Genomic DNA, 57671 nt, shown 5'->3' on the forward strand with positions numbered 1-57671 from the left:
AAAAATTTCCTGATCAAATTTCTTAATTATCACCCTCTTTTGGTCCCATCCATTCACCTCAAGCCATGTCTCTAATGGTGGACTTGGTAATACTTTATTTTTCCATTCTGTGGTGAATAACGTTATTGGCTCACTCCTATCTTTGGACAGAGTAAGGTTAGATACACCAAATACATTAAAAGACTCATATTTAAGGACATCTTTAGAAGGTACTAAAGATACATCACCATATCGAATAGGCAATGTATATAAGTGACTTTCTAAAGCTTCGCCTGTAGAGAATTCAACTGAGATATCGGGGTGCAATTGATAAAATTCATTTATAGAAGGAATTAACAACATTGCAGCGAGTGAAGACGTACTAGCCACTCTCACTACATTTCCATTTACTGTTATTTCATCTAATGCATCTTCAATTTTACGAAACCCTTCAGAAATTGCCCCAGCAAGTCTCTCTCCGGTGGTTGTAAGCGTTATTTTTCTTACTTGTCGATGAAATAAATCAACATTTAATCTGCTTTCTAGATTAGTAATATGATGTGAAATCGCAGTTGGTGTTAGCGAAAGTTCTTCAGCAGCCAATTTAAAACTACCCAATCTAGCGGCTGATTCAAATGCCTTAAGTGCTTGCAAAGAGACTTGCATGCTTTCTCCAAAGTTATATTTATAGGTGACCTAAACTCATCTATAAATGTAATTTTCTCGTTTGTCTACTTATCTTTTAAAACTCAAAATAAATTAAACCTTAACTTTTTGGAATTTATGATGAGTAAAATATTACATATAGATGCTAGTGTAAGAGCTGCGATTAACCCTAATCCAAACCATAATTCGATTTCTAAAAATATTGCCAGCCGATTGGTCAGCTCATGGAAAAAGCAACTGGCTATAGATGAATATATCTATCGTGATGTAGGAATGAATCCCCCACCATTTATTAATCAAGACTGGATTGATGCTGTATTCACACCTGAAAATAAAAGAACTCAAGCTCAATGTGATGTTTTATCTATATCAGATCAGTTAATAGTAGAAGTTTCGAGTTCAGATATTATTCTAATTTCTTCACCTATGTACAATTATGGTATGCCTGCTCAACTTAAAGCATGGTTTGACCAAATTATTAGGATTAATAAAACATTTGATTTTGATCTCGCTCGAGGAGACTTTCCTTTACAACCGCTTCTATCTGGAAAAATTTTAATCATTATCACCTCTAGTGGAGAGTTTGGTTTTGAGAAAGAAGGCATCCGCCATCACATGGATCATCTGGTACCTCACCTTCGCACGCTCAGCAAATATTTAGGAGTAGAGAAAGTTTATGAAATTGCTTCTGAATATCAAGAGTTTGGAGATGCACGACATATAAAATCATTAGAAAATGCTTTTCAAAAAGCAGAGAAACTCGTAGCTGAACTTTCAACTTTATATACAGAAAGTTCGTAAAATATGAATCCTTAATTTTTAAAATTTAATAATCTACTGACATTTTAACTGAGTTGTATGATTAAAAATAAAAAGCCAACCCAATTGGGTTGGCTTTTTTATTTCTGCACCGAAACAAACTTATAGTTATATATTATTTATATTAAAATTGTTTTTCTTGCAACCAAGAATATACAGACCTGTATGTTTAATCAATTGAATTTTTCTCATTGAAGAAGTTAATTTAATTCATTATCAATTTTACAAATTAAAATTACTTCAACCCATCACTTTACTAACTTTTTAATAAAGTTAATTATTTAATATAGCTAACATAAACATTTACTTTATTAACTATTAATATTGAATATCTATTATTTATAAATAAAAACTACTTAATTTAAATTATTCATTACTCTTCATTAAAAAAGCCCATCACGAAGATGAGCTTTTAAATTTTAACTATCACATCATTTTAAATGGATAAACTTTGTTTTTCTTCTTGAAATAACTGAATTAATGGTTGAGTTAATAGCTCGTAACGCCAACCCAAAAGATAATCAGGTAAATCTTGTTCATTCCCTTGAGAAAGAACATGTTGATGAATTGCATTTAGCCATTTCTTTCTAAGCAATACTTCTTTAGGAATAGAAGTTTCACTTATTGCATGGGCAAGTACCATATCCATTTTATGCAATGTTTCTTTAGATGTTACTTTAAAAGGTTTAGCAATTCTTGTTGGCCATTCACTTTCAACTGGTAAATCTTTAAGTAATTCTAAAATAGTTTTTCCATATTCACGAACAACGTTTGGGCGAATATCTTTAACTTGCGAGAGTTGAAAACTATTACGTGGATTCTTTTCAACCATATCAATCATGGTTGAGTTTCGAAGAATAAAACTGCGTGGCTGATTCGTTGCTTTAACAATGTATTCGCGCCATTCACTTAAATTTTGCAGTTGCATCAATTGACGACGCGAATGACGATAATTACCAACATCGGTGTAAAGCAACTCTGTCGGCGTTTCACTAATAATTTCTTTAGTTAAACTACTACAATCTTCAAGAACATAGTCATAAAGCCCTTTCTGCTTAAGCTGTTCTTGAATATGATGCGCTAACTTCATTATATATAGAACATCATTGGCTGCATAACAGAGTTGCTGAGGCGATAAAGGCCGAGCCAACCAATCAGATCTTGTTTGATCTTTTTCAATGTCAATGTCGAGGCAAAGCTTTAAAGCACCTTGGTAACTTACTTGCAGCCCATGGCCTAAGAAAGAAAGGCCTACTTGAGTATCAAACACATTAAGCAGATCTTCTTCATCAGCGTAATGGTAGATTAAATCGATGTCTTCCCCACATGCATGAAAAATATTCTGTTGAGCGAGAAATATTTTTTTCCAAAACTGACTTAGATCTAATGAAACACCATCCAACAGATAGACATCGCCATTTACATTAACTTGGCATACTCCAAGTTTAGGCCAGAGTGTGTCAACCTTAATAAATTCTGTATCAAGTCCATATATCGAACATTGATCCATTTTTTGAAGAACATCAACCAAATCGGTTTGCTGTTGGATAAACTGAAACATGCTTTCTCAAGTAAATGCAAAGAGTGCTTAGAACTCTGGTATATATAACATAGAAGTGGGAAATTACCACTTAAACCTTTATGAATACTCTATTTTTGAACAATTTTTCGAAAATAGATAATTTTTTGATCTTTTATTTATATTTTTAAAGTTAACTCCAAATATTCATTTTTTAAAATCTATAAGATCTTTTTCATTCTTATCGGCTTTCATATTTTATTTAAACTTTTTTAATTAAAGACAAAATAACATTCATCTTTTATAACTAAATTAATAAATCTAATTCAATTTTATATCGCATCAATGAAATAAGCATCGGAATGCTTATTTCATTCTCATACGATTATGAACTGCCTGACTTAAGGTATGGCTATCTACATACTCAAGTTCACCACCTTGCGGCACACCTTGAGCAATACGCGTCATGTGTATAGGTAAGTGCTTAGTCGCCTCTACCAAATAATGAGCGGTTGCCTGTCCCTCTACAGTCGCATTAGTTGCCAAAATCACTTCTTCAATAGTGCCTTGACTTAAGCGCTGAATCAGATAAGGAATACCAATTTCTTCTGGGCCAATACCATCCAAAGGAGAAAGATGTCCCCCTAAAACATGGTATTTACCTCGAAAACTACCACTTTGCTCAATCGCCATTACATCTGCTGGTGATTCAACTACACACAATAGTTGATCTTCTCGCTCAGTTGAGGCACAAATATCACAAATTTCATTTTCAGTTAGAGAATGGCAAACGCTGCACTCATGAATATAACTTGAAGCCTCATGTAAAGCATGAGCTAATGCGAACGCACCTTCTCGATTTTTCATCAAAAGATGTAATGCCATACGTTGAGCCGATTTCGGACCAACGCTAGGCAATATACGTAAAGCTTGAACGAGTTGTTCAAATCTATCACTAAACACAGAACTTCCTTAGAACATGCCCGCTAAGCCAGGTGGCAAGCCCATACCAGAATTCGCTTTTTGCATTTTTTCTTCTGAAATAACTTCTGCTTGACGCACAGCATCATTTACCGCTGCAGCAATCAAATCTTCAATCATATCTGGTTCATCTTGAAGTAATTCAGGGTTAATTTCGATACGTTTTACAAGATAGCGACCATTCATGGTTACTTTAACCAAACCACCACCAGCTTCTGCTTGGACTTCAGTTTGGGCAAGCTCTTCTTTCGCCTTTTTTATATTTGTTTCCATATCTTTTTGCATGCGCTGCGCTTGCTGCATGAGCATATTGATATTCATAACTTTACTCCGTATCTCTATCAAATCTTTAAAGTATTATTGGTTATCTGGTAATACTTTATAAAAACTTAATCTCATTGAACCAACCTATGCGATTAAAATACATACAGATTAGTGCGTTGAACTCAAATTAATCCGTAATTCTGACACAATAGACTAATGTTTTCTATCAGTATCTCTCGCTCTATTTCATATAGCTACATGAGTAACATACTCATATTTAGGTACACTTCCTAAATATTTAGATGACATACGTTAAAGTCTTATAAAAACTCATAGCACTATTGAGATGCCTGTAGACCTTTATCAATTGTTTTATATTCGCTTAAGGGAACTTTCTTAAAGGAGGTATTTGCTTCTTGAATAGATTTATCTGCTTCTTGCACCGACTTCTCTGCATTGTTAATCAATAAGGTTGTTTCATTTACTGGGTGTTGATGCGGTTTGGTCAATAGTTTATATCCAACCACCCCAATTACCCCTACCACAACAACAATAGCAATAGGCTTAAGCATTTTAAAACTCGCATTTCTTTTAATTAAATTTAAAGTCTTTATACCTTGTACTCTTAGCCCTCATTTAAACAAAAATGTAGGTTTTTTATTGCGATTCTGAAATTTTAGTAACATTTAAATATAAAAAACCATCTCGATTAAAGAGATGGTTTCATGAAAAAAATAACCCAAAAGAATTATTTCAATAAGGATAATTAGATCAGATCAAGACCACGTGAGATATCACGAATAATGTCATTAATATCTTCTAAGCCTACAGATACACGGATTAACCCCTCTTGAATACCGGCCGCAGCTTTTGCATCAGCAGAAAGTTTGCCATGTGTAGTCGTTGCAGGATGGGTAATTGTTGACTTCACATCACCTAGGTTACCAGTAATTGAAATAAACTTAGTATTATCAATAACCTTCCAAGCGCCTTCACGTTCGCCTTTAACAACGAAAGAAACAATTCCACCAAAACCAGTTTGCTGTTTAGCGGCAAGTTCATGACCTTCATGAGCTGGTAAGCCAGCGTAGTAAACTTTTTCTACTTTTTCATGAGTAGATAACCATTCTGCAAGAATTTGAGCACTCTCACAGTGTGCCTTCATACGCAAACGTAAAGTCTCTAAACCTTTTAAGAAAACCCATGCATTAAATGGACTCATTGATGGTCCTAGCGTACGGACAACACCAAAAACTTCTTCTAATAACTGATGATTACCAACAACAGCACCACCTAATGCGCGCCCTTGTCCATCTAAATATTTAGTCGCAGAGTAAATGACAAGGTCTGCCCCAAACTTTAATGGTTGCTGTAAAACAGGCGTACAGAAGCTGTTATCAACTGCAAGTAATGCACCATTCGCATGAGCAATATCTGCAAGCGCTTGAATATCTGCGATCTCTGCTAGAGGGTTAGACGGTGACTCAACAAATAAAAGTTTAGTTTCTGGACGTACTGCGTTTTTCCAATCGTCCAAATCACATAAATCGACAAATGTAATATCTACGCCAAACTTAGCAATATATTTTTCAAACAAGGCAACAACTGAACCAAATACTGCTCTTGAGCAAATAACGTGATCACCCGCTTTGAGATAAGCCATAGTAACTGACAAAATCGCGCCCATTCCAGAGCTTGTCGCAACAGCACGTTCAGCACCATCTAAAGCTGCTAAGCGTTTTTCGAACATCGATACAGTCGGATTGGTAAAACGAGAATAGATATTTCCTTGAACTTGACCAGAAAATTTTGCTGCAGCTTCTTCTGCATTTTCATATACAAAAGATGATGTCAAAAAAATCGGTTCGCCATGCTCACCTTCAAAACTACGAGTATGTCCGGTACGAATGGCTAAAGTATCAAGTTGGTATTCTAAATCATCAGACTGGTTCATTAAATGTTCGCCTTTACTGGTCATGTACTAAAAACTATCATCATTTTGAGTGTCTAAGGTATTTAAGGTCAAGGTAAACCTTAAAATTATCGCTTAGACTTTATTCAATCTTTAGTAAATAGTTGGTAAAGCAAGATGAAACGCTTAAAATCCCTTGTCTCAGAACAAAGCCAAATCAAGCACCTTTCTGCCCGACTATTTCATTCAAAAACATTAGTACTATCTCAAAGCACTCCCTTTGAGGTGATTGGCGAATTCAATCAAACGCGTATTCGTTATTACGCAGCAACACAAAAAAAATTTAAAGAACCATTAGTGTTTGTTGCCCCACTCGCAATTAATATGGCGATTTACGATTTATATCCTTATCGTTCACTTATTAAATACTTTCAAAATGCAGGTTTTGATGTCTATTTGGTCGATTGGGGTAATTTAAAGTTTAAAGATAGACACCTTAACTTTTTATCATTTATTGAAGATTTCATTCCTAAAGCAATAGAACACGTTCGCGCACATTCAGGAAGTGAGCAAATTTCGCTCCATGGCTGGAGTATGGCAGGCATATTCGTTACTTTATATGCTGCTCTGAATCAACCCAACTACATTAAAAATTTAATTGTTCTTGGTAGTCCAATAGATAGTTATGCATCTGGCCATATTGGCAAGCTCTATCAAACCATAAATCATTTGATTAGTCGTAATAAGAAAATTAAGGAACGTATTTACTCTGGATTACCAAAACGTCTGATCCACAGTCCCGGAATTTTAAATTCATTAGGTTTCAAAATTCTCGATCCTAAAGGTTGGTTTGATGGACATCTGCAATTGCTAAAGAATCTTGATGACCTACAATTTGTACAAGAGCATGCAACCCTAAGTAACTTTTTAAATAATATGATTGACTATCCGGGTGGTATTAATCAAGACATGTTGTTTAATGTTTGGCTACAAAACCCGTTAAAACGTGGCTTTATTCAGTTAAAAGATAAGAAAATCGAATTAAAAAATATAGATTGTTCCCTCTTAGTTGGCGCGGGTCGTAGTGATCAGCTGGTCAGTGCTGACGCTGCTTCGCCATTAAGTCAATTGACAAGCAGTCAGGATGTCACGTTTACTCTCATCCCCGGTGGTCATTTGGGCCTAATGTCGAGTCAAGCAAGTGCTCTGGAGTTTTGGCCGAAATTGGCTACATGGCTCGCCGAACGTTCAACACAAATTTAAGGATAAGGTCATGAGTCAATCTGTTGCATTTATTGGTTTGGGTGCAATGGGCTACCGTATGGCAGCGCATTTACCAAAACGCTTCGATACTGTCTATGTATGGAATCGAAATTTTGAAAAAGCCAAACAACATGCAGCAGACTATGGCACTCAGGCTGTCTCATTAGAGCAAGCCGTACAAGCAGATATTATCTTTTCATGCTTACCGACAAGTACTGATGTAGAAGCGCTTATTAGTAGTGTAGAAATTAAATCTGGAGCAATCTGGATAGACTGTACCAGCGGGGTTCCTGACTCTGCCCGCATCTTAGCTAGCTCATTAAAGCAATTAAATGTTGATTTTCTAGATGCTCCTGTAAGCGGTCAAACCGTAGGAGCTGAAAATGCAACTTTGACTGTAATGGTGGGTGGCGATGCAGCAGCTTTCGAACGTGCATTACCAGCTCTAGAAGCGGTAGGAAAATTAATTAAACATGTGGGTGAGTCAGGTGCTGGATTTGCAGTGAAAGCAGTTAATAATATGCTACTCGCGGTCAATCTTTGGTCTGTTGCAGAAGGTTTCAGTGCTTTAAAAGCGCATGGGGTAAGCTTGAACGAAGCTTTAGAGTGTATTAACGCTTCAAGTGGTAAAAGTCTGGTGACAGAGACTATCTTTCCACAGCGTGTATTGAGTCGCGAATTTCCAGTAACCTTTGGCTTGCCTCTTCTTGCCAAAGACACAGGAATTGCTTTGGATTTAGTCCAGCAAGCAAAGCTTCCTGCCCCGCTTTTGTCATTAACACAAAGTTTAATCCAAGCTGCTCATTTAACTGCTGAAGACAACAGTGACTTCTCTGCGGCAGTTAAAATGTATGAAGCATGGACAAAGATTACATTAGAGTAAATTTAATCTTTTAGAGGACTGCCTATTAAACTTAATTTTAATAGGCTCAATAATGAATAGTATGAAACCTCAAACATAGCAAACTCATGTCATTCATTACGAAAAATTTTCTTTATAAAAGCATTAAGTATTTGAAAGATTATTATTTTTTACACTAAGCAGGTGTTTTATTAACCTTTTTATAATCGGAGGAGTTAAAATAGTTTACAATCATTTGCGCACTTTTCTCGGATATAACCTTAGCTTGTTTCATTTTTGCTGAATAAGGGTTGGCAAGCATACAGCTGGGAAGCAAAGTATTAGCAAGTGGTGGAAACTTTTCTCTTCCTCCCAAAGTAATCTTTTCAATAAAACTAGCCAACCACATAATATATTCTCCTTTATTTTTATATGTTGGCATTAAACTGATATCGAGTTTAGCTGAACATTCATTTGCTGGCTTATTTAAACATTCTTCAAAATCAATAAAGTTATATTTTAATTTATATGAAGTATCTTTTATCTCTTGTCGGATCATACTAACTAAGCGATTCAAGTGTTCAATAATATCTTCTGAGAAAAGCTTTTCTTCTTCAGATTTTTTATAAATGCTTTCAGCAACGAGTAAAAACTGTGACATTCTCTATTTCCTTTTAATCTTGTCTCCGATGAATCATCAGATCCTTTAAGGAAGTATGATGAATATAACATTGCTATATGTAAGTAGGTTAGACTAAAAAGTAACCACAATAGTAAAAGTGAAAGTTGCATGCGAAACGTATCACACTAATTAAAAATATGGCCAAATATAACTCGTAAGAATGGGGCTAAATTAATATATTTCGAAATAACTTAAATAAAAAAAACCCATCTCAATTTTAGAAATGGGTTACAAAAATAAAAAACTATCAAACGCAGCAATTTAAGGACAATATAATAGAAGTTAAAACATGCAAAATCAATACATCTTTCAATTGAAGTGTAAAATAAGATTACTTTTAACGTGCTTATATTTTACAGCTTAAAAGAAAAAGCCCATTTCCGTCTAAATTAAAATGGGCCCAGTGAATTCCACTTAATCCTAAAAACACAAACTGTGATAATTATCACGTTTTGTGTTTTTGATAATGTCATTGCTCATCCCCTTTTTCATTGACCTAATTTCAAACTTCATTTGTCTATTTAGCAAATGAAAAGGCTATAAGATCTCATCTTTTTCTAAAAGTTTTATATCCGATGACCTCAATCAGCAGCATATTTTTATATCTTCAATAAAAGTTAAAAGTGAATTAAAAAGAATCAAATTCTAAAAAAATATATATAATTTATCTTAAGTTTATGTTTTTATTTGATTTTTATAAATTATTGATATCTAATGTTTTTATTTATTCTATGAACAAATTATCACCCAAAATGACATTTGAGTAATTAATAATCATTGAAATATTGGTAATAAACCTTATATTGAGTACAGGTTCATACCTTTAACTGAGGAAACGCTCATGAATAAATTTATGGTTGCAGTCTTTACTGGCATGGTGAGCATTGCTGGTTTAAGCGTTCAAGCTGCAACGCCTGAGCAAGAATGTCAGAAATTGCAAGACGACTATAATTTGATTTATGCATCAAAAGGCTTTTGTTTCAAAGATCCTGATGCTAAAGAAAAATATGGTAATGAAAACTGTCATACGACAAAACCAAAGTTTTCTGACAAAGAGCAACAACGTCTTGATGCTATTAAAGAGCGTCAGAAAGAATTGAAATGTAAATAATTTTAAAGGAATAATACATGGCATACGATGATCAAAATATCTTCGCAAAAATTTTACGCAATGAACTTCCAGCGATAAAAATCTATGAAGATGATCAAGTTCTAGCTTTTATGGATATTATGCCTCAAGCCGATGGTCATACATTAGTTATTCCAAAAACACCTGCTGTAACGCTACTTGATTTACCCCCAGAAGCAGCTGCATATACCATTCAAATTGTTCAGAAAATTGCGAAAGCAATGGAAAAAGCTCTCAATTTGGAAGGTATCGTCTTGATGCAACTTTCTGGAGCAGCGGCAGGACAAACTGTGCCGCATGTTCATTTTCACCTTATTCCTACAAATGTGCATCAACTTGGAAGACATGCTGTAGAGTTAGGCGATCAAGAAAAAATCAAAGCTTTAGCTGAGAAAATTAAAGCAGCTCTTTGATTTTTAATCTATTAAAGCGGAGTTTTTACTCCGCTTTTTTTCGTCTAAAAACTATAAAAACCTAAAATAATTAATTTATTTCTAAATTTTAATCGTCATAAAACTGTCATTTATTTTTCACGCCCTTGTCACAAAGTTTACCGATACTGCTTAGCAAGTTGGTGAGCTTTTGTAACTTTTTGTACATAAGTCAACTACAAAATAAATAGTTAACTAGGCATACGCCATTTTTAAATACCTTTTGGAGAAATCTCAATGAAGAAATTGCTACTCGCTGCCGCAGTTGCAACTTTGAGCATAAACGCGGTGCAAGCAGCGCCAACTTTGTATGGCAAACTAAATGTTTCTATTAACCAAGTTGATAATAAAAATTTCGATGGTAAAAGTGATGTTACCGAAGTTAACTCAAACTCTTCTCGCATTGGGGTAAAAGGCGAAGAGAAATTAACTGACAAGTTATCTGCTGTTTATTTAGCTGAATGGGCAATTTCTACTGATGGTTCAGGTTCTGATACTGACCTGAGCGCTCGTAACCGTTTCATCGGTTTAAAAACTGAAGGTGTTGGTACTTTAAAAGTAGGTAAATACGACTCTTACTTTAAGACTGCTGCTGGTGGTAACCAAGACATCTTTAATGACGATACACGTTTAGATATTACCAATATCATGTACGGTGAAAACCGCTTAGATAACGTAGTTGGTTTTGAACTAGACCCTAAATTATTAGCTGGTTTAACTTTCAACATTATGGCTCAGACTGGTGAAAGCACCTCTGACAGCAAACAAGGTGAAACTGGTAAAGACAGCAAGAATGACAGCTTTGACTCTGTGTCTACTGCACTTGGCTATGAAAACAAAGACCTTGGCTTAGCAGTAGCTGCCGCTGGTGACTTTGGTATTAAAGGTAAATATGCTGCTTACGGTCTGAAAGATGTTTATACAGATGCTTACCGTGTAACTGGTTCTTATGACATCGCAAAATCAGGTTTTGTTGTAGGTGCTTTATGGCAACATGCTGAACCTACTGATGAATTGACTGCATATGGTCAATCATATAAATCTGATGGTTCAATCGATAAAGCTGGTAAAGCTTACCGTGGTTTAGAGGAACAAGCATATGCAGTAACAGCTGCTTATAAAATTCCTAACACTAAACTTAAAGTGAAAGCAGAATATGCTTCAGCTGAAACACAAGTAAGTGGTCAAGCAGATCGTAAAATCGACTTGTACGGTTTAGGTCTCGATTACCAAATCAACAAACAAGCTCGCTTCTACGGCATCGTTGCTCAACAAAAACGTGACTGGTTGAATGATGACGACAAGCAAACTGTTGTAGGTACTGGTATCGAATATAACTTCTAATTAGTTATCTTTGATTCATATCTAAAATAAAAGGGCTACCGCCCTTTTATTTTATTGTTCAGTTTAAAAAAGCCGATATAAAAATATCGGCTTTTTTAACTTTGTAGCTTACTTTAAAAAACCACTTACAAGATTCATAACGTTTTGAATGTCTTGGTTTGCTTCCTGATGATCGGTACTATCACCCTGAGGTGTTAATGAGTCAATGACTTGAGGTAAGACTGAAGCAATTGCACCGTAAACTTGCTCTTTTGGCGCTTGAGCCTGCTGGGCAACTTGCTCAATATCTGCTGGGTTAAATAGACTTTGTAATTGCTGGGTAGGAACTTCACTATTACTTTGATTTGGATCAACCCAGCTTTGAACTTGATTACCTAAACCCGCACCTTTTAACTTTTCTAAAGCAGCCTGCAAACCACCTTGTTGTTGAACCCAACCTAAGATTAAAGGTACAACTGCAATTAATAAACTTTGTACGCCACCACCTGCTTGAGGTGCGTTATTATTATTTCCAGTCACTTGACCTAATACAGAACCTAGTACTCCTCCAAGACCACCTTGTGTGCCAGAAGAAGTATTGCCCCCCATTTGTCCGAGTACTGAACCTAAAATTCCACCTAAACCACCTTGACCTGATGCTTGCTGGTTCCCACCTAAAGCCTGCTGAGCCAAAATTTCTACAATGTTGCTTAAATTTGTCATGTAAAACTCTTATGTATGGTTTACACATGAGCATACGCGGATTCTTGTTAAGACAGCAAAAGCCAAATTGTTAAATTTTGAAAGAGATTTCGTGGTCTCTTACCAGCGAAATTTATTCCAGTTTTCCGGGTTCGCCCAAAACTTTGAATTAAACCAATCTGGAACATGCTTATAGGTCAAGATGTTAAATTGCCATAAAGCAAAATCACTATCATGTGAAGTTTTATCAATGAGTTGCGTAAAACCTAAAGAGCGTAATAACTTTTCATCACTGCGTTTACTTACCACAACAATTCGTTTTGCTAATAAATCTCTTAGCTTCACTAATAATTGTGATTTTTGTACTTCAGTTATGTTCTGCATTTCATCTGTATCAAACAATACAAAACCCAAATCATAACGCTGAGTAAAAGGCAGACTTAAAAGCTCAGTTACGGTAAAATAGTGCCATTGAATTGCGTTATTCTGGTCAATTTTCTGGCCAATACAAAGTGCAGTATGAATGGGCTGTTCGTTTGATAAATCGTCTAGCATAGAAGTGATGACATTTTGTTCAGCCATAACTGCAACCCTTAATTGAAAGATGTGAGTTTAAACTTTATGGAACTACAAGGCATTTGCCATAAAATGCATGCAGGCCTAAAAGATGCTAGTGTAACTGATCAACAGACAACCAAGGCAAATGTTGAATACAAATTTGTATTAGACCGTTCAGAAATTGATCTTCCTTTTAATTTAGGACAAGAACTAGAAATCGAATGGACAGGTAATATTTATTGCACTTCTTGTGGCACTAAAACACCAAAGTCTTATTCTCAAGGCCACTGCTTTAAATGCTTTAAAACTAAAGCAGAATGTGACCTATGCATTATGAAACCTGAAACATGCCACTATCATTTAGGTACATGTCGTGAAGATGATTTTGCACACAATGTTTGTTTCCAACCGCATATTGTGTATTTGGCAAATTCGAGTGCTTTAAAAGTGGGTATTACTCGCGTTAGTCATATGCCAGGTCGTTGGTTAGATCAAGGGGCAACCCAAGCCCTACCTATTTTAAAGGTTGGATCACGCCGTTTATCTGGTCAACTTGAAACTATGTTTGGTTCTTTAGTTGCTGACAAAACTGATTGGCGCAAACTCCTTAAAGGCGAAGCTGAACCTTTAAATATGGTTGAACAACGTGATCAGTTAATCGAAGAGTTTGCACCTAAAATTCAAACTATTCGTGAGGAATTTAGCCAAAATCTTGAATTTAACGAAACTGTTGAATTATTAGAAGATGAATTGCCACGTGAGTTTGTTTATCCAGTTGAACAATATCCTGAAAAAATTAAGTCTCTAAACCTAGATAAAACACCAAAAATTCGTGGTGTATTACAAGGTATTAAAGGGCAATATTTAATCTTTGATATTGGTGTTATTAATATCCGTAAATATACGGGTTACGAGCTGATCGTACGTGCTTAAATAAGTTTTAAAGCCCCTAAAATGGGGCTTTTTAATTAAGATAATCTGTTTCTAAATAGCCAAGCTGCCAAAGGTAAAGTGACCAGTCCAAGTATGATCATTGGAATAAAGTTGAATTTGACTTGTGCAAAGCCTGCACCTTCCAAATAAACTCGTTGTACCAAGTTAATTCCAAACCTCAATGGATTTGCGTACGTTGCTATTTGTAATGCTTCCGGCATGTTTTCTACTGGTGTAAGTAAACCCGAAAGCAACATTAAAGGCATAATCAATAAAAACGTAAAAAGCATGGCTTGTTGCATATTTAAAGATAATGCTGAAATAGATAAGCCCACACCCACTACAGCCACATTAAAGCTCAATAAACCAAAATAAAGCAGCCCAATAGAGCCATTCATGGGAATTTTAAACCAGAACAAAATAATCAATAAAATAATAGTTGACTGCATCAGCCCTACAAAAATTGGCGGTAAGGCCTTACCAATCATAATTTGTAATGGTGTATACGGGGTCACTAATAACTGATCAAATGTACCTTGCTCACGTTCACGCGCGACTGATAAAGCGGATAAAAGTAATGTTTGCATCATACTTAATGCTGCAATTAATGAAGGCATTAAGCTCCATCGAGACTCTTGATTTGGGTTATACCATGTTCTTGTTTCAAGGCTAATGGGCAAAGCTGAGTTAAATTTTTGCTGATTAAACTGACCAATAATTTTATTTAGATATGAACCTACCACGACGGCGGTTGATGAGTTCCTGCCATCAACAATGACCTGTACAGGAGAGCTCTGGTTATTATTTAATTTGCTCTCGAAGTCAGAAGGAATCGTAATTACAACCAATGCCTGACGGCTATCAATAACCTGTTTGATTTGACCAGTATATTCAAGTGTTGCAACACGCTTAAAAATACCAGAGCTATCTAGTTTTGAGATGAGTTCATGTGAGACCTGCCCATTGCTCTGGTTTAAAATTGCATAATCGACATGGTTAACATCATAAGTAGCAGCATAACCAAACAAAAGTGCTTGCATGAGGGCTGGTACAAATAAAATAACTCTATTTGCAGGGTCACTAAAAATGGTTAAGAATTCTTTTTTAACCAAAAAACTTAAATGTTTTAACCAAGCGATTAGTTGCTGCCACATAACTTTATCTCAACCGTTTTTTCAGTGAAAAGTTCACAGCACATATCAAAACAACGATATATCCCAACAGAAAACCGCATTCTTTAAACCATAACTTCCAATCATCACCTCCCATAAATAAGGTTTTAATTAAAATCATAAAATGTGTAGCCGGTAGTAACTGGCTAATAATTTGTACAACCAAAGGTAAGTTACGGGTATCAAAAACAAATCCAGAAAGCATAAGTGCAGGCATAAAACTTGCCAATAAGGCAATTTGACTCGCCTGAAACTGACTTTGAGCAAAGCCTGATATAGTTAAACCAAGTAATAACGAGACGATTAAATAGAGAAATGAAGCAGATAAAATTGAGAATAATGAACCGCGCATAGGCACTTCAAAAATAAAATATGCAGCAACAATACAGATCACGATATCAACCATGCCGACCACCACATAGGGAATCAGTTTTGCTAATACAATTTCAAATGGCCGTACAGGCGTAACAAATAAAGCTTCTAGAGTTCCCCTTTCCCTTTCACGGGCAATAAGTAAACCAGTTAAAAATGCACCAATTAAAGTTAAAATGAGCACCATTAAGCCAGGGACTAAAAACCAAGTACTGTTACCAGATTCGTTAAACCATATTCTTTGTTCAATATTAACGGCGCTTGACGTTGCTAATATTGGGCTACGGTCAAACTGTATAGACGGTGCGGTAGCTAAAGCACCTGCAACATAACCTTCTAAGGCTGTTGCTATGGTGGTATATGTCCCATTTAATAATAGTTGAACCTTGGCATTACCTTGCTGTGCCTGACTGGCAAAATCTGAAGGAAAATGCAAAATGGCATCAATTTCGCCATCTCGAATGGCCTGCTCTGCTTCAGGCAAATTATGAAACTCTTGACTTGTTAAATATCGTGAGCCATTTAAACCAGCTAAAGCCTGATTGATCTGCGGTGAAGACTGATCAACAACAACGCCGACTCGGGCCTGATTTAAGTCAAAAGAAAGTCCATAACCAAACAGCAGAATTAAAATAACAGGCAAAACCAGACCAATCCCGAGGCTGCTTTTATCACGAATGAGCTGCTTAGTTTCTTTACGAACTAATGCTGTCAGCCGATTCCAAAATCCAAAGCTCATGTAGACCTCCTAACCAGCGTGCCTTAACGCGCGTGCTTGTTCCACAATTGCTATAAAAGCCTCATTCATGTCAGCAATATGTTTATCTTTACTTGCCAATTTACGGACTTGTTGGGGAGACCCTAAGGCCAATAACTTTCCAGCATCTTGTATGGCAATGCGGTCACAATATTCTGCCTCCTCCATAAAATGCGTCGTAATAATGATGGTAATGCCCTGATTTGCCAGTTCACCAATGCTGTACCAAAATGATCGCCGTGCAAACGGGTCAATTCCACTCGTGGGTTCGTCTAAAAATAAAATTTCTGGTCCATGTAATAGTGCAGCAGCCATAGATAGCCGTTGTTTATACCCACCCGGTAAATCACCACTTTTACTATGAGGCTTTAAATCGTATTGCTGTAAGGCTTTATCAATTTGTTGATTTAGTTTTTTGCCAGATAACCCATATGCTCCACCAAAAAACTTCAAGTTTTCTAAGACAGTTAAATTGTTATACAGTGCAAATTTTTGAGAGACGTAACCTACTTTTGCTCTTGCCTCAGCACGAGCTGTCCGTAAATTTTTACCAGCAACTTCCAAATACCCGCTACTTGCTGGTAGCAATCCACACAACATTCGAAAAGTTGTCGTTTTACCCGCGCCATTTGGTCCAAGTAATCCAAATATTTCACCGCGTTGTACAGTAAATGATGTATTGGCAACTGCAGTAAAATCTCCAAAAGTTCGGACTAAATCTTTAACTACAATGATAGGTTGCTCTGTTTTTAAATTATTGTTTTGTTCTAATTGAAAAGCTTGCTCAGAAATAGGTATATGTTTTGGTTGCTTTTGAGCCTGCTGCAACAGCAGCATAAACACATCTTCAAGTTCAGGTGGTCGCGTATTTGCTTTTAGCCCTTCAGGTAAAATATCGGCTGATAGCTCTTTTTGACGACTAATAAAGTTCACTTGTGCACCCTTTGGAACAGCATCAATAATCTCTACATCGTTATCAAGTAACTGAGCTTGCAAGGTCCGAGCCTTAATCTGCTCTGAAGGTTTTATATTCCATGTTTGTCCACTTACTATTTCTTTTAATTGTTCAGGTGAACCTTGTTTTAAAATTTTTCCCTCATGCATAATATAAACTTGGGCACATTTTTCTGCTTCATCCATATAAGCAGTACTTATAATTACACTTAAGTTTTCTTCTTCAACAAGTTGTTCAATAATGATCCACAAATCCCGTCTTGATAAAGGGTCCACTCCAACACTAGGCTCGTCAAGTAAGAGCAATTCTGGGGAACGAACTAAAGTACATGCCAGCCCTAGTTTTTGTTTCATCCCACCAGAAAGTTGGCCTGCTAGGCGTTGAGTGAATTGAGTAAGATCCGTTATTTCCAATAACCGCTTAAACCTTTGCTCCCGTACATCCTTTGAAACGCCGTGTAAGTCGGCATATAAATCTAAATTTTCCTGTACGCTTAAATCTTCATATAGTCCAAAACGTTGTGGCATATAACTAATGCGGTCTTGTATAACTTGCGGATTTTTACTCACATCAACTCCGAGTACATTTAATGAACCCGAAGTGGCTTTATATAGTCCTGCAATTAACCTTAATAAGGTTGTTTTTCCCGAACCATCTGGACCAACTAAAGCGGTAAGCTCTCCTTTGTTAATTTGCATATTCAAATCAACAATTACACTAATATCTGCTGTCTTTTTATTCTCAGCCTTAAAAGTCATGAACAAATTTTTAACTTGAACCACTGCTTTTTCATCAGTCATGAGCTTTCTCACCTGAAGCAAGTGGCACTTTTACAGTCACAGGTTGGCCCATTTTCAATTGATCATTCGGATCATTTACATAGACCCTAATCTCATAAACCAATGTTGTTCTAATCTCTTCGGTCTGTACTGTTTTAGGGGTGAACTCAGCCACTGAAGATATATAGCCAATTTTTCCATTAATAGGCTGATTAGGATCAGAATCACGAATAACTTGGGCCGTGCCCCCCATCTTGATAGAACTTAAATCTTGTTCGTTTACATACACACGAATCCATTTGGGATCGGTTAAAGCCAATGTATAAACGGCCTTTTGCGCAGTTGTCATATCGCCAACTTCTTGTAACCGAGCTCGTACCACTGCATTTACAGGAGACTTTAATTCAGCTTGAGTAAGGTTATAGTTAATTAGATCTAAATTAGCTTTGGTTACTTCATACTGTGCTTTGGTCGCTTCACGATCTTCTTGTCGAGCACCCTTAATTATTAATTCTAAATTAGCTTGTCTTTCACGGACCGCTGCTTCGGCACTATCTTTATTACTTTTAGCATAGTCTAGCTCTTGTTGGCTAATTGCCCGACCATCCGTACTACTTACCAAAATTTGTAAGCGTTGCAAGTTTTTGTTGGTTTTATCAAGCTCAGCTTGGGCAGATGCAAGTTGTGCTTTTGCTTGACTAATTTCTTCTGGGCGAGCTCCCACATCTTGTTTAACAATTGCCTCTTGTTGAGCTTTAAGTTGTGCTTGAGCTTGTTTTGCCTGAATCTCTAGTGCATTGGTATTAAGAGCCGCTAGTACTTGACCAGCTTTAACTTTATCACCCTCCTGAACTAATAGTTTCTCTATACGACCAGACTGTTCAAATGCAAGTGAAACTTGGCGAATATCAACATTTCCATATAAAGTTAATATATTATCTTTTTGATTCTTATTGTTATATTTCCATGCCCAAAACCCGATGATAACCACAGCTATAACAACCAAGACGACGGCAATCAGTTTTTTATTCATCTTATTGGCCTTCTTATTAAATTCAAATTTTCTTAGTTTAAATTCAATTTAAATTTAAATTACTCCAATCTTTGAATAAAAGATATACTTTTATGGTGAGTGAAAATTAGGGTTAAACATGTCCCGATCTAGACGAAGTGATGGTGACTTAACCAAGTCCAAAATTATTGAGGCAGCAGGACCTTTAATTGCCCAATATGGTTTTGCAAAGACAGCGAACAAAACAATTGCTAACGTTGCGAATGTCGATTTGGCTGCAATTAATTATCACTTTGATGGTCGAGACGGACTATATCAAGCTGTTTTAGTGGAAGCTCACGCTCACTATCTAGATGAAAAATATTTACTAGAACTTGTTGAAAGCACTCAGTCACCAGAAGAAAAGCTAAGCTTATTACTTGAGACCTTGCTGCATAAGTTAACTGAAAAAGATGTTTGGCATGGCAAAGTCTTTATTCGTGAACTCTTTTCACCTTCTGAGCATTTATTAAATTTTATTGAACTTGCAGGTATGAGGAAATTTTTTCTTATTCGTAAGTTAATTAGTCAAGTTGCTGGTTTAGATGAAAATGATCCAGCTGTTTTGCCTTGTATTTTAAGCGTGATGACACCTTGCATGATGCTCATTATTGCAGGACCTAATGCTCAAGCACCTGAGCCACTTAAAAATATTGCCCAGATGCCATTACACGATTTAGTTGAACATTTTAAGAAATTTTCATTAGCTGGCTTAAAAGCAATTAGCCAATCAAATCTTAAAAGTTAGCTCTCGAGACATTGCAGAATTGCCTGTACTGGATCTTCTGTATTTCCAGAAATAAGTTGTTTATGCATGGTTAAATGTTGCATCACCTGAATTTGAGCTGTCTCAACATTCATTAGCTTCTCTATTTCACTTGCTAAATGTTCTGGTGTTGCATCAGCCTGAATCAGCTCTTCAATGACTTTCTTACCCGCAATAATATTCGGCAAAGAATAATAAGGAATTTTCACCAAAAGCTTAGCAATTATATAGGTCAACCAATGCAACTTATAGAAAGTGACCATCGGTCTATGCATGAGCATGGCTTCTAATGTAGCCGTTCCAGAAGCTAAAGCAATGATATCACTTGCATTCATGACCATACGGCCAACTTTAGATTCGCTATCTGTATTTTCTAAAATATGAATTACAGTTTTTAAATTAGGTGCTAATTGTTCAACACCCTGCTCAATCTGTTGTTTTCGTGCATCGTTAATTGCGGGAATTAAAAATTGAATGTCTGGATATTTCTTATGCAGAATTTTGGCAGTTCCAAGCAGCATAGGCAAAAGCCGTTCTACCTCACCTTTTCGGCTACCTGGTAATAACGCAATATGTTTTTGATTTTCATTAAGACCTAATTGCTGTTTGGCAATTTGGATTGGATTTTCAAGTGGCAATTGTTTGGCTAATGGATGACCTACAAATGCTGCAGGAACTTCATATCGTTCATAAAAAACTTTTTCAAAAGGAAATAAGCAAAGTACTAAATCTATACTCTGTTTAATGCCATGAACACGTCCTTGGCGCCACGCCCAAACAGAAGGACTGACATATTGAACTGTTTTTATTGGAAGATTCTTTTCTTTAATACTTTTAGAAAGTCTGAGGTTAAAGTCTGGTGCATCAATTCCAATAAAAATATCAACTGGATTTTGAGTCCATTGGTTAATTAGACCATCCCGCACGGCGAATAATTTTTTTAAGTCTTTTAAGACCTCAACAATCCCCATCACAGACAAGGTTTCCATTGGGTAATAACTGTTAAAACCTTCAGCAATCATTTGAGGACCACCGATTCCCTCGAATTCGGCATCGATTCCTTGTTCTCGAAAACTACGCATAAGTTTCACACCAAGCGTATCTCCAGAAACTTCCCCAACTACAATGCCTATTTTAAGTTTTCGGTTTGCCAAGGCGATTTACCCAAGAATTTGAAATAATGCATTCTAGCATAGAGGTTTATCAATCTTGAACTTGATATAAATGTACTCACCAAGAGCAGCCACAGCACAAGCTATCTAAAATTACACTCATTCACCATCTTTTAATCTAAATTAACAATACAATTTGAATTGTAGCTTACATTTACAAATAATAAAATAAATGAGAATTATTTACATTATCCTTAATCTTATGAATATCCCACCTCGACCATTTAAGCTTACCGTAATCGCCTGCGCGATTTGTTATGCGAACCTCTCTTATGCTCAAGAATCAGAAGTACAAGCTTTACAGACGATTCAAGTTAAAGCCACAAGTGCTGAGCAGTCTTCTGAACAGACCAAAGCATATAATGTTAAAAACTCGAGTAGTGCAACTAAGCTTAATATTGAAGCTAAAGAAACTCCTCAAACCATTAATGTCGTTACTCGTCAGCAAATTGAAGATTTCGGACTTACCAGTACACGAGATGTTTTAAAAAATACCCCAGGTGTAACCGTATCTAATCAAGAAACTGAGCGAACTACTTATATGGCTCGCGGCTTTGAGATTTCAAATATATTAACTGACGGCGTGGGTTTTCCCCTCTCAGGTTATAACTATAACAATACGAATCCTGATACTTATTTCTATGATCGTGTAGAAGTTGTTAAAGGTGCTGATTCTTTAACTAACGCCTTCGGTGATCCAAGCGCAACAATCAATAATATTAGAAAACGCCCGACTCAAGAATTCCAAGCAAGTGGTGGTGTAAGTTATGGTTCTTGGGATACGCAGCGTTATGAAGCTGATGTTTCTGGTGCAATAATACCGAGTGGAAAAGTACGTGGCCGTATTATGGGCTATGAGCAAACTGGTGATTCTTACCTTGATCGATATTCGTCAGAGAGAAATGGTTTCGCAGGTATTATTGAAGCTGATTTGACAGATAGTACTTTACTGACCGCAGGTTATAGCCAAGAACAAAATAAACCCAATGCAAACAACTGGGGTGCTCTGCCTTTGTTAGATGCCAATGGTAAACAAATTTCATATGACCGCTCATATAACCCTAACCCTGACTGGGCACACTGGGATAATGAAACACAAAATGCTTTCGTTGAATTAAAGCAAAAAATTAATGATCAGTGGACCGCTAAGCTGACCTATAACTATCTTGATACCAAGCATAATAGTCGTCTTCTTTATTATTATGGTTATCCAAAAGCTGATGGATCAGGTGTTTCTCTAACCCCCTGGGGTGGTCAAGAGCACCAAGAAAAACATGCTGTCGATTTTAATCTCGAAGGAACATATAAACTTTTCAATCGAGAACATGAGGCATCTTTAGGCTATAGCTATGTACGTAGTCATCAGCAAGATAAACAATCTACAGGAACGATTAACGATAGTAACGTCATAAAATCAACCACTACGGATTGGTCAAGTTGGACACCGCAATCTATAACTTGGTCAGATTTCACAGAAGCTGCAAACTATAAGCAGAATATTAATTCCATCTATGCTGCGACACGCTTACATCTTAATGAAGATTTAAAACTTTTACTTGGTGCAAACTATGTCCAAGCTGAAAGTAAAGGTGAAAGTTATGGTTCCCCAATGTCATATAGTGAAAGTAAAGTCTCACCATATGTTGGACTAACTTATAACTTTACACCTGAATATACAGGTTATATGAGTTACACCTCAATTTTCCGTCCTCAAACTGGTATTGATAAAGATACCAATCAAGCTTTAAAACCTATTGATGGTAAAAGCTATGAGATGGGCGTAAAAAGTTCATGGCTAGATGACCGTTTAACTGGAACACTTTCAGTATTTAAAACTGAACAAAATAATTACCCTCTACGTAGCTCTGATGGAAATCCACTTAATCGAAAAGTACCAACGAGTGATTTAGAGTCACAAGGTGTAGAAGTCGGCTTATCAGGTCAAATCACAAATAATGTGAATCTTTCTTTCGGCTATGCTCAATTTAGTATTAAAGATATAAAAAATGGCGGCGAGGCAAGAACTTATAATCCAAACCAGACGCTTAACGTGCTAACCACCTACACGCCACCAGTTTTACCAAAGCTAAAAGTTGGTGCAGGCTTACAATGGCAAGATGGGATAAAGTTATATGATTCAAATGTTAACAGTACGATTAAACAAGATGCATATGCTTTAGTTAATTTAATGGCGAGCTATGAAGTCAACGATCATATTACGCTTCAGGCAAATGGTAATAATATTTTTGACAAGAAATATTTAAATAGTTTTCCAGATGGCCAAGCTTTTTATGGTCCTTCTGCCAACTATACAGTTGCTGTAAAGTTTAAATATTAATATCGTAGCCAATCCCAATTTAGGGATTGGCTTTACTTATTATTCTTTGTGTATGTGTCAGTCAAGATGTCCAAAACTGTAAATCTCCCAGTGTCATATCGTATAAAAGTTTTCTATCGATTCTTGCTAGTTTTCGGTATGGGCTTTGCTTGTATGGCGTATTTAAGTATTGGACTCACTGGAATTTTCCTTTTGTCCCTCGACAAAGCTGAAGCTATATATCTCGCGGCATTTATAGCGATTTTATTTTATGTCGTCTTTGTAATTGTTGGTTTCTGCATTCAATCACTTTTGAAACTCACTGGGCTGTCGATCATTTTGTGCGCCCTTTTCTTTTCTGTGACACGTATGGTGGGTTATGCATAAGGGTATACGTCAATCTATGGCATGGCTACACTCATGGACTGGCTTAATTTTTGGATGGCTCGTGTTTGCCATTTTCTTAATGGGTAGCCTATCTTATTACCGCCACGAAATTAATTTATGGATGCAACCTGCACTTGCGCAATATCAAGTAAAGCAAGATATTGCTATTAAAACAGCATATCAATATTTACAAAAAAATGCTCCAGATGCTAAATCTTGGTATTTAACTGTTGCAACACCAGAAAGTCCCGTCAACACCATGTATTGGGAAAAAGCTGACGGCGGTTATGGCAATGCCACACTTGATGCTAACACGGGAAAAGAACTTCAACTTTCGGCAACTCTAGGCGGCGATTTTTTTTACCGTTTCCATTACCAACTTTTTGGCATTCCAATAATAGTTGGGCGATTAGTCGTATGTCTTGCCGCATTTATTATGCTGATTGCTTTGGTTTCAGGCATTATCACCCATAAAAAAATATTTACCGACTTTTTTACTTTGCGTACATTTAAGTCTCAGCGTTCATGGCTAGACTTTCACAATATTTCTTCAGTCGTTGCATTGCCCTTCTTTTTAACCATTACATTTACAGGCTTAGCTATTTTCTTTTATTTATATCTGCCTTGGGGAATGCAAAAGATTTACCCTGAAAACCCTTATCAATATTTTACCGAAATCCGCACAAAGACTGTACTTGAGAATCAATCAATTCAGCCTGCTCAAAACTTAGCTATTGATAAGCTATTGAGCCAAGTTCAACAAAGTTTGGGTAATCAACCTTTATCAACGATTAGTGTAAAAAACCCGAATACCAATCAGGCGCAAATTACATTTATTCAGCAAGAAGACCGCTCTATTACTCGTAATCAGGCTCAAATTACATTAAATGCTTCAACCGGCAAAGTCTTAGAAGACACGCGTAATAATAGTCCTATTGCAACGTTAAATGCGGGTGTCTATGGGCTACATATGGCGACATTTGCTCAGCCTTTACTTCGTTTAGGATTCTTTTTCTCAGGCATTCTAGGCTGTGTAATGATTGCTTCCGGTTTGTTACTCTGGAGCCTTAAACGCCAAATTCAAAATAAGAATAGTAAGTTTCACTTTGGACACTATTTAGTTGACCGCTTAAATGTTGCAGCATTTGTTGGCCTGCCATGTGCGACTGTCGCCTATTTAAGCGCCAATCGATTGTTTACAGTTACTTCAACCACGATCAATTATGAAATTTATAGCTTTTCCTTAGTTTGGTTAATCAGCTTAATCATTGCTTTAATCACTAGAAAGCAGCATTTATGGCGAACTCAACTTTGCGTTTTTATTATGCTCAGTATTGCACTTCCCATCTTAAATCTAAGTTATTTACTTAAACATGAGTATGTTCAAAGCCTCAGAGATTATTGGACCTTTGCACGTGTAGATGTATTTTTATGGATCTTTGCAGCTTTAGCAATTTTCATATTCTACAAAATTCAACCTATTCAGCATAAAGCTGTAGAAAAAATTCAAAAAAAGCTAAATAAATTAAATACTAAGGTGAGCTCATGATTGTTATAGCTTTCATCTTAATTTTATTAGGAATGTATTTGCTATTTATGGCGAGTGAGAAATATAGATCACCGAAATCAACAGGTCATTTCAAATCGTTAGCTCAAAAGTACTACCGATACTTTAAAATAGCTGCATTCATATTATTTGTTTTATGTGCATTTATTCTGATTAAACACTATAAATTTTCAATTGGTTTTGTCAGTTGGTGGATCTTTGCAACGCCATTAACTTTTGGTCTCATCCTTCTACTTAACCCTTTAAAATCATCTAAATAATATTAGTCCCTAATAATTTGATGAAAAATAGCTCAAGCTAAGCAAAATTATGATTGCTTAGCTTTTTTTTGCATAAGTAAATCATTATTCATGACAACTGTTTATCTCTAAAAGGAATAAGATATGGACGTTTCGTGATATGTGGCGATAAAGATGTCTGGTGCTTTTGAATTTATCTTAGCAGGTATGTTAGTTGGTTTCTGTGTAGGGATTACAGGAGTTGGTGGTGGATCATTAATGACACCAATTTTAATTGGCCTTTTTAGAATTGAACCTCATATCGCAATTGGTACCGATTTACTTTATGCCGCAATTTCAAAGTTCTGTGGATCAATGGTTCACGCTAGAAAGCTCAATATTGTCTGGCCAATTGTTTTATGGTTAGCAGTAGGTAGTATTCCTGCGTCTTTCGCTACCACGTGGGTACTTGAGCATTATTTAAGTCAGTCAACACACTATAAATCTGTATTAACCATGGTGTTGGGCTTTATGCTGACTTTGACTGGTGTATCTATCATTTTCCGCTCCCGTATTGAGAAGTTCTTTAGTCGTTTTAGAAATAAAGAAGTCACTCAAACTGAGACTGAAAATTTAACTATCCATAAAAAACGTAGCTTTATCGTAGTTATGGGTATTATCTTAGGTGTATTCGTAACGCTTTCATCAGTCGGTGCTGGTGCATTTGGGATTATGGCACTTGTGATCATGTTCCCGAACTTACCAATGATTCGAATTATTGGGTCAGATGTTGTACATGCCGTATTGCTCACTTTAGTGGCTGGTCTTGGACATATGAGTGCTGGTAACGTCGACTTTACGCTTCTTATGTGGTTATTGGTGGGTTCAATTCCTGCAATTATTGTTGGTACGCTAATTAGTTCTCGTATGCCTGAACGTTTAATCCGAAAAATTTTAGGGATTACCCTATTTGCCCTCGGTGTTAACTTTATGGTTCACCCAGTCAAAGCAAAACCGAAAGCACCTGTGGTACAACAACAAGCTGTGGTTGCCGAAAAAACAAGCAACTCAACTGAAAGATAGCAAAATCAATAAGATTTTTCCAAACTGAAATACCATGAGATGTAGGATTTTCATAATTATTTCATGGTATATTCAGTATACAAAACAACCTTTAGTATGATCGAACCAGTGACAGCAATGACTACACATTTAAATTCCGTTTCAAAGCCAGATATCGACGACGTTAATATTAAAAGCATTCAAACTCTTGTAACACCAAATGAGCTTAAGTCAGAACTTCCTTTATCTGATGTTGCTTCACAAACTGTTCTAAAAGGCCGCGAAACCATTCGTAATATTTTAGATGGTTCTGATAAACGTTTGTTTGTCGTTATTGGTCCTTGCTCTATTCACGACCCGAAAGCTGCTCACGAATATGCCGATCGCTTAAAAGTGCTAAGCGAAAAAGTTAAAGATACTCTATATCTAGTTATGCGTGTTTATTTTGAAAAACCACGTACGACAATTGGTTGGAAAGGTCTAATTAATGACCCTGACATGAATGACTCGTTTAACATTGAAAAAGGTTTACGTATTGGTCGTAAACTCTTGCTTGAGTTAAATGAAAAAGGTTTGCCATGTGCAACTGAAGCACTTGATCCTAACTCTCCACAATACTACCAAGACTTAATTTCATGGTCTGCAATTGGTGCACGTACAACCGAGAGCCAAACTCACCGTGAAATGTCTTCTGGTCTATCATCACCAGTTGGTTTTAAAAATGGTACAGACGGCGGTTTAACTGTTGCCACCAATGCCATGCAGTCTGTTAAATATGGCCATAGTTTCTTAGGCCTTAATGAAGATGGTCAGGTTTCAATTATTAATACAAATGGTAACCCTTATGCACACGTTGTATTACGTGGTGGTAATGGTAAGCCTAACTATGATGCTGGCTCTGTTGAAGAAGCAGAAAATGCTTTAGCGAAAGCAAAAGTTAGCAATAAAATCATGATTGATGCGAGTCACGCGAACTCAAATAAAGACCCGTACTTACAGCCACTTGTTCTTAAAAATATTACTGAACAAATTTTAGATGGTAATAAGTCAATTGTTGGTCTTATGGTTGAAAGTCACTTAAAAGGCGGCCGCCAAGATATTCCTGAGAATCTTTGTGATCTCGAATATGGTAAATCAGTGACTGATGGCTGTATTGACTGGGAAACAACTGAAAAAACATTACTTGAAATGCATGAAGCTTTAAAAGACGTTTTACCAAATCGTTAATTCATCTTTTTAAGAAGATCAAGTAAGCCCTCATTTTTGAGGGCTTTTTTATTTTTCTTTGTCGGAATTTAGCTATGATGACTTTTCTTTTTTGATTATACTTCGGCGAGCTTTTCCACTACGACCGCCTAGAATATGGTGCTGAGTTCCCGTCAACATTTGCTGAAGTGGCGCACGCTTTTAAGTGCTATCACTTTGCTGTGTTTACTATGGCACATTTTTCTGCCTACTTTAGTGCAAATTGGCATCGTACCTGAGTTATACACCATGCCTAGTCACTGTCAGCCAGTCACGCTAGAGCATTCATCGAACCAGCAAAATTTCAATACTCAACAGCATCACTCTTCACATGCCCATCACCATATGGAATCTGTTCAAGATAAATTTCATAGTTCGCATGCTCAAGAAGTCTTTGCTCTAGCTACTCAAATCATGAAGCATTGTCCGCTTTGTACGCATGGTCTAGATGCAGCAATTTTAATTCCTTTAATTGCTTTGATTTTTGTTTTAATTTTACGTTGGTTTACCCGTGTACGATGCCTGTGCCATACGTGGACAATACAGCTAGAACTTCCCCCTACCTTCTATATTTTACCAATTAAACACGCCCCACCTGCTGCTCTGTAAAAACGCAACTTTTACCATCCTTGATTTTCAAGGACTCAAAACTTATTGCTTTTTATAGGGTCAAAATATGTTATCCCTCAAATTCCGTTTATCTGTTTTAAGTGCGGCGTGCTTTTCTGCCTCAGCCAGCCCTATTATTTTTGCTGAAGATTTAACACCAGCAAATAGTGACACAAAAATCTTAACAACGATTGTAGTCACAGCAAGCCGTGAAGGTGAAACACTCAATAAAACACCAGCAGCGATTAGCCAAATTAATAATGACCAAATTGAAAATAAACATGCCACGTTTATTGGGCAACTTGTGAACCAGACACCAGGGGTTTTAATGAATGACCTTGGTAATGAGCAACACATGATGTCCATACGCCAACCCATGACAACCGCAGCGGTATATCAATATTTAGAAGATGGTCTTTCAATTCGTCCTGTAGGCGTGTTTAACCATAATGCCTTATATGAAATGAATATGGCTGGCGTGGAAAATATTGAAATTTTACGTGGACCTGCAAGTAGTGTTTATGGGAGCAATGCCATTGGCGGAACTATTAATTTTTTAACAAAGGCACCAAGTACAGCACCAACAGCTGATATTGGCCTGAGTGCGAGTAGCGAAGGTTATCGCCGTGTAGATCTGGGAGCATCTGATACTTTTGATACAAGCAACGGAACACATGGCTTAAGAATTTCTGTCTATGCCAGTGATCGTGGTGATAGCTGGCAAGATCATGCCGAATCAGATAAACAAAGCGTTACCTTACGTCATGATTGGCAGATTTCAGACACAACAAAACTGAAAAACATTTTTAGTTATAACCACTTATATGCCGATATGACAGGTAGTTTAAATGCTGAAGATTATAGTCAACGCCCTGGCTATAGCTATCAGACATTTACCTATCGTGAAGTAGATGCAACTCGACTGTCTTCCCAGCTGAGCCATGATTGGAATGATCAGCAACAAAGTCAAATTACTTTATATTATCGAGATAATACGACTGAGCAAAATCCAAGCTATAACATAAAAACAGACAAGAAAGACGGAGTTGCAACAGGAACCTACAGCGGGCAAACAACATACAATAGTTTTCAATCCTATGGGCTTAACTTACAGCATTCAGCAACGCTAGGCCAAGTTAAGTTAGTGGTCGGCGGCATGGCAGAACATTCTCCGACCCAAGGTCGAACCAATGACATTGAAGTTTTTCGAGATCCTGTTACCCGTATTTATACTAATTTTAAACAGCGAAAACTGTTACGTGATTTTGATGTCGATGTTGATAATGAAGCAATCTATGCCCAAGCTAACTGGCAAGCTCTCCCTACATTAAACTTAGTCAGCGGCGCTCGTTATGACTGGATTCGTTATGATTATCAAAATAATTTAACTCCATCTAATGTTACGGGCGCACCTGATGAAACACGAAACTTTCATAAGGCCAGTCCGAAACTAGGTGCCATTTGGAACGTAACACCTCAAATTGACTTCTATGCAAACTGGTCACAAGGCTTTGTCCCACCAGAAGTTAGTAGCCTTTACGGCGCAAATTTAGTCACACCAAATTTGACTGAAGCAACTTTTACCAATATTGATGCAGGTATTCGCTTTAAAACACTGAATGATCGTTTGGATGGAGAAATTACACTTTACCGTTTAAACGGTGAAGATGAAGTGATTAGTTATACCAAACCAGATAATAGCCGTGAACCACGGAATGCGGGTAAAACTCGTCACGAAGGTATTGAAGTCGGTGCAACTTGGCAAATTTCCGATCAGCTTGACCAAAAATTGAAACTCTCGGGTAGCTGGGCTCGCCATCGTTATGAACAATTTCAGCCATCATCCACTATCGACTATAGTGGTAATGATATGCCGAGTGCCCCAAAAACTTTTGGTACGCTGGAATATCAAATTAAACCAATTCCCGAACTACTACTTTCAGCAGAAGGTGTCTATGTAGGTTCATATTGGATTAATGATGCTAATACACAAAAATATGACGGACACACAGTACTCAATCTTCGTGCGAACTATCGTAAAAAAGCTTATGAGGTATATGGTCAGATTTTAAATGTGGCAGATACTCATTATGCTGAAAGTACTTCTTTTAGTAATAATGAAGTGAGCTATACGCCAGCTACACCACGTATCTATTTATTAGGTCTACGCTATCACTTTGGTGATTAATCAACTTTAAGTTTGTGGTCATCAATTTGGCCACAAACTTATATCTAGCTATAAATAAAAATAGCTCACCACAAAAGCAAAAAGTAGCACGGTTTCGCTAAGCTCAATTGCTGCACCGACGGTATCACCTGTAATACCGCCAATTCTTTTAATAAACAGATGTCTTAAATAAACCAGACTGATTAAAAAGCCAATAATGGCGATGAGCCCTTGCCATTCCCAATATAAAGCCAATAACAAAACTATCGCAGTCATTATCCATGACGCTGTTTTGGGTAAATGATCAGTCAACGAACGACCTAAACCTTTTTCACGGACATATGGCGTAGTTAAAAACAAAATAGACGGCACAATACGACCTAGTACTGGAACGAAGACTAAAAATAACGTTTGATGTTGTTCAATCAACACATAAATCAGTACAAACTTGAGCAAACAAATAATAACTAAACTTAGCACTCCAATTGGACCACAACTTGGATCCTTCATGATTTGTAAAGTACGTAGTTTGTCCCCAAAACCGCCGACCCATGCATCTGCCGTATCAGCTAGCCCGTCTAAATGTAATCCCCCTGTCAGCCAAACCCATAAAGTCATGATGATGACAGCAAGCAAAAGAACGGGTAATTTAACTAAAAGACACGAGATAAGAAAAAGAATGCCACCAATAACTAGCCCAACCAGTGGATAAAACAAAATAGCTCGACCATTTTGTTGCGCCGTTGGCATTGACTTTAGCTCAATAGGTAGAACAGTTAAAAATTGCAATGCAATCCAAAAAGGTGTCATATCCAAGTCTCTAACTGATCTATATTTAAAAGCAAATTGGATTATGAAGAAATAAAAATAGGAATAGCAATCCCTATTCCCATCAAAGACTTCAAAAACTGAAAATCTATTGGATTTGATAGCACTGTTTCAATTTGATGTAGTCGTAGTAAAAACTGGTTGGTGTATAACGTGCATAGTTACATGCAGATTTGAACAAAGTTTCTTTTTCGTTATAAAGCATTTTTACCAAAGTATTGCCTTGGCTATTTTGATAAATATCCCACTGTACATTTGCTGCCATAGGTGAAACCACTTCACCGTGCCATGCGCTTGTTGAGTAATTATAAGTCTGACGTAGTGGTAAAGGCTGCATCATATTATGTAAATCTAGGCTAGTTGCCAAAGGAATAATAATTTCAGCATGGGCAAACCGTAAAACGGCTTTGTAAGGCTGAGCTTTATTTACCACGGCGTCAACTTGTTGGAACAGGTCCTGTTTTAGCCCTTGAGCAATTTCACTTGTGACTTGATTTGACTCTGTAAAACTCGGACCTTTTTCGTAAAAATCGTTTGCATCATTAAATTCAGCGTAGAATTCCGCAGCATTTAACGGCATATATTTATCAAAATCGATACCTTTTAACTCATCTTTCATACCCCCAGAAATTGAATAGAGCTCATAAATATAAGCTGCTGCATCAACTGCACTGGCAATTGTATTTTTACCCTTACCTTTTTCTGTAATTTGCTCACCTTTTGGTGAAGTTACCGTAAAGGATCCGGTATTGCTAAAGCTATAACCTGTTGTACCCAGTTTTTTAATAAAGTCTGTTTTAAAAATCGGATTAAGTACAGTTTGGGCAGTTTTTTCAGCTTGAGTATTCTTTGATAACTCATCTAACTTTTCGGCTAAATCTTTATTATTTTCTTCAAAATCCTGATAAGCCTGACTAGCATCATAAATTTTTTGTTGATTAGCACTCAGTGGTTGAGTCAAGTCCTCATCTGCATTCAAACTATGAAAATAGAGTTTAAAACGATCAACGCCACCATCTTCAACACTTGGAACGCTTGTACTCGATAAACTGGTATAAGACGTTGGCACAATTTTATCTTTAAGTTGCGGTTGTTGTTGAATGAGTTCAGCCGTGAAGAATTTAGCACTATCTACTGCACGATCTACCCCAGAACTTTGTACCAAGATAGATGCTTGCGAATTTAAAAGAGTTGGTAAGCGTTGTAATAAACGATCTGCAATGCCACGGTGTTCTAAAATACCAGTCATGGTTTCATTTCCATAACCGTACTGGCGGATTCCTTCTACGCCATAGCCTAATAAGATATTTGCTTTCATCATTGCTTCTAAATCAGCGCCTAATTGTTCACCTAATGGTGTTAAGGCATTTTCTGCTTTTGCCTGTTTCCATAAATTATAAAGTGCCAAATCATATTTCAGACTTGAGAGACCTCTTGAACCGTGACGTGCCACTAACTCTGTAAAAACTGGCTGGAACCCATTGGGTGCTTGTTCATAGTTTTTTATTTCTTGTTGTGGTTGGTAAGGTGTTTTTGTTTGATAATATTTTGATGAGTTTGTTGGAGCAGTTGTTTGAATGTCTTGATCATCATTATTGTTACAAGCCACGAGTAATAATGATGCTGCAAGCACAGTCGTTTTAAATAAAATATTCATAAGTCAGATGAGTGATTAATAAGAAATGCCAATAGCTTAATTTTTAGCAATGACAGTTCTATTACAAACAATCAAATATCTTTATAAAAATAATAACTTACAAATGTATAGAAATATAAAAAGGCTATATCAACATAAAGTTTAATTGATCATCTGTTTCAGAAAATTCGAATGAATATAATTTCCCAAGCTCTGCCGGCATTTTTAGCAAATCATCTAAAGGTTGTTGCTGGGCTAAACAAGCTAATAGCTTAATCACACCACCGTGGGTAACAACCAATGCATGTTGCCAGTTTTGGTTTTGCATCTGTACAAGTAGTTCCTGAAAACCTTTAAGAACCCTTGTTTGAAACTGCATTAATGTTTCTGCGCGTGGTGGACAATATTGACTCGGTTTTTGCCAAAAATTTGCCAGTAATTCTGGTGAAGTTTCATAAATTTGCTGAGTTGAGACGCCTTCCCACTCACCAAAATACATTTCTTTTAAGTCATGGTTTAAAAGCAAAGGTAGCTGAGTTGTCTTTGCAAGTTCCTCAGCAAAATAAGCACAACGTTTTAATGATGAACTTATAGTGACATCCCATGACTGATTTGCAACTTGCTCAATGGTTGACTGCATCTGCTGCCAACCTTTTGCCGTTAACTCATCATCCAAATGTCCACGTAAAGTATGGCTATATTGACTCTCGCCATGTCTGAGCAAATCAATTCTGAATTTACCCAATTTTATCCCCGCTTACAGCAGCTTGGGCAAAGGTAGCCATTTGGTTGTGTAATACACATGCCATTTTAACTAATGACAAGGCAGTACCGGCACCACTACCTTCACCTAACCGTAAATTCATTTTTAAAATCGGCTCAGCATTGAGTTCTTGCAAAATACGGCGGTGGCCATATTCTGCCGATTGATGGCCAAATAACATCCAGTCACGTACTTTAGGGTTCATTCGTACCGCGCATAAAGCAGCTACTGAACTAATAAAACCATCTACAATGATAGGTAAACCAATCTGTGCACATCGAATATAGGCACCTACAATTGCCGCAATTTCCAATCCACCAACTGCACACAATGTTTTAAATGCATCACCAGTAACATGTTTATGATGAAGCTCAATTGCTTGTTCAATTACTTCAATTTTATGTCTTAACTGATCGGCACCAATTCCAGTCCCTACCCCAGTTAATTGTTCGGCAGTATCATTTAATAAAAGACATGCTAAGGCAGAAGCAGAACAAGTATTTCCAATTCCCATTTCACCCGCAATATAAATATCTGCGCCATCGGCTTTAGCTGTGTCTACACTATTTTTACCTAACTCTAGAGCAGCACGGCATTCATCAGCATTCATTGCGGCTTGTTTGGCAAAATTTGCTGTCCCAGCACGAATACAATGACGTTCAACGCCTGCGTATTGGTATGCTTCACCTACGGTACCGCAATCAATCACTTGCAAATGAGCTTGATGATATTTGGCAATTACACTAATTGCGGCCCCACCAGTCGTGAAGTTTTGCAACATTTGACGAGTTACGGCTTGAGGATATGCAGAGATATTTTCTTCAACCACACCATGATCGCCCGCAAAAATGGTGATCCATGGATGGTTAACTTGTGGATGTGCATTTGACTGCAAACTGGCAAGTTTAACTGCTATCAGTTCTAAATCACCTAAGGCACCAGTAGGTTTTGTGAGTTGGAGTTGATGTTGCTCAGCTTGTTGTTTTGCGTCCACATTAGGTTGCTGTACAGACTCTAACCACCAGTTCATTTTATTTCTCACCTTTTAAAATCATTGGAAAACCAGCCACACAAAACACAACCTTATCTGCAATTTGCCCTAGAGCTTGATGTAGTCTGCCTGCTTCATCGACAAACCGTCGACTGATCTCACCGAATGGCACAACACCTAAACCCGTTTCATTACTTACTAAAATAATTTCTGACTCAAGCGTAGGTAAGACTTTTAACAGCTGCTCACACTCACGTTGTTGAATACTTTGATCATCTAACAGTAACAAATTGGTTAGCCAAAGCGTTAAACAATCCACCAGAATAATTTGATTAGGTCTGTCAATTTTTTGCAGAGCTTTTGCTAAATATAATGGTTCTTCAACCAAAGACCAGTGAGCAGGACGTTGATTTTGATGGTGTTCAATTCGACTTTGCATTTCTGGGTCAAGTGCTTGCGCCGTAGCAACATAAGTCACCGCTAATTGCGTTTTTATTGCTGTTTGTTCAGCGAGTCGGCTTTTGCCAGAACGGGCTCCACCCAAAATCAGTTGCAACATGAATCACCTAAGAACAAATGCTGAGACGGATATAACTTACCTTGTAAAGTTTGAGCTTGATAACAACCAAACGTTAAATGCTCGACTTTAAGGTCAAATTCAACGTGTTTGTATTGTACAGGTAATTGGGAAATTTTATGTAAAATCAAATCACTACTATAGTCTTTTTTATACAATCCCAATGTAATATGCGGACAATATTCTAAAGCGGCAATTTCATGAGAAATTAAACCTAACTTTTGGCGTATTAGGGATAAGATATTCTCTGTATCTTGGATTTCTACAAATAAAGCACTACTAAAACTATCGACTAAACCAATTTTTAAATGAAACGGGGCAAAATCTTCTTTTCTTAAAATTTCCCTTTGCTGCTCAAATTCACTAAAAATAAAGTCATCAGGATAGATTCTGGTTTCGTGTTTTAAAAATCCGCATATAAACAGCGTAATATGATATTGACGGCTATTGGGTTCTAATAAGAATTCTGAAAAATGCACGCGCAAGGCATCTAAATAATCAACTAGTTTTTGATCATTAATTTCTAAATACCATAAAGCATAATTTTGACGCCCAAGATGCCATTCGGGATAGTCCCGTATAGATGTTGGCACCATGAACGTCGAAGGTTTTAGCAGCACAGCTTTAATTCAAAATCATTCAATTTTCGTATTAAAGCATGTTTGCCTTTCAATTGTAGAATATTAATTATTTAAACGAACTTAAGCATACTGAGTACGCGTACTTTTGGAGTTGGTAATATTCATGTTTAAAGGCTGTTTGCCTTGTTCAGAAAATAAATATTGAACTAATTGCGTTAACTCAACTTCAAGTTGTCTTTTTTGGGAAGTACTCATATCCAATTTCTGAATTTGCTGTTGTAAATGTTTAATCGCATCAGCCTCTTCAATTTCTAAATATTGAATTGCATAGGCATACCCTAGCGCAGCGCCTTTTAATAGGTTTTTATAAGGCAAATCATGACCTATATTCACTTCAATTGATGCAATTACTCTTTCATTATGAGTTAATTTGCGAAGTGGATCTCTTGCCACACGCTGACACGGATCTTTAAAAGCATATTCACATGAGTCTAGAAAGCTCTGTGCCATGCGATCCAAATCTTTTGCATAGTTAGGTAATACAATTGCAAGCCCTTGCTTTACTTCTCTAATTAAGTTTTCTGCAAATGCTTTAACTGAATGATCACCCATGGCAACACCAATAGATTCATATCCTAGTAAAGATGCGTACCAAGCAAGCATGGCATGCACGCCGTTCCATAAACGGTTTTTGATTAATTGAATGTCTGTAATCTGATTAACTAAGACAACTTGACGTAACTTTTCGAGTAAAGGACTACCCTTTTCTACATAAATTGGCATATCCGTTTCACTATGAAACAGAATTAGATCCATGCTTTGTAATATATGACCAGGCTGGAAATTACGGCGCATGTTATCAACATATAAAGACGCCTGATTTTGCTGGTCTTGGGTCAGTTTATTGCAATCTTCAATTTCGACTTGTTCTTCATGCTCAACATCAGATAAATGCTGTTCAAGAAAGTGGTGCTTAATACGAAGTTGACGATATAAACTCTGATTAGATAGCTTTGAAACCATGCGGTTTACAACAGTGTCGCAAAAGTAATGTTCTTTTAAAATATGCTCAGTTACATCTTCATCGTTGGTTAACTCTAGTAGAGCTTCTCGAAGATGCTTCATAACCAAATATTTCGCACCGACTTTATTTAGAATAATTAGAAAGGTTAAGGGTTCAATACATGTTTCAAGTGGCGAGTTAAAACGCGCATATAATCCTTTTGCAATTATTCTTGACTCAGCCTCGATCGCTTGTTCAGGTAAGCAAAGTGCAATCAAACTGGAATGAGTATACATCTCTAACATTTGTTGTTCATTTTCAGAATCAACAATGGTCATATTCTCAATACGTTCATCATAAGAAAATTGCCCATAGCGAATACTATAATTTCCAAATGCATTCACAGCTTCTCGAAAAAGACTATTTCGTGTAGAAGCAATAATTCTCTTTGGTTTTGTGTATCCATCCCAATGTGACAAGATTTGCGCTATATATCCCCCACCGATAGCACCAAAACCGTGTATCCCAATTGTCAGTTGATTCAAGCTTTGTGGAAAAGGTTCCTGTATCTCAGGCATATCCATAACAGGAATAAATTGGTCGAGATCTGTTAAGAAGTCATACATTTGATCATAATAAAAATGCGCTTTTTCCAGCATTTCATCATTTGGCTCTTTAATATCTTTTAATAAAATTGTTAAACCTTTTGAAGTGTGAGCCGAGGTTAAACCATTTTCAGAATCTTCAAACATAAGACACTGATTAGCGTCTAAGTGAAGTTGACTAGCAGCTTTTAAAAAGATTTCTGGATGCGGCTTTCCTTGCTCTACTTCATCACCACAGGTAATCACATCAAAAAATTTATAAACATTGGCATTAATTAAATATTCTTCAGCAATTGCCCTACGACTTGAAGTCGCAACAGCCATTCTTAAGCCAGATTTTCGTAAACGTTCTAAAACTTGAACTAAACCTTTTTTAATCGGTACGCCGTGTTTTCGAATATATTCGAGTTCCATCTCATCAGCTTTTTTTCGAATTTCTTTATAGGGAACATTTACGCCATATAAACGTTGAGCCAATTGCTCAGCAGTAGTTGCACTTAAACCTAAACATTGCATTAAATATTCGTGTGAAAATTCCTGTCCAATGAGTTCTTGAGATGCTTGTTGCAATGTTTGAAACCGCAACCTCTCAGTATCAAACATTGTCCCATCCATATCAAAAATTGCTCCATGAACAGGTTTTCCATGAAAAATAAGCACGCTTTTTCCTCTTTTTTGATCATGTTTTATTCAGGGTATACAAAAATTGGTTAAAAAGGCGGGATATTAATAAATGAAACATTAGTGGTCATTTTTTAATCAAAAATATAAGAGATCTGTTACTGATTAGCGTTAATACTCTAAAAAGGTTGAACAATATAAATAAGTATGAAGCTAACTGTAGATGCAAGAACGGCAAGCCATCCTCGCTTGCCGCTCTTGGTTTATTCTTTTTGTTGCGCTGATAGTATTTATTTTTCTTAGTTCCGTTTACCGCTACTTGAACCCGCATATTTTTATAATGTCTCGCAGGTGTCACATACCAGAAATCAACTCACCTTTCTCTATTCTTATTGTTGGTGCTTCTGGTATAACTCTAAAATTCATAAGAAAATTAGCATGAACGAATAGAATATAAGATTGATATTACGACCACTGTCTTTGCTCCTTATTAGAAATGGCTACATCGCTACTATCAATAATGATAATCATTTTCATTTGATAGTTCAAGCTTTTTCTTCGTTATTTGTGCTTCTCTCCTTTTTGAAAAAAGATCTGCAACAAGTAATAGCCCTCAATAAAGTATTTTCTAAAAGTAGTTAGAAAACGATTAATTATTAAACTACACTTCTAAACCATTATTATTGATCAAGTACATCAACAAATTGGGCATTTAAAAGCTGAGCTAAATCTTTTGGATTTAAACCAATATCCAGCCCCCTTTTTCCACCACTTACATAAATTTTGTTAAAGTTTTGAGCTGATGCATCAATGACAGTTTTTAATCGTTTCTTTTGGCCTAAAGGACTAATCCCACCTACTAAATATCCTGTTAAACGTTCGGCATCTTTAGGATTAGCCATCTGTAATTTTTTACATCCAAACGCCGTAGCTACTTTTTTTAAATTTAATTGATGATTAACTGGTAAGACAGCAACGAAATAATTTTTATCGTCACTTACCATTAGAGTTTTAAATACTTCGTTTACATCTAAATCTAATTTTTCGGCTGCTTCTAATCCAAAACTTTTGGCATTTGAATCATGTTCATATTCATGAATAGAAAATTCGATTTTATTACTTTTTAACAATCTACATGCAGGAGTCATGGTATATGGTGTTATAGATAAAATTATTTCGATTATAGTTTTTTTAGAAAAAATTTAAAATTTACTTAGGCTATTTACAAGAGTTACATAAAAATTCAAACAGCAACTGAAGAAAAAATAATCTCGACTTGATATTCGTTGCTCGACTCCATATATTTTATTTAGATTTGAAGTCTGAGCTGACAATTTTATGAGTTATAAACACAACAATCTGATGGCAATGCGTCACCGTTTTTGGGATGAATCATCAGATTCTGTATTAAATGAAAAGCAATTTTTGCAGCAGACGTTAATTGAACAAGGTATTTTTAATAATGCAACCTTTGATGATGTTAAGTACTTCTTTTATACCCTTCCTAGCATCATTATAGTAAAAGCTCATGCACTTGGTTTTATGCATGATTCAGTCAAACAAATGTTATTGCAACATATTCAGACCAATCGCCTGCATTTGATGCAGAAATCTGAATTAAAGATTCAATTTAAAATGTAATCCATTTTGTTATCAAAGATCTGTTTTATCTTAGTTTTACTTATCTGAATTGTTTTAATTTCTTAAATTTTTAAATTGCTTAGGCTATTTAAGGATTAATGGAAGAAAGATGACCATATCGGCCTATCATTCAGTCTGAGAGAACTATTTTAATACGCTCAAAACATGTAATATTCGTTACAATTTTAGATCACCAGCGTTTGGCTGCATGATGCGCATAGGATTCTATTTTCATGTCAAATCAGAAAGATAAGCTTAAGAGTTTAAAAACTTCTTCCATGGATCGACGCTTATCAATCGCGAAAGCTTCTTTACTTGCAGGAACGCGTTGGGCAACTGCAAGTGCCTCTTCTTTATTTTCTAATGAAGAAGAAAAAGAAAAGAAACGCAAAAAAGCGATGAGCGAACAAGCTAACTATCTGGTTTCTGAAATAGGTAAACTTAAGGGTTCTATTGTTAAAATTGGTCAAATGATGGCTCTTTATGGTGAACACTTTTTACCAGAAGAGATTACTCAAGCTTTAAATACCCTAAATAACCAAACTGTTGCCTTAGATTGGCCTGCAATTAAGCCACATCTACAGGAGCAATTGGGCGCGAAGTTAAATGATTTAACGATTGATCATGAACCAATTGGTACTGCCTCACTCGCACAAGTACATCGTGCAACCCGCAAATCAGACGGCTTAGAGTTAGTCTTAAAAATCCAATATCCTGGCGTTGCAAATGCAATTGACTCAGATATGAGCTTGTTTAAAAACATGCTTAAACTGACACGTATGGTGCCTCAAACCCGTGAATTTGATCAGTGGTTTGATGAAGTACGTGAAATGATGCATCGCGAAGTTGACTACGATGTTGAAGCTGCCACCACCCGTCGCTTCGGTGAACGTTTAAAAGATGACGAGCGTTATATTGTTCCGACAATTGTAGATGAATACTGTACCAATCAAGTACTTTGCATGACTTTTGAACGTGGTGTTCCAATCAATAGCCCTGTGATGTTGTCTTTGCCTCAAGAGCGTCGTAATCAGCTCGGCGAAGCTTCACTTGAAATTGCAGTTCGTGAAATTTTTGAATGGGGTGAAATGCAGACTGACCCTAACTTTGGTAATTACCTTGTTCGTTTGGGTAATGGCCAAGACGTTCAGGACAAAATTGTATTATTAGATTTTGGTGCTATCCGTCAGTTTGATGAACATTTGTTAGCAGTTGCACGTCAACTCATTCAGGCAGGTTATCAGCATGATAAAAATGCGATGGTGGAAGCCATGACTGGATATGAATTTTTTGATGCAATGCCTGAAAGTATTAAACCAGGCATGGCCGATGTCTTTTTAATCGCGACAGAAGCATTTAGTACCCCTGCAAATAATCCAGATATGCCTGCTGGCCTTATGGATGAACATGAACGTTATGACTGGAAGAAAAGTCAGTTACATAGCCGTGTTATGCAGCAAGCAAGTAAATCAATGGCATCACGTTATTTCTCGATTCCTCCAAAAGAATTTATGTTTATTAGCCGTAAGTTTATTGGGGCCTATACGTTTATGACAGTTATTGATGCAAAAACAAATGTGCGACGTATGATTCGTAACTTTGCTTAATTTAATAAAGGACTAGAATGATTCCATGTCATTCTAGTCAATACCTCTCAAACCACCCAACAATCAAATAATTTTAAATAAATAAAATCAAAAACTTATAATTTTATTATTTTCTATTTGCCATTTATCTACTCATTTTTCGAATGTCAGTAACGACATAGTTTTTTAATATGAGGCGTGTCAGCATAAAACAATAACAATGTGTTAGGACACCATAATCATGACAAGTATGATCAATAAAGCTCAGGGTTTGGGTTTATCGCTGATCACCAGATTGGCTGGAAGCGATGTACTTGATCAACTCAAGTTGCGTAAATTTGTTGAAAAATCTCTTTATCAAGGTTCAAAAGCTGGTTTTAAAGCATTAAGCCAGACTCAAAAAGCATTTAAACCAAAACAGATCTCCCAACAGCGATTACCTCGCCAACAAAAAAATCTATTTGATTTAAGTCTAACCGAAGAACAACAAATGACTTCTGAGGCAATGTCTCAATTTGCTCAAGAAGTCTTATTGGGGTTGGCTCATGATGCTGATCAGGCAGCTCAGTTTCCTGAAAGTCTTTGGCAATATGTTGAAGATTTAGGGCTCAATTACTATGCACTTCCAGAAGCATTAGGTGGTGTAGCGACCGAACAAAATATTGTAAGTAATCTATTAATAGCTGAAAAACTAGCTGAAGGTGATTTTAGCCTTACAGCAGGATTACTCAGTACCTTTAGCGTTATTAATGCAATCACACGTTGGGGTTCTGCTGAAGTTCAGTCAATGTACCTACCATGTTTTGCAGAAGACTCAGACATTACAGCAACCTTTGCAGTTCAAGAAGCAACTCCAGCATTTAATCCTTATGCTTTAAAAACAAAAGCATCACTTGAAAATGATCAATTTTTTATTGATGGCGAAAAAACATTAGTGATTTTAGGTGATTTAGCTGATGTATTTTTAGTAAGTGCGGAATTTAACGGCAAGCCAGACGTATTTGTCTTGCAATGCGGTGACACAATTTCAATTAAAAATACTCCGGCCATGGGTCTTAAAGCCACAGAAACAGCAACTCTTCGCTTTAATCACACACCAGCTCTACGCTTAGGTGCAACAGATTTTGATTACACAGCTTTCTTAGATTTGGGTAACTTAATGTGGTGTGCAATGGCTGTAGGTACATGTGAAGCTGTAAAAGCTTATTGTATTAAATACGCCAATGAACGAACTGCATTTGGTGAACCAATTTCTCATCGTCAAAGTGTCGCTTTCATGATTGCAGATATGGCTATTGAAATTGATGCGATGCGTATGTTGATTTTAAATGCGGCAAGTCTTGCAGAGTCAGGCAAACCATTTCACCGTGAAGCTTATCTGGCCCAACTACTTTGTGCTGAAAAATGCATGAAAATCGGTACAGATGGTGTGCAAATTCTTGGTGGACATGGTTTCACAAAAGAACATCCAGTTGAACGCTGGTACCGTGATCTACGCGCTACTGCAATTTTACAATCTGGCTTACACGCTTAAATGATCAATCAGAGGATACTTTAATGAATTTACAAAATCCTAAAAAATTCAAGATGATGATTGATCAAGCACATGATGTTGCGATCAATGTTTTACGTCCTATTTCTCGTAAATATGATAAAGCTGAGCATGCGTATCCCAAAGAGCTCGATATGCTCGCTTCTCTGATTGATGGTATGAATGAAGGTGGCGAAGGTATTAATGCAGGAGCTGCAGGGGCTGGAAAGCGTGGTGATACAGACAATGAAGGTATTCGTAACGGAACCAACATGTCGACCGCTCTTGGAATTATTGAGATGTGTTATGGCGATACAGGCTTATTGCTGAGTATGCCACGTCAAGGGCTTGGGAACTCAGCAATAGCTGCTGTGGCAAATGATGAGCAATTAGAGCGGTTCAATGGAACATGGGCAGCAATGGCCATTACTGAGCCAGGATGCGGCTCTGACTCTGCTGCTATCCGCACCACAGCAACCAAAGATGGCAATGATTATATTTTAAATGGTGAAAAGATTTTTGTGACCTCTGGCGAACGTGCAGATTCTGTCGTCGTTTGGGCCACGCTTGATCGCAAACTTGGACGTGCAGCAATTAAATCATTTGTGGTACCTAAAGGTACACCGGGAATGAAGGTTGAACGTCTCGAACATAAATTAGGAATTAAAGCTTCAGATACGGCAGTAATTAGTTTTATTGATTGCCGCGTACCAGCCGAAAACCTTTTAGGTAATGCGGAAGTAGATGTCGCTAAAGGTTTTGCTGGAGTAATGGAAACTTTTGACAATACTCGCCCCTTAGTTGCAGCAATGGCAATTGGTTGTGCTAAAGCTTCACTAGAACGTATTAAAGAGATTTTTAAAGATCAACTCGATCCTGATTACTCTACCCCCTACCTACATACTTCTAACCTTGCAGCACAAATCTACCGTATGGAAGCTGAGTGGGAAGCTGCTCGCCTACTTATGTTAAAAGCCACGTGGATGGCAGATAACAAAAAACCAAACTCTAAGGAAGCTTCTATTGCAAAAGCCAAAGCAGGTCGTGTGGGTAATGAGATCACTTTAAAATGTGTCGAATTGGCAGCAAGTGTTGGCTATAACGAAGATGAGTTACTGGAAAAATGGGCACGTGATTCGAAAATTCTTGATATTTTTGAAGGTACTCAGCAAATCCAGCAATTGATCATTGCCCGCAGAGAACTGGGTAAATCTTCTAGCGAACTAAAATAATAATTAAGGGAAATTTTCCCTTCTTTTATTAGCTGTTTATGTAAAAACTTAAAAGCCCTCTAGCGATTAAACTAGAGGGCTTCGTATTTCAGGAATTTACATTTTTATTTATTCGGCAGTTGTGCTGTCTAACGCTTTATCAACTACACCAAATTTCTTAAAGATTTTTGCACGTCTTTTTGACGAAATATTTGCTTTATTTAAATCACCTTTATAATGATCAAAAACTCGCTTATCCATTATTTTAAACCACAATGAAGGGATTAATGCCGGTAATAACATACTTGCATAACCGCTTGGTAGCTCAGGTGCCTCGTCAAAATGACGTAATGCTTGGAATGGACGAGTCGGATACGCATGATGGTCTGAATGACGCTGCAACTGGTACAAGAACAAGTTTGTTACTACGTTATTGTTGTTCCAGCTATGCTCTGGCATTGTACGTTCATATTGACCATTTTCTTTTTTCTGACGTAATAAACCATAATGCTCAATATAGTTAATAATTTCAAAAAGACTAATGCCATAAAATGCTTGTGTTGCTAAATATGGAATTGTGCTTTTGCCAAATATTCCAACCATAGAACCATGAAAAGCAGCAGTCATTCCCCAGCCTTGTAATAGCTCATTATCTGAAGACCAGAATTCTTTACCTTTACGTTTTAAACGATTTTTTTCAATTTCTATTGCAGACTTAAAAGAACCAACAACAGTACGTGGCCAGAACTCATAGAATGTTTCACCCATACGAGATGAAGCTGGATCTTCTGGTGTTGCTGCACGCTTATGATGACCGTAAGGATGCTCAATACGGAAATGATTATAGCCAGTTGGAACTAAAGCAAGATGAGACAAAATATGGTCTATACGATCATGCTTATGACTTAACTCATGGGCTGTATTAATCGCAATACCATTGATTGCACCCATTGAAATACCAAGTAAAATCTTATCAATAAAAGATGTCGTTTTACGACTTGTTAAATAACATGCATAAACATTTGCAGCATACTGTAGAGGAATAAAGCTCTTCACAAGACGTGAGTAATATGGGTCTTTTTCTAAAAGCTTAATTTCTTCATCTGTCGGATTTCGAGCATCTTTCCCAATAATAGTATCAATTGCAGGAATCACGACATGTAATAAAAGTGGACCACCTAATGCGAAGATTTTCTTCAAAGGACGTGGACCAAACTGATAACCAGCTAAAATACCCAAACCGATAGCAGGTAAAGCAGGACTAATCATCCATAAAAAGCGTTTGCGATCTATTTCACGCATAGACGCAGGCACTGGCATAAGTTCTTGCTGAACATTTACTGGTGCATTCATAGCTATATTTCCTTTTTCTATATGTCTATATAGTTAAAGAAATAGTGTTTAGTTAACAGTAGTAACCGTCCAAAAAACCTATGTTAAAGTCTTTGGCATTTTCTTCCACTTTTCTGTCCTAAAAACACATGTTGATCTATTCTTATAGCTCACTATAATTTTATTAAAATAATGATTGATCATTTAAATATGGATGCACTAAGTAAATTTTTTGATGATATTCACCTGAATAAGTCTGAATACATCTATTTAAAAGCGCAAGGAGAATGGGCTTTTAAAACACAAGATCAATCTGCTCTACTTGCTTATATTGTTTTAACTGGTTCTGTATATATTCAACTTAACACTTCAGAAAAAATAACTGCGACTGCTGGCGATATTATTTTAATTCCTTCGGGGAAAGCACATAGTGCGACTGACTCAAAATCAACAGCGAGTAAGTTGGTAGATTCTTTAGATATAACGTCGCTTTTTAATGGTCATAGACAAGATGCCATCGAATTTGGTACTTCATCTCCAAATAATACATTATTGCTATCTTTACGCTGCCAAATCGATACTCATATGGCTGGGCCACTCATTAATGCCCTGCCGTCCATCATGCATATTCAGCATGAAAATCAAACCACTCCACCCGAATGGCTACAAATTGGGCTTTATTTTCTAGCAATTGAAACTCAAAAAATCAGGCCAGGTCACGACAAAATTATTGATCATCTAGTCAGTATTTTGCTCATTGAATGCATTCGTGATCATATTCAACAAATGACAGATCAACAAAACTGGTTAAGTGCTTTAACTCATCCTGAACTAAGCAATGCACTATCTGCTATTCATAGCCAGCCAGAAGTTACATGGACAGTTGAATCTTTAGCTGAACAATGTTGTATGTCACGTTCTAAATTTGCAAATTTGTTTAGCAGTATTATTGGTGAACCACCTCTAACTTATTTACAGCATTATCGTTTCCGTTTAGCCAGTCAGTATTTACGCACAAGTAATTTATCAATTCAGCAAATATCAAATAAGGTTGGCTATTCATCCGAAACAGCATTTAGTCAGGCATTTAAGCGAATTTTTGATTTATCTCCTAAACAATATAGACAGCAATATATTGGGCACAGCTTAGATTAACTGCCAATAAAAAAAGCGCCGAGGCGCTTTTTTTATTGAATCAAATTATTATTTAATTTTCGCATGTGATTTTAAATATTGACTGTAATCTTCCAATATTTGTTGACCACGTGACTGACGATAAAGTTGCTTTAACTGCTGTAACTGATCAGCAGGGATAGCATTCGCAGCCGATGAATTTACATTTGAAACTGCAACAACAACTAGCTCATTTGGTAAATTTGCTGTCGTAACAGACCACATACCTGGCTTAGGTGTAGCTGCACTAAATGCTGCACGCTCAATTTCACGCTTTAATCCTTGTGAACGACTAAATACACCAGCCGATTCAAATGCTACTTTATTTTTAGCAACCACTTGATCCGCCGGTTGAGTTTTAAATTCAGCTAGCATTGTAGCAATTTTAGCTTGAACAGCTTTACGTGCTTTTTCGTCGATAACTTTTGCTTTCGCTTCATTCATCGCCTGTGCTAAAGGTTTTACACCAGCAGCATGATAATCACGTACTTTAACCCATACCGTATCACCATTCGCTAACTGAATATTAGATGATGCATTACGGTCACCATTTTTCACGTCATCATTAAACAATTTAATTTTAACGTTTGGATCACTTAAATATGGATTTTGTGTAGCTAAAGTTACGCCATTTAATGATTCAACTTTTGTACCTTTTACTTCTTGTACAACTGCTTCTAAAGAATCATTACCAACAATCGTTTCATTTAAACTGTTTACAGTATCTGAATAAACAGTCGCAACTTTATTCTTTTCAACCTCAGCAGTTAAACGTGCCTTCTCAGCTTCGAATGAAGGAATTTGATTAGCTTGAGTTTCTGCCTCAATAATATGATAGCCATATTGAGTTTTTACTGGTTGAGAAATCTGTCCATTTTTCAAGCTCACTACAGTTTTATCAAATGCATCGGAAAAAACCCCTGGTGCATATGCTTCAACTAAACCACCTTTTGCTTTCGAACTTGGATCTTCAGAGAACTGAGATGCAGCTTGTGCAAATGTAAGACCGCCTTGAATTTTCGCATATACTTCTTTAGCAAGTTTTTGAGCTGCTGCATCATCACGAGCATCTGTAGTAATTAAAATATGCTTCACAGTACGTTTAGCATCTTTTTTCTGAGTTTCAACAAACTTGCTATACGCTTGTTGAAGTTCAGCTTCAGTTGCAGGAGCTGGTTTAGCCATTAGTGATGGTGACACAACCACATAATCCACATCAACAGAAGATTGTTGTTTAAACTCATTTTGGTGTTTGTTGTAATAATCTGTAGCTTCTTGATTAGAGGCAGTTAAACCAGTTTTATAACCATCTAATTTAATACTAGCCAAATGTAATGTACGTTGTTCAGTTTGCAAATTTGCAATTTGCATTAAATCAACTTTACTTACTAAAGAGTAATCAGAAAAAGTTGACGTTAGCATTTTTAAAGCATGATCTTGACGAAGACTAGCAATTAAGCCCTGACTTGTCATACCAATAGAACGTAAGTAATTTTCATAGAGTTTTTGCGAGAACTGTCCATTCTCTTGCAAACTAGGCTGTTGAGCTAACATTTGCTCAATTTGAGTATCACTAAGTGAGATACCTAATTTTTCAGCTTGTTGAATTAGTAAATTACGCGACACTAAAATATCGAGTGCCTTAGCCTGAATAACAGGCAAATTAAGTAGACTCTCATCGCCTTTAACAGCAGCTAAATATTGTTCTTTGTAAGACTGAGTTAAAGTTTCAAGGTCTTTTTTAGATATTTCTTGGCCATTCACTGTTTTTGCAACATCAGCCTTGTTTCCCCTATTAAAATATCCTTCAATACCTACAAGTGCTAAAGGGGTCAAAAACAAAATTAGAAGGACTTTGCCGAGCCAACCCTTAATGACTGTACGAAACGATTCCATAAGTATTCCAATATTTTATTTCGAGGAGAATTTTAACTGAAAAACCACAATCAATGAATGAGCAATATTGGTCAATTCAGATTTTTAATAAAAAACGCGCCTATATTGGCGCGTTTAATCATCTTAAAAGATTAAGCTACTGAATCTTTAAGACCTTTACCAGCTTTGAAGCTAGGTACTTTTGTTGCTTTAATTTGAAGCTCTTCACCAGTTTTAGGGTTACGACCAGTGCGTGCAGCACGTTCTTTAACACTGAAAGTACCAAAACCAACTAAAGTTACTGTGTCACCTTTTTTAAGTGCTTCAGTAATTGACGCAATTGTCGCATCGAGTGCCTTGCCTGCATCAGTCTTAGATACTCCCCCTTTTTCAGCAATTGCATCGATTAATTCTGATTTATTCATGAATAAAACATCCTCTTAATATCGTTTGTTTAAGGTCCAAGGCTATAGTTTAAAAGGCCATGACGCCTTTATAGCAATGCTTTGGGGGAAAACGCAATACTAGAGCAGGGCTTTTAGCGAAAATAAATGCTAAAAAACTGTTATATATTTGCTAAATCCCAACATTTTTTACTTTTTATTCAATTTTTCTTTCAATTGCTGGTTTTCTTCTATTAAAGCATCCACCTTAATATGAAGCTGTACTAAGAGCTGTTCAATGTGCTGTAAATCCTTCGGAGTGACCAATCCAATCCGGTTTAAAGAATGGTTCACACTGGTATCAAGAATTTTCTCTACTTTATCTTTTGTTTCAGATACAGATTCTTTTGCTTTTTCTGTGACTTTGCCTACAGTGTTATCTGCTAAGTCTCCAGTTTTTGACTCTAGTTCTTCACCAACTTTGACTAAGGAATCAAAGAGTTTGTTGCCCTCTTCTTCTGCGCGTGAAAAAGCTCCTAGTCCAGCTAGCCAAATTTGCTTGGTATACTTTCTAAAATCCAAAGCTGACTTTCTTGAACCTCTTGATTTTAATTTATTTTTTTCTTCTGACTCTTCTGTCTGCGTATCTATATTTGCATTATCCATTAATCTAAACTCCTAATCAGATGAGAGAGATGATGACTGATTTGACCACAAAATATTTCTATAATATCAAAGTAAAGACTTGATCCATTTACAAAACTGTTCTACAAAGCAATTAAGTCATGTAAATATATTTAACACGACATTGTGTTAAGTTTGGGATAGGATGTTCCATTCTTCGGTTAACTGCTATGTGTAAGGATAAACTTTTATGAGTGAAACGCAACAAAGACAAAAACATCCCCGTCTGTTGCTGAATATCGTTCTAATTATTTTAGAAACTTTCTTTTCATTTATTCTCACCCACGATGGTGTTCTTCGCTTGCAAGCGAAAAAGTTTATTTCAAACAAAACGACTATTCGTATCAATAGCTACCTACCTTTTTTTGACTTTTATGTTCAATTTACAGAAAAGGGTTTGTTGTTTGATATCCATTCTTTTGACCGACGTATTGATCTTGAAATCAATAGTACACTTATCGATTTAATTAAGATTTTCGCTTTTTCAAACCAGCGCAGTCTTAAAAATATGCGCATTGATGGTAATGAAGAAACTAAAAAAGAGTTATTAGACTTAATTTCACACCTTACTCTGCCTAAACTTTTAGCAGACTGGAAGCAATGGTTTAATACACCTGATGATGAAGCTGAAGCCCTTGCTTCACGCAAAAGAATTGCCCCATTGCTTGAAAAAATTGATCAACAACGATCAGAAATCAATTCACTTCATGTGGAAATTAAACAATATCAAAATCGAATTACTCGCTTACAGCAGCGTCAACGTAATATTAACTTCTCCTTTGGTATAATTAGCCTGATATTTATTGTTTATTTCATATATAATTTGTGGGTTGCTTAAATTATTTTTCCATTTTGTTCCTGCACTTGAATTAAAAATAAAAAAACTTGACTATTTTAGTCGGGATTCATAAAATCCTATTATCTAGTCTTAACATGTGTATCGAATCATGCGCCTTACAACTCGCGGTCGCTACGCAGTGACTGCTCTACTTGATTTAGCTTTGCAGCCAACTGAACAAACGATCACGCTCGCCGAAATTGCAGCTCGCCAATCCATTTCAGTTGCTTATTTAGAACAGTTATTCGCAAAACTTAAGCGTCATGGGTTAGTTTCTAGTGTTCGTGGTGCAAATGGTGGTTATCATTTGGCTCGAAATGCTGATGAAATTACTGTGTTAGAAATTATTGAAGCTGTAAATGAAACTGTTGATGCAACTCGTTGCGACCATAAAGGTAACTGCCAAAATGGTGCAATGTGTCTCACACACGATTTATGGCAAGAACTCTCTCATCATATTGCCGACTATTTAGCAAAAATCTCTCTTGCCGACCTCATTAGCCGAGACAACGTTCAAACTGTTGCATTACGCCAAAATGTGACTGGCATAGATTCAGCTCTTTTATCGGGTACAGGTATTTGATATGAAACGTCCAATTTATCTTGATTACGCAGCAACCACTCCAGTAGATCCGCAAGTTGCAGAACGTATGATGGAGTGTTTAACTTTCGACGGTACCTTTGGTAATGCTGCATCTCGTTCCCACGCTTATGGTTGGCAGGCAGAAGAGAAAGTTGAATATGCACGTGAGCAAGTTGCAAATTTAATTAAAGCTGATCCACGTGAAATCGTTTGGACTTCTGGTGCAACTGAATCAGATAACCTTGCTCTAAAAGGTGTAGCGCAGTTTTATGCATCTAAAGGCAAGCATATCATTACAAGTAAAATTGAACACAAAGCTGTTCTAGATCCTTGTCGTGAATTAGAAGACCAAGGTTTTGAAATTACTTATTTAGAACCAGAACCACAAACTGGTTTAATTACCCCTGAAATGGTAAAAGCTGCCCTTCGTCCTGATACTGTTCTTGTTTCTCTTATGATGGTAAACAACGAAATCGGTACAGTTACAGATGTAGCAGCAATTGGTGAATTAACACGTGCCAATAAAACCTTCTTTCATGTAGATGCTGCTCAAGCTGCTGGTAAAGTTGAAATTGACCTATCTACTATGAAAATTGACCTAATGAGTTTCTCAGCTCATAAAATTTATGGTCCAAAAGGTATCGGTGCATTATATGTACGTCGTAGCCCACGTGTTCGTTTGAAAGCACAAATTCATGGCGGTGGTCATGAACGTGGTATGCGTTCTGGTACTTTAGCGACTCATCAAATTGTAGGTATGGGTGAAGCTTTTGAAATTGCTGGCAAAACAATGCAAGCAGAACAAGAGCGTATTCGCAAGCTTCGCGACAAGCTTTGGAATGGTTTACAAGATCTTGAACAAGTTTTCTTAAATGGCCATCCAACTCAAAACGTTGCTAACTATTTAAATGTCAGCTTTAACTTTGTTGAAGGTGAATCTTTAATGATGTCGCTCAAAGATGCAGCCGTATCAAGTGGTTCTGCTTGTACTTCTGCAACTTTAGAGCCTTCATACGTTCTTCGCGCATTAGGTTTATCTGATGAGCTAGCACACAGCTCTATCCGCTTCAGTTTTGGTAAATACACAACTGAAGAAGATATTGACCATGTGCTTACAATTACCAAAGCCGCTGTTGAGAAATTACGTGAACTTTCTCCGCTTTGGGATATGTACAAAGAAGGTATCGATCTTTCTACAGTTGAATGGGCTGAACACTAATTCATTGAAATTAGTGTTTTTACCCTCATATTAATATTAGGCTGACCCCGAGGTTTGGAGAAGCGAAATGGCTTATAGCGAAAAGGTAATTGATCATTACGAAAACCCTCGTAATGTTGGTGTTTTAGACAAAAACTCTGAAAATGTAGGTACAGGCATGGTGGGTGCACCAGCATGTGGCGACGTGATGCGTTTACAAATTCAAGTAAACGATAGCGGTGTGATTGAAGAAGCACGCTTTAAAACTTATGGCTGTGGTTCAGCAATTGCTTCTAGCTCACTTGTAACTGAGTGGTTAAAAGGTAAAACTCTTGATGAAGCTCAAGCAATCAAGAATATTGATATCGCAACTGAGCTTGCTCTTCCACCAGTAAAAGTTCACTGCTCTGTACTAGCTGAAGATGCGATTAAAGCTGCGATTGAAGATTACCGCACTAAAAAATCAAAAGCTTAATTTGTTATTACTGTAAACGTTGGAGTTTTCATGATTCATTTAACTGAAAATGCTGCGACTCATATTAGCAATTACCTCAAGAACAGAGGTAAGGGTGAAGGCATTCGCGTGGGTGTGAAAACTTCTGGCTGTTCTGGGTTGGCTTACGTTCTTGAATTTGTTGATTCTGTCGATGAACATGACGAAGTTTTCGAACAATTTGGCGTTAAGGTATTTGTAGATCCAAAAAGTCATGTCTATTTAGAAGGCTTAGAAATGGACTACGTCAAAAATGGCCTTAATGAAGGGTTCGAATTTAACAACCCCAATAAAAAAGGTGAATGTGGTTGTGGTGAGTCTTTCACTGTATAACCCATCTCCTTCCATCTCTCATTAAAACAGTGTCTTTTATAGCACTGTTTTAATGTATTTAATTAACGTGGACCTCCTTTCTAATGAATCATTTTGAGTTGTTCAATTTACCCGTAGAACTCGATATCGATTTGGCGAGCTTAAAATCTAGTTTCTTGAATTTGCAGCAGCAATATCATCCAGATAAAGCAGAAGATAAAAATCAGGCATTGATCAAATCAAGTGAAATCAATCAAGCTTTTAAAACATTATCGCAAGTAGATAGCCGCGCAGCTTATCTTTTAGCATTAAAAAAGCAAGATCATCACCTTGATCAATCTATTAGCGATTTTGAGTTCTTACAATCAGCTTTGGAACTTCGTGAGCAACTGGATGAAGCAACCTCCCCAGAACATCTAAGCACTCTTAAACAAGAAGTGTTTCAATGGATAGAAAGTTTAGTTCGCGAATTTAAGATTGATTACTCAGATGAAGACTGGGGTGAAGCTCGCGATACTGTACGTAAATTACGGTTCTTTCAGCGCGTTCTTAATGATATTGAAAAAGCAGAAGATCAAATGTTGGATGACGAAGACAACTTTGATTTAGACGACGATTTTTAATTTTGCTTTTTCCAATTTATATTCAAGGGATTTAACTCATGGCACTTTTGCAAATTGCTGAACCGGGTCAATCCAGTGCCCCACACCAACACCGCATTGCGATTGGTATCGACCTAGGAACAACACACTCCTTAGTTGCGACAGTGTTATCAGGCAAGCCTAAAGTACTCAATGATGAAAAAGAAAGAAGACTCCTTCCTTCTATTGTGCACTATGGAAATGATGCAACTCACTATGGTGAAGAAGCTAAACCTTTCCTTATTGCCGACCCGAAAAATACAATTGTTTCTGTAAAACGCTTTATGGGTCGTTCAAAAGCAGATATCAAATTTCAGCATCCATATGAATTAATCGGTTCTGAAAATGAGATGCCCGCTTTTGAAACACGTGCTGGTCGTAAAACCCCTGTTGAAATTTCTGCAGAAATTTTAAAACAATTAAAAGATCGTGCTGAAACTAGCCTACAAAATCCAGTAAATGGTGCAGTTATTACTGTTCCTGCCTACTTTGATGAAGCTCAGCGCCAAGCAACTCGTGATGCAGCACAACTTGCTGGTTTGAATGTATTACGTTTATTAAATGAGCCAACCGCTGCTGCTGTGGCTTATGGTTTAGACCAAGAAACTAATTTAGCTACAGATCATAACTACGTAATTTATGATTTAGGTGGTGGTACTTTTGACGTATCAATCTTGCGTTTCTCACAAGGTGTCTTTGAAGTATTAGCTACCGGTGGCCACACTGCTCTAGGTGGTGACGATTTAGACCGTCTCATTGTTAAATGGGCTAAAAAGCAGTTAGATATTGATACTTTGAGCGATGAAGCATATGCAGTATTTATGGTTGCTGCTCGTCAAGCTAAAGAACAATTATCTACTCAAGAATCAGTTCAGTTAAAATTACTTGAAAATGTATTAACACTAGACCGTCCAACTTTTGAAAGTATTATTCAAGTTGCTTTAGATAGAACAATCAGTGTTTGTAAGCGTGTTTTACGTGATGCAAAACTTGAATTATCAGATATTCAAAATGTTGTTTTAGTGGGTGGCTCTACGCGTTCGTATGCTGTTCAACAAGCGGTTCGTCATGTATTTAATCAAGAACCTCTTTGCACGATCAACCCTGATGAAGTGGTTGCAATTGGTGCTTCGATTACTGCCAATCAATTAATTGGAAACAGTCAAGACGGTTCATTACTTTTAGACGTAACTCCTCTTTCACTTGGTCTAGAAACCATGGGTGGATTAGTAGAGCGCCTTATTTCACGTAATACTGCTATTCCTGTTGCTCGTCGTCAAGAATTCACAACTTATCAAGATGGCCAAACCGCCATGCTTATTCATGTGGTTCAAGGTGAACGAGATTTGGTAGAACATTGTCGTTCATTAGGAAAATTTGTCCTTCACGGCATTCCACCAATGACTGCTGGTCAAGCACGTATTGAAGTTACCTTCCAGGTAGATGCAGATGGTCTGCTCACTGTTTCAGCTCGTGAAACAACTTCGGGTGTACAGGCTCAAATTGATATTAAACCGTCTTATGGCTTATCAGAATCTGATACTGAGCGCTTATTAATTGAAGGTTTCCAACACGCGGAAGAAGATAAAAATCTACGCCATTTAAAAGAAACCAAAGTTGAAGCCCAACGTGAACTTGAAGCATTAGAACAAGCTCTCAAAGTTGATGCTGATTTACTTAATGATGAGCAGCTTGAAGCACTTAAAACTGCTGAAAATTTGCTAAAAGTTCAGCTTGAAGGCAACGATATTCAAGCAATTGAAAAAGCTGTAGAACAACTTAAAGTACATAGTGATGCTTTTGCCGCACTACGTATGAATCGACATATTGACCACGCCTTAAAAGGTACAAAACTTGAAGATTGGTCAAATTCAAACTAAAGGTATAGGTGATCAATATGCCCCGTATTAAAGTACTTCCTCATGCTCAGTTTTGCCCTGAAGGCGCAGAATTTGAAGTTGAACAAAATGCAAATCTTTGTCAAAGTTTGCTTGATCGAGGAATTAAAATTGAACACGCTTGTGACATGTCGTGTGCATGTACAACTTGTCACGTAGTCGTTCGCAAGGGTTTTGACAGCCTAGAAGAAATGGATGATGTTGAAGCAGATCTTTTAGATCGCGCTTGGGGTCTTGAACCAGATTCTCGTCTCTCTTGCCAAGTGAAGATTGTTGATGAAGACTTAGAAATTGAGATTCCTAAATATACAATCAATCACGCATCCGAAAGCCATTAAAATAAAAAAAGCTGCTTTTAAAAGCAGCTTTTTTTTACTTCACGTTTTAAGCTTTAAACCTGATCTTGCTGATCAACTTCAATAGGCTTAACTTCATCTTCAAGTCTTAAACGTGCAATACCTTGAGTATTAATTAAAGTTTGTTGAACTTTAAGTCGTTGAATCATTTTCTCAAGTACTTCTACTAATTCAGGGTACTCATAGTTTTGTACTTCTTCTAAATTAAGGACTAAATGGAAGCCTTTATATTCATAGTCGAACCATTGCTGATGATCTGACTTATTCCCTGTGTATTTCTCCATTACCTGCCATGTCTTCACAGCACCTTGAATACCTTTTAAGTAAATTGGTGTTTTGGGAGCACAAAGAAAATCACTTTTGATTAATTGATAAGTATCATCTGAAATTAAAATTTCATCTATTTCAGCAGCATATTGTAAACGAGCTGCTAAATTCACATCACGCCCCACAATAGTATAAGCCATACGATGTGTTGCCCCATAATTCCCTACGTGGCAGTAACCAGTACTAATTCCCATGCGAATATGTAAGGCTGAGTAGCCCATTTTTTTCCAACGCTCACGCAGTAATTTCATTTGCTGACGCATAGCGATTGCCATTTCTACACAGGCTTTTGCATCTTGTTCTACACCTTGAGAATTCGGATCACCGAAAAATATGAGGATGGCATCCCCCATAAATTTGTCGACAGTAGCTTCATACTGCTTGGCAATTTCTGTCATATGGCTTAAATAGTCATTAAGCAAAAATGCCAAATCATCAGGAATTAAAGTTTCTGATAATTCTGTAAAACCCTGAATATCAGAAAAAAATACCGTCATTTTTTTTCGTTTATATTCAATTTTTGCTTCCGCTTCACCACGCATAATAGATTGCCACAACTGTAGTGGTGCATAACGGCTTAATTGATTAGCAAAAGCAATATAGCGGGTCATTTGGTCATAATAATGTTGACGCTGCTGACTGATTTTTTTAACCCAACGATGTTGGTAGTAATTTCCAATGGTAATAAACATAACTAAACCCAAGAGTGTAATTACAGTTAACTCTTGGCTAGTAGGTTCAAAATATGTATAAAAACCAAATAGAAAAAAAGTACTTAAATAAAAAATAATCGCGCCTAGTAGGCTCGTCAAACAAATAACTGCGAAAGAAATTCGGCTATTAATTGCAGAATAAAATAATGCAAATACTGCAATAAATGTAGGGACTAAATTAAGATGCAGACCCGCTAAGGTAACTGCTACAACAATTGCATCAATTGCAAAAAAGACACTTTTTTGAGTTTTCTTATCGAATTGGTATTGAAGCCAATGTTCTAACTTCGAACTAATAAAAAGTAAAAAGAGAAAAAAAGGAGGAACATAGATCTGATAATTTGTATTAGGTGAGGTAAAAGCATAGATCACTAAAATTAAGGACAGAATTGAATATCCCATCAAACGATGAAAATATGCAAACTGCTTAGGCTCTCTATCGATAAACCTCTCTAATTGCACCCTGTCCTCCATACCTCAATGTAGCCACATTCATATAAATGTGGCATTGCATTGATTTAATCCATGCGCCAATCAAAAGGCATATCACCTTGACCACGTAAAGCAAGCATAAGGGTTTGACGCATATGAGCCAGTACATCATTTGTGTATGGAACTGCAGGTGTTCCCCAAACTGGCTTAGGCCATGCAACATCATTTTGATAACGTACAACATGATGGAAATGCAACTGA

General features: G+C 36.8%; 57 protein-coding genes (2 of these 57 cut by a window edge). 29 read left to right on the forward strand and 28 right to left on the reverse strand.

Annotation, left to right across the window (positions count from 1 at the left end; translation table 11 throughout):
* A protein-coding gene (locus ACS604_RS02075) for a LysR family transcriptional regulator (RefSeq protein WP_004792551.1) crosses the window boundary here: on the reverse strand, positions 1-645 show its 5' portion. Its footprint begins 207 nt before the window's first position; 645 of the gene's 852 nt are visible here — the first part of the coding sequence; the start codon lies at positions 643-645; the stop codon falls past the left edge of the window.
* Between the two features lie 117 nt (positions 646-762).
* Here ACS604_RS02075 and ACS604_RS02080 point away from each other — a divergent pair, with 117 nt between their 5' ends.
* Positions 763-1446, forward strand: coding sequence for an FMN-dependent NADH-azoreductase (locus tag ACS604_RS02080; protein WP_474769751.1), 684 nt, complete (start codon positions 763-765; stop codon positions 1444-1446).
* A 454-nt stretch (positions 1447-1900) separates the two neighbouring features.
* Here ACS604_RS02080 and ACS604_RS02085 read toward each other — a convergent pair whose 3' ends face one another.
* The 5 genes from ACS604_RS02085 to ACS604_RS02105 all read right to left on the reverse strand — a co-directional run bounded on the left by ACS604_RS02085 (position 1901) and on the right by ACS604_RS02105 (position 6182).
* The gene (locus ACS604_RS02085; protein WP_474769753.1) at positions 1901-3025 is read right to left on the reverse strand and encodes a ribonuclease D; all 1125 of its coding nucleotides are present in this window, start codon (positions 3023-3025) and stop codon (positions 1901-1903) included.
* 324 nt (positions 3026-3349) lie between these two features.
* Complete coding sequence (recR, locus tag ACS604_RS02090; RefSeq protein ID WP_017390620.1) at positions 3350-3946, reverse strand: recombination mediator RecR; 597 nt, start codon at positions 3944-3946, stop codon at positions 3350-3352.
* A 9-nt stretch (positions 3947-3955) separates the two neighbouring features.
* A complete protein-coding gene (locus tag ACS604_RS02095) occupies positions 3956-4285 on the reverse strand; it encodes a YbaB/EbfC family nucleoid-associated protein (RefSeq protein ID WP_004642711.1) in 330 nt (109 codons plus the stop codon).
* 281 nt (positions 4286-4566) lie between these two features.
* Positions 4567-4800, reverse strand: coding sequence for a hypothetical protein (locus tag ACS604_RS02100; protein ID WP_017390619.1), 234 nt, complete (start codon positions 4798-4800; stop codon positions 4567-4569).
* 194 nt (positions 4801-4994) lie between these two features.
* Positions 4995-6182 carry an O-succinylhomoserine sulfhydrylase gene (locus ACS604_RS02105; RefSeq protein WP_049836568.1) on the reverse strand — a complete coding sequence of 396 codons (1188 nt, stop codon included), beginning with the start codon at positions 6180-6182 and terminating at the stop codon, positions 4995-4997.
* 135 nt (positions 6183-6317) lie between these two features.
* Between ACS604_RS02105 and ACS604_RS02110 the strand changes: the two genes are divergently transcribed.
* Together ACS604_RS02110 and ACS604_RS02115 are read left to right on the forward strand one after the other, a co-directional pair.
* Positions 6318-7403 carry an alpha/beta fold hydrolase gene (locus tag ACS604_RS02110; RefSeq protein WP_004792564.1) on the forward strand — a complete coding sequence of 362 codons (1086 nt, stop codon included), beginning with the start codon at positions 6318-6320 and terminating at the stop codon, positions 7401-7403.
* Between the two features lie 10 nt (positions 7404-7413).
* Entirely contained in the window at positions 7414-8286 is an 873-nt protein-coding gene (locus tag ACS604_RS02115) for an NAD(P)-dependent oxidoreductase (protein ID WP_004792566.1), read from the forward strand.
* Between the two features lie 154 nt (positions 8287-8440).
* Here ACS604_RS02115 and ACS604_RS02120 read toward each other — a convergent pair whose 3' ends face one another.
* The gene (locus ACS604_RS02120; protein WP_474769757.1) at positions 8441-8905 is read right to left on the reverse strand and encodes a hypothetical protein; all 465 of its coding nucleotides are present in this window, start codon (positions 8903-8905) and stop codon (positions 8441-8443) included.
* A gap of 862 nt (positions 8906-9767) precedes the next feature.
* Between ACS604_RS02120 and ACS604_RS02125 the strand changes: the two genes are divergently transcribed.
* The 3 genes from ACS604_RS02125 to ACS604_RS02135 all read left to right on the forward strand — a co-directional run bounded on the left by ACS604_RS02125 (position 9768) and on the right by ACS604_RS02135 (position 11830).
* Positions 9768-10037 (forward strand): YARHG domain-containing protein, encoded by a 270-nt coding sequence (locus ACS604_RS02125; RefSeq protein WP_004792570.1) that lies wholly within the window; start codon positions 9768-9770, stop codon positions 10035-10037.
* Positions 10038-10054: 17 nt separating this feature from the next.
* Positions 10055-10468, forward strand: a complete 414-nt coding sequence (locus tag ACS604_RS02130; RefSeq protein ID WP_111853820.1) for an HIT family protein — start codon at positions 10055-10057, stop codon at positions 10466-10468.
* A 255-nt stretch (positions 10469-10723) separates the two neighbouring features.
* Positions 10724-11830, forward strand: a complete 1107-nt coding sequence (locus ACS604_RS02135; protein WP_005304913.1) for a porin — start codon at positions 10724-10726, stop codon at positions 11828-11830.
* 108 nt (positions 11831-11938) lie between these two features.
* On the opposite strand, the gene ACS604_RS02140 is transcribed toward ACS604_RS02135, so the two are convergent.
* Both ACS604_RS02140 and ACS604_RS02145 read right to left on the reverse strand, forming a co-directional pair.
* Positions 11939-12532: a YidB family protein gene (locus tag ACS604_RS02140; RefSeq protein WP_151962738.1), complete on the reverse strand. Its 594-nt coding sequence runs from the start codon at positions 12530-12532 to the stop codon at positions 11939-11941.
* 99 nt (positions 12533-12631) lie between these two features.
* Positions 12632-13093: a DUF6231 family protein gene (locus ACS604_RS02145; protein ID WP_474769760.1), complete on the reverse strand. Its 462-nt coding sequence runs from the start codon at positions 13091-13093 to the stop codon at positions 12632-12634.
* Between the two features lie 39 nt (positions 13094-13132).
* Between ACS604_RS02145 and ACS604_RS02150 the strand changes: the two genes are divergently transcribed.
* On the forward strand, positions 13133-14002 hold the full coding sequence (locus ACS604_RS02150; protein WP_004792580.1) for a DUF2797 domain-containing protein: 870 nt from the start codon (positions 13133-13135) through the stop codon (positions 14000-14002).
* Between the two features lie 35 nt (positions 14003-14037).
* On the opposite strand, the gene ACS604_RS02155 is transcribed toward ACS604_RS02150, so the two are convergent.
* The 4 genes from ACS604_RS02155 to ACS604_RS02170 are packed head-to-tail and all read right to left on the reverse strand — an operon-like array spanning position 14038 to position 19070.
* On the reverse strand, positions 14038-15156 hold the full coding sequence (locus ACS604_RS02155; protein WP_474769762.1) for an ABC transporter permease: 1119 nt from the start codon (positions 15154-15156) through the stop codon (positions 14038-14040).
* A gap of 4 nt (positions 15157-15160) precedes the next feature.
* The gene (locus tag ACS604_RS02160) at positions 15161-16285 is read right to left on the reverse strand and encodes an ABC transporter permease (protein WP_474769764.1); all 1125 of its coding nucleotides are present in this window, start codon (positions 16283-16285) and stop codon (positions 15161-15163) included.
* Between the two features lie 9 nt (positions 16286-16294).
* A complete protein-coding gene (locus ACS604_RS02165) occupies positions 16295-18058 on the reverse strand; it encodes an ATP-binding cassette domain-containing protein (RefSeq protein ID WP_474769766.1) in 1764 nt (587 codons plus the stop codon).
* Positions 18051-19070, reverse strand: a complete 1020-nt coding sequence (locus tag ACS604_RS02170; RefSeq protein WP_474769768.1) for an HlyD family secretion protein — start codon at positions 19068-19070, stop codon at positions 18051-18053. The genes ACS604_RS02165 and ACS604_RS02170 overlap by 8 nt, the downstream gene beginning before the upstream one ends.
* A 118-nt stretch (positions 19071-19188) precedes the next feature.
* Between ACS604_RS02170 and eppR the strand changes: the two genes are divergently transcribed.
* Positions 19189-19836, forward strand: coding sequence for an error-prone polymerase regulator EppR (gene eppR, locus ACS604_RS02175; protein ID WP_474769770.1), 648 nt, complete (start codon positions 19189-19191; stop codon positions 19834-19836).
* Here the strand turns inward: eppR and lpxB are convergent.
* Entirely contained in the window at positions 19833-21008 is a 1176-nt protein-coding gene (gene lpxB, locus ACS604_RS02180; RefSeq protein ID WP_440202543.1) for a lipid-A-disaccharide synthase, read from the reverse strand. The genes eppR and lpxB overlap by 4 nt on opposite strands.
* A 220-nt stretch (positions 21009-21228) precedes the next feature.
* On the opposite strand from lpxB, the gene ACS604_RS02185 reads away from it, so the two are divergent.
* The 8 genes from ACS604_RS02185 (at position 21229) to ACS604_RS02220 (ending at position 30619) form a co-directional block, all read left to right on the forward strand.
* Complete coding sequence (locus ACS604_RS02185) at positions 21229-23364, forward strand: TonB-dependent siderophore receptor (RefSeq protein ID WP_474769772.1); 2136 nt, start codon at positions 21229-21231, stop codon at positions 23362-23364.
* 66 nt (positions 23365-23430) lie between these two features.
* Positions 23431-23730, forward strand: a complete 300-nt coding sequence (locus tag ACS604_RS02190) for a hypothetical protein (protein WP_174729680.1) — start codon at positions 23431-23433, stop codon at positions 23728-23730.
* Entirely contained in the window at positions 23723-25279 is a 1557-nt protein-coding gene (locus ACS604_RS02195) for a PepSY-associated TM helix domain-containing protein (protein WP_474769774.1), read from the forward strand. The genes ACS604_RS02190 and ACS604_RS02195 overlap by 8 nt, the downstream gene beginning before the upstream one ends.
* On the forward strand, positions 25276-25557 hold the full coding sequence (locus ACS604_RS02200; protein WP_174729677.1) for a DUF1634 domain-containing protein: 282 nt from the start codon (positions 25276-25278) through the stop codon (positions 25555-25557). Before ACS604_RS02195 ends, ACS604_RS02200 begins: the two co-directional genes overlap by 4 nt.
* A 153-nt stretch (positions 25558-25710) precedes the next feature.
* Complete coding sequence (locus ACS604_RS02205; RefSeq protein WP_474769775.1) at positions 25711-26598, forward strand: sulfite exporter TauE/SafE family protein; 888 nt, start codon at positions 25711-25713, stop codon at positions 26596-26598.
* A 96-nt stretch (positions 26599-26694) separates the two neighbouring features.
* Entirely contained in the window at positions 26695-27804 is a 1110-nt protein-coding gene (locus ACS604_RS02210; RefSeq protein ID WP_004792605.1) for a 3-deoxy-7-phosphoheptulonate synthase, read from the forward strand.
* Between the two features lie 135 nt (positions 27805-27939).
* Positions 27940-28431 (forward strand): hypothetical protein, encoded by a 492-nt coding sequence (locus ACS604_RS02215; RefSeq protein WP_296509728.1) that lies wholly within the window; start codon positions 27940-27942, stop codon positions 28429-28431.
* A gap of 67 nt (positions 28432-28498) precedes the next feature.
* Positions 28499-30619, forward strand: coding sequence for a TonB-dependent receptor (locus ACS604_RS02220; protein WP_296509731.1), 2121 nt, complete (start codon positions 28499-28501; stop codon positions 30617-30619).
* A gap of 48 nt (positions 30620-30667) precedes the next feature.
* On the opposite strand, the gene ACS604_RS02225 is transcribed toward ACS604_RS02220, so the two are convergent.
* The 8 genes from ACS604_RS02225 to ybaK all read right to left on the reverse strand — a co-directional run bounded on the left by ACS604_RS02225 (position 30668) and on the right by ybaK (position 39351).
* Positions 30668-31408, reverse strand: a complete 741-nt coding sequence (locus ACS604_RS02225; RefSeq protein ID WP_296509733.1) for an adenosylcobinamide-GDP ribazoletransferase — start codon at positions 31406-31408, stop codon at positions 30668-30670.
* A gap of 106 nt (positions 31409-31514) precedes the next feature.
* On the reverse strand, positions 31515-33083 hold the full coding sequence (locus ACS604_RS02230; protein WP_474769778.1) for a histidine-type phosphatase: 1569 nt from the start codon (positions 33081-33083) through the stop codon (positions 31515-31517).
* Positions 33084-33207: 124 nt separating this feature from the next.
* Positions 33208-33807, reverse strand: coding sequence for a histidine phosphatase family protein (locus ACS604_RS02235; RefSeq protein WP_474769780.1), 600 nt, complete (start codon positions 33805-33807; stop codon positions 33208-33210).
* Positions 33800-34855 carry a nicotinate-nucleotide--dimethylbenzimidazole phosphoribosyltransferase gene (cobT, locus tag ACS604_RS02240; RefSeq protein WP_474769781.1) on the reverse strand — a complete coding sequence of 352 codons (1056 nt, stop codon included), beginning with the start codon at positions 34853-34855 and terminating at the stop codon, positions 33800-33802. Before cobT ends, ACS604_RS02235 begins: the two co-directional genes overlap by 8 nt.
* 1 nt (position 34856) lies before the next feature.
* Positions 34857-35375, reverse strand: coding sequence for a bifunctional adenosylcobinamide kinase/adenosylcobinamide-phosphate guanylyltransferase (gene cobU / locus ACS604_RS02245; RefSeq protein WP_474769783.1), 519 nt, complete (start codon positions 35373-35375; stop codon positions 34857-34859).
* The gene (locus ACS604_RS02250; RefSeq protein ID WP_440202593.1) at positions 35363-35989 is read right to left on the reverse strand and encodes a 2'-5' RNA ligase family protein; all 627 of its coding nucleotides are present in this window, start codon (positions 35987-35989) and stop codon (positions 35363-35365) included. The genes cobU and ACS604_RS02250 overlap by 13 nt, the downstream gene beginning before the upstream one ends.
* 105 nt (positions 35990-36094) lie before the next feature.
* Positions 36095-38242: a bifunctional mannitol-1-phosphate dehydrogenase/phosphatase gene (gene mtlD, locus ACS604_RS02255; RefSeq protein WP_474769785.1), complete on the reverse strand. Its 2148-nt coding sequence runs from the start codon at positions 38240-38242 to the stop codon at positions 36095-36097.
* A gap of 641 nt (positions 38243-38883) precedes the next feature.
* On the reverse strand, positions 38884-39351 hold the full coding sequence (gene ybaK / locus ACS604_RS02260; protein WP_004792620.1) for a Cys-tRNA(Pro) deacylase: 468 nt from the start codon (positions 39349-39351) through the stop codon (positions 38884-38886).
* Between the two features lie 190 nt (positions 39352-39541).
* Between ybaK and ACS604_RS02265 the strand changes: the two genes are divergently transcribed.
* The 4 genes from ACS604_RS02265 (at position 39542) to ACS604_RS02280 (ending at position 44193) form a co-directional block, all read left to right on the forward strand.
* Positions 39542-39844: a hypothetical protein gene (locus tag ACS604_RS02265; protein ID WP_440202552.1), complete on the forward strand. Its 303-nt coding sequence runs from the start codon at positions 39542-39544 to the stop codon at positions 39842-39844.
* Between the two features lie 233 nt (positions 39845-40077).
* Complete coding sequence (locus ACS604_RS02270) at positions 40078-41451, forward strand: ABC1 kinase family protein (protein WP_004792624.1); 1374 nt, start codon at positions 40078-40080, stop codon at positions 41449-41451.
* Positions 41452-41680: 229 nt separating this feature from the next.
* Positions 41681-42964 (forward strand): acyl-CoA dehydrogenase family protein, encoded by a 1284-nt coding sequence (locus ACS604_RS02275; RefSeq protein ID WP_474770362.1) that lies wholly within the window; start codon positions 41681-41683, stop codon positions 42962-42964.
* Between the two features lie 23 nt (positions 42965-42987).
* On the forward strand, positions 42988-44193 hold the full coding sequence (locus ACS604_RS02280) for an acyl-CoA dehydrogenase family protein (RefSeq protein WP_174728581.1): 1206 nt from the start codon (positions 42988-42990) through the stop codon (positions 44191-44193).
* Between the two features lie 108 nt (positions 44194-44301).
* On the opposite strand, the gene ACS604_RS02285 is transcribed toward ACS604_RS02280, so the two are convergent.
* Positions 44302-45525: an alkane 1-monooxygenase gene (locus tag ACS604_RS02285; RefSeq protein ID WP_474769787.1), complete on the reverse strand. Its 1224-nt coding sequence runs from the start codon at positions 45523-45525 to the stop codon at positions 44302-44304.
* A gap of 189 nt (positions 45526-45714) precedes the next feature.
* On the opposite strand from ACS604_RS02285, the gene ACS604_RS02290 reads away from it, so the two are divergent.
* A complete protein-coding gene (locus ACS604_RS02290; protein ID WP_416202045.1) occupies positions 45715-46659 on the forward strand; it encodes a cupin domain-containing protein in 945 nt (314 codons plus the stop codon).
* A 48-nt stretch (positions 46660-46707) separates the two neighbouring features.
* Here ACS604_RS02290 and ACS604_RS02295 read toward each other — a convergent pair whose 3' ends face one another.
* From ACS604_RS02295 to ACS604_RS02305, 3 genes are all read right to left on the reverse strand, one after another.
* Positions 46708-48573: a SurA N-terminal domain-containing protein gene (locus tag ACS604_RS02295; RefSeq protein ID WP_107880057.1), complete on the reverse strand. Its 1866-nt coding sequence runs from the start codon at positions 48571-48573 to the stop codon at positions 46708-46710.
* 131 nt (positions 48574-48704) lie between these two features.
* Positions 48705-48977 carry an HU family DNA-binding protein gene (locus ACS604_RS02300; protein ID WP_001043034.1) on the reverse strand — a complete coding sequence of 91 codons (273 nt, stop codon included), beginning with the start codon at positions 48975-48977 and terminating at the stop codon, positions 48705-48707.
* A gap of 168 nt (positions 48978-49145) precedes the next feature.
* The gene (locus ACS604_RS02305; protein WP_004792635.1) at positions 49146-49601 is read right to left on the reverse strand and encodes a phasin family protein; all 456 of its coding nucleotides are present in this window, start codon (positions 49599-49601) and stop codon (positions 49146-49148) included.
* 208 nt (positions 49602-49809) lie between these two features.
* Here ACS604_RS02305 and ACS604_RS02310 point away from each other — a divergent pair, with 208 nt between their 5' ends.
* The 8 genes from ACS604_RS02310 to fdx all read left to right on the forward strand — a co-directional run bounded on the left by ACS604_RS02310 (position 49810) and on the right by fdx (position 55920).
* A complete protein-coding gene (locus ACS604_RS02310) occupies positions 49810-50457 on the forward strand; it encodes a hypothetical protein (RefSeq protein ID WP_353153517.1) in 648 nt (215 codons plus the stop codon).
* A gap of 109 nt (positions 50458-50566) precedes the next feature.
* Entirely contained in the window at positions 50567-51040 is a 474-nt protein-coding gene (locus tag ACS604_RS02315) for an Rrf2 family transcriptional regulator (protein WP_004792640.1), read from the forward strand.
* 1 nt (position 51041) lies between these two features.
* Positions 51042-52259: an IscS subfamily cysteine desulfurase gene (locus ACS604_RS02320; protein WP_004792644.1), complete on the forward strand. Its 1218-nt coding sequence runs from the start codon at positions 51042-51044 to the stop codon at positions 52257-52259.
* A gap of 67 nt (positions 52260-52326) precedes the next feature.
* Positions 52327-52713 (forward strand): Fe-S cluster assembly scaffold IscU, encoded by a 387-nt coding sequence (gene iscU, locus ACS604_RS02325; RefSeq protein WP_004792646.1) that lies wholly within the window; start codon positions 52327-52329, stop codon positions 52711-52713.
* A 30-nt stretch (positions 52714-52743) separates the two neighbouring features.
* Positions 52744-53064, forward strand: a complete 321-nt coding sequence (iscA, locus tag ACS604_RS02330) for an iron-sulfur cluster assembly protein IscA (RefSeq protein WP_004792648.1) — start codon at positions 52744-52746, stop codon at positions 53062-53064.
* An 83-nt stretch (positions 53065-53147) separates the two neighbouring features.
* Positions 53148-53666 (forward strand): Fe-S protein assembly co-chaperone HscB, encoded by a 519-nt coding sequence (hscB, locus tag ACS604_RS02335; protein ID WP_005304822.1) that lies wholly within the window; start codon positions 53148-53150, stop codon positions 53664-53666.
* A gap of 38 nt (positions 53667-53704) precedes the next feature.
* A complete protein-coding gene (hscA, locus tag ACS604_RS02340; protein WP_474769836.1) occupies positions 53705-55564 on the forward strand; it encodes a Fe-S protein assembly chaperone HscA in 1860 nt (619 codons plus the stop codon).
* Between the two features lie 17 nt (positions 55565-55581).
* Positions 55582-55920 (forward strand): ISC system 2Fe-2S type ferredoxin, encoded by a 339-nt coding sequence (gene fdx, locus ACS604_RS02345; protein WP_004792653.1) that lies wholly within the window; start codon positions 55582-55584, stop codon positions 55918-55920.
* A gap of 53 nt (positions 55921-55973) precedes the next feature.
* On the opposite strand, the gene ACS604_RS02350 is transcribed toward fdx, so the two are convergent.
* On the reverse strand, positions 55974-57440 hold the full coding sequence (locus ACS604_RS02350) for an adenylate/guanylate cyclase domain-containing protein (protein ID WP_004792655.1): 1467 nt from the start codon (positions 57438-57440) through the stop codon (positions 55974-55976).
* Between the two features lie 56 nt (positions 57441-57496).
* Positions 57497-57671, reverse strand: the 3' end of a protein-coding gene (locus ACS604_RS02355; RefSeq protein ID WP_004792657.1) for an HIT domain-containing protein. Its footprint extends 260 nt past the window's final position; only the last 175 of its 435 coding nucleotides appear in the window; the start codon falls outside the window, past its right edge; the stop codon is at positions 57497-57499.

The sequence above is a fragment of the Acinetobacter sp. Li1LvA2 genome (assembly GCF_056156705.1).

Excerpts from the sequence above, each read along its gene's own strand:
- ACS604_RS02080 (WP_474769751.1), top strand. The coding sequence starts at position 763 with ATGATGAGTAAAATATTACATATAGATGCTAGTGTAAGAGCTGCGATT.
- ACS604_RS02085 (WP_474769753.1), bottom strand. The coding sequence starts at position 3,025 with ATGTTTCAGTTTATCCAACAGCAAACCGATTTGGTTGATGTTCTTCAA.
- ACS604_RS02095 (WP_004642711.1), bottom strand. The coding sequence starts at position 4,285 with ATGAATATCAATATGCTCATGCAGCAAGCGCAGCGCATGCAAAAAGAT.
- ACS604_RS02100 (WP_017390619.1), bottom strand. The coding sequence starts at position 4,800 with ATGCTTAAGCCTATTGCTATTGTTGTTGTGGTAGGGGTAATTGGGGTG.
- ACS604_RS02105 (WP_049836568.1), bottom strand. The coding sequence starts at position 6,182 with ATGAACCAGTCTGATGATTTAGAATACCAACTTGATACTTTAGCCATT.
- ACS604_RS02110 (WP_004792564.1), top strand. The coding sequence starts at position 6,318 with ATGAAACGCTTAAAATCCCTTGTCTCAGAACAAAGCCAAATCAAGCAC.
- ACS604_RS02115 (WP_004792566.1), top strand. The coding sequence starts at position 7,414 with ATGAGTCAATCTGTTGCATTTATTGGTTTGGGTGCAATGGGCTACCGT.
- ACS604_RS02120 (WP_474769757.1), bottom strand. The coding sequence starts at position 8,905 with ATGTCACAGTTTTTACTCGTTGCTGAAAGCATTTATAAAAAATCTGAA.
- ACS604_RS02125 (WP_004792570.1), top strand. The coding sequence starts at position 9,768 with ATGAATAAATTTATGGTTGCAGTCTTTACTGGCATGGTGAGCATTGCT.
- ACS604_RS02130 (WP_111853820.1), top strand. The coding sequence starts at position 10,055 with ATGGCATACGATGATCAAAATATCTTCGCAAAAATTTTACGCAATGAA.
- ACS604_RS02135 (WP_005304913.1), top strand. The coding sequence starts at position 10,724 with ATGAAGAAATTGCTACTCGCTGCCGCAGTTGCAACTTTGAGCATAAAC.
- ACS604_RS02140 (WP_151962738.1), bottom strand. The coding sequence starts at position 12,532 with ATGACAAATTTAAGCAACATTGTAGAAATTTTGGCTCAGCAGGCTTTA.
- ACS604_RS02145 (WP_474769760.1), bottom strand. The coding sequence starts at position 13,093 with ATGGCTGAACAAAATGTCATCACTTCTATGCTAGACGATTTATCAAAC.
- ACS604_RS02150 (WP_004792580.1), top strand. The coding sequence starts at position 13,133 with ATGGAACTACAAGGCATTTGCCATAAAATGCATGCAGGCCTAAAAGAT.
- ACS604_RS02155 (WP_474769762.1), bottom strand. The coding sequence starts at position 15,156 with ATGTGGCAGCAACTAATCGCTTGGTTAAAACATTTAAGTTTTTTGGTT.
- ACS604_RS02160 (WP_474769764.1), bottom strand. The coding sequence starts at position 16,285 with ATGAGCTTTGGATTTTGGAATCGGCTGACAGCATTAGTTCGTAAAGAA.
- ACS604_RS02165 (WP_474769766.1), bottom strand. The coding sequence starts at position 18,058 with ATGACTGATGAAAAAGCAGTGGTTCAAGTTAAAAATTTGTTCATGACT.
- ACS604_RS02170 (WP_474769768.1), bottom strand. The coding sequence starts at position 19,070 with ATGAATAAAAAACTGATTGCCGTCGTCTTGGTTGTTATAGCTGTGGTT.
- eppR (WP_474769770.1), top strand. The coding sequence starts at position 19,189 with ATGTCCCGATCTAGACGAAGTGATGGTGACTTAACCAAGTCCAAAATT.
- ACS604_RS02185 (WP_474769772.1), top strand. The coding sequence starts at position 21,229 with ATGAATATCCCACCTCGACCATTTAAGCTTACCGTAATCGCCTGCGCG.
- ACS604_RS02190 (WP_174729680.1), top strand. The coding sequence starts at position 23,431 with ATGTCCAAAACTGTAAATCTCCCAGTGTCATATCGTATAAAAGTTTTC.
- ACS604_RS02195 (WP_474769774.1), top strand. The coding sequence starts at position 23,723 with ATGCATAAGGGTATACGTCAATCTATGGCATGGCTACACTCATGGACT.
- ACS604_RS02200 (WP_174729677.1), top strand. The coding sequence starts at position 25,276 with ATGATTGTTATAGCTTTCATCTTAATTTTATTAGGAATGTATTTGCTA.
- ACS604_RS02205 (WP_474769775.1), top strand. The coding sequence starts at position 25,711 with ATGTCTGGTGCTTTTGAATTTATCTTAGCAGGTATGTTAGTTGGTTTC.
- ACS604_RS02210 (WP_004792605.1), top strand. The coding sequence starts at position 26,695 with ATGATCGAACCAGTGACAGCAATGACTACACATTTAAATTCCGTTTCA.
- ACS604_RS02215 (WP_296509728.1), top strand. The coding sequence starts at position 27,940 with ATGGTGCTGAGTTCCCGTCAACATTTGCTGAAGTGGCGCACGCTTTTA.
- ACS604_RS02220 (WP_296509731.1), top strand. The coding sequence starts at position 28,499 with ATGTTATCCCTCAAATTCCGTTTATCTGTTTTAAGTGCGGCGTGCTTT.
- ACS604_RS02225 (WP_296509733.1), bottom strand. The coding sequence starts at position 31,408 with ATGACACCTTTTTGGATTGCATTGCAATTTTTAACTGTTCTACCTATT.
- ACS604_RS02230 (WP_474769778.1), bottom strand. The coding sequence starts at position 33,083 with ATGAATATTTTATTTAAAACGACTGTGCTTGCAGCATCATTATTACTC.
- cobT (WP_474769781.1), bottom strand. The coding sequence starts at position 34,855 with ATGAACTGGTGGTTAGAGTCTGTACAGCAACCTAATGTGGACGCAAAA.
- cobU (WP_474769783.1), bottom strand. The coding sequence starts at position 35,375 with ATGTTGCAACTGATTTTGGGTGGAGCCCGTTCTGGCAAAAGCCGACTC.
- ACS604_RS02250 (WP_440202593.1), bottom strand. The coding sequence starts at position 35,989 with ATGGTGCCAACATCTATACGGGACTATCCCGAATGGCATCTTGGGCGT.
- ybaK (WP_004792620.1), bottom strand. The coding sequence starts at position 39,351 with ATGACTCCTGCATGTAGATTGTTAAAAAGTAATAAAATCGAATTTTCT.
- ACS604_RS02265 (WP_440202552.1), top strand. The coding sequence starts at position 39,542 with ATGAGTTATAAACACAACAATCTGATGGCAATGCGTCACCGTTTTTGG.
- ACS604_RS02270 (WP_004792624.1), top strand. The coding sequence starts at position 40,078 with ATGTCAAATCAGAAAGATAAGCTTAAGAGTTTAAAAACTTCTTCCATG.
- ACS604_RS02275 (WP_474770362.1), top strand. The coding sequence starts at position 41,681 with ATGATCAATAAAGCTCAGGGTTTGGGTTTATCGCTGATCACCAGATTG.
- ACS604_RS02280 (WP_174728581.1), top strand. The coding sequence starts at position 42,988 with ATGAATTTACAAAATCCTAAAAAATTCAAGATGATGATTGATCAAGCA.
- ACS604_RS02285 (WP_474769787.1), bottom strand. The coding sequence starts at position 45,525 with ATGAATGCACCAGTAAATGTTCAGCAAGAACTTATGCCAGTGCCTGCG.
- ACS604_RS02290 (WP_416202045.1), top strand. The coding sequence starts at position 45,715 with ATGGATGCACTAAGTAAATTTTTTGATGATATTCACCTGAATAAGTCT.
- ACS604_RS02295 (WP_107880057.1), bottom strand. The coding sequence starts at position 48,573 with ATGGAATCGTTTCGTACAGTCATTAAGGGTTGGCTCGGCAAAGTCCTT.
- ACS604_RS02300 (WP_001043034.1), bottom strand. The coding sequence starts at position 48,977 with ATGAATAAATCAGAATTAATCGATGCAATTGCTGAAAAAGGGGGAGTA.
- ACS604_RS02305 (WP_004792635.1), bottom strand. The coding sequence starts at position 49,601 with ATGGATAATGCAAATATAGATACGCAGACAGAAGAGTCAGAAGAAAAA.
- ACS604_RS02310 (WP_353153517.1), top strand. The coding sequence starts at position 49,810 with ATGAGTGAAACGCAACAAAGACAAAAACATCCCCGTCTGTTGCTGAAT.
- ACS604_RS02315 (WP_004792640.1), top strand. The coding sequence starts at position 50,567 with ATGCGCCTTACAACTCGCGGTCGCTACGCAGTGACTGCTCTACTTGAT.
- ACS604_RS02320 (WP_004792644.1), top strand. The coding sequence starts at position 51,042 with ATGAAACGTCCAATTTATCTTGATTACGCAGCAACCACTCCAGTAGAT.
- iscU (WP_004792646.1), top strand. The coding sequence starts at position 52,327 with ATGGCTTATAGCGAAAAGGTAATTGATCATTACGAAAACCCTCGTAAT.
- iscA (WP_004792648.1), top strand. The coding sequence starts at position 52,744 with ATGATTCATTTAACTGAAAATGCTGCGACTCATATTAGCAATTACCTC.
- hscB (WP_005304822.1), top strand. The coding sequence starts at position 53,148 with ATGAATCATTTTGAGTTGTTCAATTTACCCGTAGAACTCGATATCGAT.
- hscA (WP_474769836.1), top strand. The coding sequence starts at position 53,705 with ATGGCACTTTTGCAAATTGCTGAACCGGGTCAATCCAGTGCCCCACAC.
- fdx (WP_004792653.1), top strand. The coding sequence starts at position 55,582 with ATGCCCCGTATTAAAGTACTTCCTCATGCTCAGTTTTGCCCTGAAGGC.